Raw genomic sequence first — 55,169 nt, 5'->3', positions numbered from 1 at the left:
GCCGCGGTCAGGGCGATGAACACCCGCAGGCCGTAACTGGCCTTCTCGTGGGCCCACAGGCGGCTGAGGCGGGATTGTCGGGCGGACATGCAGGCTCGGCGGAAGGGTCTCCGACCATTATTGCGGGTGTGGGGTGAAGGGGACAGCCCGCGCAGGAATCCGGTAGTGCCGGCCGCTGGCCGGCAGATTTGCGGTACGGAGAAAGCCGGCCAGCGGCCGGCTCTACCCATAGATCCACGCCGCGCGTGGATGGGCCCTTCTACGCCCGCTGCGCGCGCTTGAGCAGCTTGGCTTCGCGCCTGCGTGCGCGGCGTGCGCGCCAACGCTCGGCCAGGCACGAGAAGATCACGTACAGCGCCGGCGTGCTGAGAAGGGTCAGGCTCTGCGAGAACAGCAGGCCGCCGATCATCGCGATGCCCAGCGGGCGGCGCAGCTCGGACCCTTCACCCAGGCCGATCGCCAGCGGCACGGCGGCCAGGATCGCGACCATCGTGGTCATCATGATCGGGCGGAAGCGCACGATGCTGGCCTCGCGTGCGGCATCGCGCGGCGCCAGCCCATGCTCGCGCTGCGCCACCAGGGCGAAGTCGATCATCATGATCGCGTTCTTCTTGACGATGCCGATCAGCAGAACCAGCGCGATCATCGAGATCACCGACAGTTCGGTGTTGGTGCCGAACAACGCCAGCAGCGCACCGACGCCCGCCGCCGGCAGCGTGGACAGGATGGTGACCGGGTGGATCAGGCTCTCGTAGAGCATGCCCAGCACCAGGTAGACGGTCAGGATCGCGGCAAACACCAGGATCAGCATGTCGCTGGGATCTGAATTGAAGCCGAAGCCCGCATCGTCGGCCAGGCGGATGTCGCCAGGCATGCGCATGCCGGCGACGGTGGCATCGATGATCGCCTTGGCCTCACCCATGCTCACGTTCGGAGCCAGGTTGTAGCTGAGGTCCATCGTCGTGTACTGGTTCTCGTGGGTGATCTGCGAGGGGGCCAGGCCGGGCATCTGCGTGGCCACCGCGGTGATCGGCACCATGTCGCCGTTGCGCGCACGCACGTACACCTCATCCAGCGCCGCCGGGGTGGCGGTCTGCGAGGGCAGGGCGTTGACCACCACGCTGTACTGGTTGATGTCCGAATAGATGGTGGAGATCTGGCGCTGGCCGAACGCACCGTACAGCGCGCCGTCGATGGCGCCGACAGTGATGCCCAGGCGCGCGGCCTTGGCGCGGTCGATCTGGATGTTCTGGCGCAGTCCGGCATTGTCCACGTCGGTGCCGACGTCACGCAGCTTCGGGTTCTTCTTCAGTTCCGCCTGCAGCTTGGGCAGCCATTCCTGCAAAGCAGCCAGGTCGTTGCCCTGCAGGGAAATGCGGTACTGCGCGCCCTGGCTGGAACCGCCGCCATCGTTGCTGGGCAGGTCCTGGATCGCGCGCAGGCGCAACTGCAGGTCGGGGTAGCGATCGGCCTTGGCACTGAGTCGCGCCAACGCATGTGCGGTGGTTTCGCGGCGACCGTCGCTGCGTGACTTCAGCTCGATGTTGAACTGTGCACTGGAGCCCTGACGGCCGCTGCCGAGGCGCACACCCACGGTTTTCACTGCAGGGTCGGCCATCAGCATGTCGGTGATGCGACGCTGGCGGGCGACCATGTCCTCGAAGGAGACGGTGGCGCTGGAATTGGCGCGGCCCCAGATCAGGCCGGTGTCCTGCGGCGGGAACGCGCCCTTCTTCACCGCCCCGAACAGGAAGATGGTGACGCCGATCAGGATCAGCGGCGTCAGCGACAGCAGCAGCGCGTGGCGCAGCGAGAAGTCCAGGAACACGGTGTAGATGCGCAGCATGCGCTCGTGGCCGGCATCCAGCCAGCGTCCGAAGCGCGACGGCGGCGCGCTGTGGTCATGGGCGCTGAGGAAGCGGCTGCACAGCGCCGGGGTCAACGTCAGCGAAACGATCATCGAGACCACGATGGCCGCCACCAGGGTGACGGTGAACTCGCGGAAGAACGCGCCCATCATGCCGCTGGCGAACAGCAGCGGGATGAACACCGCGACCAGCGAGGCGGTGATCGAGACAATGGTGAAGCCGATCTCGCGCGCACCGGTCAGCGCCGCCTGCATGCGCGGCATGCCCTCATCGAGGTGGCGCATGATGTTCTCGATCACCACGATCGCATCGTCCACGACGAAGCCGATCGCGATCACCAGCGCCAGCAGGCTCAGGTTGTTCAGGGTGAAGCCCATCACGTACATCACCAACGCGGCACCGGCCAGCGACAGCGGTACGGTCACTGCGGCGATCAGCGTCGGTGCCAGCCGGCGCAGGAACAGCGCCATGGTCAGCACCACCATCGCCAGGCTGATCAGCAACGTGATCTGCACTTCATGCAGCGACGAGCGGATGGTCGGCGTACGGTCGAAGTACGGCGTCATCGTGGTGCCTGGCTGCAGGTAGTCGCGCAGGGTCGGGATCTGCGCCTTGACCCGGTCCACGGTCTCCACGATGTTGGCGCCGGCACGGGTGAACACGTACATCACCACCGCCGGTTTGTGGTCGAACCACGCGGCCTGGTAGGCATCCTGCTGGCCGTCGTAGACGTTGGCGATGTCCTTCAGGCGGATCACCCGGCCATCGCCCTGGGTCTTGACCACCAGATCGGCGAAGTCGGCCGCACGCGCCACCGAATCGTTGGCGATGATCGCGGTGGTGGTGTTGCCGTCGCTGAGGAAGCCGGTGGGCGAGGTCACGTTGGCCGCGCGCACCGCATTGCGCAGGTCATCGGCGGTCAGGCCCAGCGCGTTCATCAGGCGCAGGTTGACGTCCACGCGCACCGCTGGCGTCGACGCGCCGGCGATGTCGACCGAGGCGACGCCACTGATCTGGCGGATGCGCTGCGCCAGCAGCGAATCGGCGACGTTGTACAGCTCATCGGCCGACTGCGTCTGCGAGGTCAACGCGATGGCGATGACCGGGTCGTCGTTCGGGTTCGCCTTCTGGTACATCGGCGAGCCCATGCCCGAGGGCAGGTCGGCCTGCGCCGAGTTGATCGCGGTCTGTACGTCCAGCGCGGCCGAATCGATGTTGTGGCCGCTCTGGAAGATCATGAACACCAGCGAGCTGCCTTCCGAGCTCGACGAGCGCATGCGGTCGATGCCCGGCAGCTGGCCGAGATGGCGTTCCAGCGGCGCGGTAACCGTGGAGGCCATGGTCGCCGCATCGGCGCCGGACTGGCTGGCATGCACGAAGATCACCGGGATCTCGATGTTCGGCAGTGCCGATACGCCCAGGCGCAGGTAGCAGATCAGGCCGACCATGAACAGGCCGATGGCCAGCAGCGCGGTGCCGATCGGGCGGCGGATGAAGGGGCCGGACAGGTTCATCGTGCGGCCCCTTGCAGCAGCGGGGCGTGGATCATGCCTGCGGCTCCTGCAGCGACCCGTCGCGCAACGCACGCTGCTCGCGGCGGCGGGCAAGCCACTCGGAGAAGCGCTCCATGTACAGGTAGATCACCGGCGTGGTGTACAGCGTGACCAGCTGCGACAGCAGCAGGCCGCCGACGATGGCGATGCCCAGCGGGCGGCGCAGCTCCGAGCCGATCCCGGTGCCCAGGGCCAGCGGCAGCGCGCCCAGCATGGCCGCGGCGGTGGTCATCATGATCGGGCGGAAGCGCAGCAGGCAGGCACGGCGGATTGCTTCGTGCGCGTTGGCACCGGCGCGGCGGGCCTCGATCGCGAAGTCCACCATCATGATGCCGTTCTTCTTGACGATGCCGATCAGCAGCACGATGCCGACGATGCCATCCACCGACAGGCTCAGGCCGCACAGCATCAGCGCCAGCAGCGCGCCGACACCGGCCGGCGGGAGCGTGGAGATGATCGTGATCGGGTGGATGTAGCTCTCGTACAGCACGCCCAGCACGATGTAGATCACCACCAGCGAGGCCAGCAGCAGCCACACCACGTCCGTCTGGCTGCCAGTGAACTCGGCGGCCTTGCCGATGAACTCGGCATGCAGGTGGGTGGGCATGTCCAGGCTGTCCTTGGTCTCCTGGATTGCACGCACCGCTTCGGACAGCGAATAGCCCGGCGCCACGTTGAACGAGACCGTCACCGCCGGCAGCTGCTGCTGGTGGCTGACCACCAGTGGCGCGCTGCTCACCTTGCCTTCGGCCAGCGCCGACAGCGGGATGATGTTGCCGGCGCCGACGGTGATGCCGGTGTTCTGCGCGCCGATGCCGGTGGCGGTCGACGAGTTGGACGAGGTGACCTGGCCGAAGCTGGTGGCGTTGGTGCCGGTCAGCGCGCCGGCGCCATTGGAGGCCACCGCCAGCTGCTCCATCAACGCGGTGCTGGTGCGGAACTCCGGCGCCACTTCCAGCACCACGCGATACTGGTTGAGCTCGGTGAAGATGGTGGAGATCTGGCGCTGGCCGAACGCATCGTAGAGCGTGTCGTCGATGGTCTGCATCGGCACGCCCAGCACGCTGGCCTTGTCGCGGTCGATGTTCAGCTCCAGGGCGCGGCCCTGGTTGGACAGGTTGTTGTCCACGTCAGCCAGTTCCGGGCGCTTGCGCAGCGCTTCGGTCAGGCGCGTGGCCTGGGTCGCCACCGTTGCCGAATCGACGTCCGACAGCGAGTACTGGTACTCGGTGGCGGCCACGCGGGTATCCAGGGTCACGTCCTGCACCGGCTTCAGGTACAGCGCCACGCCCGGGATTCCGGCCACCGCCTTCTGCAGGCGCGGCAGGATCTGCTCCAGGCCATCGCGCTGGCTGCGCTCCTTCAGCACGATCGACAGCTGGCCCTGGTTGAGCGTGGGGTTCATGCTGCCGGCACCGATGAACGCCGACACGCCGGTCACATCCGGGTCGTGGCGCAGTGCTTCGGCGACCTGCTTGGTGCGCTGTTCCATCTGCGGGAAGGCGATGTTCTGGTCGGCCTGCACCACGCCGGTGATCAGGCCGGTGTCCTGTTCGGGCAGCAGGCCCTTGGGAATCAGCACATACAGCAGCACGGTCAGCACCAGTGCACCACCGGCCACGGCCAGGGTCAGGCGCTGGTGGCCCAGCACCCAGTCCAGGCTGTGCTCGTACAGGCCGACGGTGCGCGTCCACAGGTTCTGCTTGCCGGCCGCTGCCGCGCGCTCATGCGCGTCTTCGCCCTCGGGCAGGGCGTCGGGCTTGAGCAGGTAGGCACACATCATCGGGGTGAGCGTCAGCGAGATCAGCATCGACAGCACCACCGCGATGCTCAGCACCCACGCGAACTCGTGGAACAGGCGTCCGGTGACGCCGGGCATCAGCAGCAGCGGCAGGAACACCGCCACCAGCGAGACGGTCAGCGACAGCACGGTGAAGCCGATCTGGCGCGCGCCGATCTCGGCCGCTTCCTTGCCACTCTTGCCCTGCTCGATGTAGCGCACGATGTTCTCGATCATCACGATCGCATCGTCGACCACGAAGCCGGTGGCCACCACCAGCGCCATCAGCGAGAGGTTGTCCAGCGACATGCCGGCGAACGCCATCACCGCGAAGGTGCCGGCCAGCGACAACGGCACTGCCACCGACGGGATGATCGTGGCCCACAACCGGCGCAGGAACACGAAGATCACCGCCACCACCAGGCCGATGGTGAGGATCAGGGTGAACTGCACTTCATGCACCGAGGCGCGGATGGTCTCGGTACGGTCGTTGAAGATCTCCAGGTGCACGTCGGCCGGCAGCACGCCCTGCAGCTGCGGCAGGATCGCGCGGATGCGCTCGACGGTCTGCACGATGTTGGCACCAGGCTGGCGCCGGACTTCCAGCAGCACCGCCGGCTTTCCATCGGCCCAGGCGGCCAGCTGGTCGTTCTCCACGCCATCGATCACCTCGGCCACGTCCGACAGCCGCACCGGGCGGCCGTTCTTGTAGCTGATGATCGTGTCGCGGTACTCGGCGGCGCTGGCCAGCTGGTCGTTGGTGCCGATGCTGTAGGACTGCGTCTTGCCGTTCAACGAGCCCTTGGGCGCATTGACGTTGGCCTGGGTCAGTGCGCTGCGCAGCTGCTCCAGGGTCAGGCCCATGTTCGACAGCTGCGCCGGATTGACCTGGATGCGCACGGCAGGGCGCACGTTGCCGGCGATCGACACCAGTCCCACGCCCTGCACCTGCGACAGGCGCTGGGCCAGGATCGAGTCGGCGTAATTGTTGACGTCGCGCAGCGGGCGCGTGTCGGAGGTCAGCTTCAGGGTGACGATGGCCGCGTCGGCCGGATTCACCCGGTTGTAGACCGGCTGGTAGGGAAGCGACGAGGGCAGGGTGGCCTGGCGGATCGCCGCCTGCACGTCCTGCGCGGCGATGTCGATGTCGCGGTCCATCGAGAACTGCAGGATGATCGTCGACAACCCGGCCGACGAGTCGGAGGTCATCAGCTCCAACCCGGAAATCTGCCCGAACTGGCGCTCCAGCGGGGTAGTGACCAGCGAAGCCATGGTGGTGGCGTTGGCACCGGGGTACTGGGTGGTGACCACCAGGCTGGGCGCATCGATTTCCGGCAGCGCCGACACCGGCAGCTTGCGGTAACCGAGGATGCCCAGCAGCAACAGGCCCGCCATCAACAGCGAGGTGGCGATCGGGCGGCGGATGAAGATCGTCGAAAAGCCCACGGACTGATCCTTGCTGGCACTTCAATGTCGGCGCCGGCGGGTATGCCGGCGCGAGGGAGATCAGTGGCCTGCGCTCAGCGCGGGCCACCACCGCGACGGCCACCGCCGCCTGCGTTCTTCTGCTCGGCCGCCTTCAGTTCGGCCTCGGTCGGTGCGGCCGGGGTCTCGCCCGGCTTCAGCGCGGTGACCTTGCTGCCCGGCTTCAGGCGGAACTGGCCTTCACTGACCACCCGCTCGCCGCCCTTCAGGCCTTCGGCGATCTGCACCTGGCTGTCGCCCACTTCCACGCCGCTGCGCACCGTCTGCATCTTTACCGTGTTGTCGCCCTGCACGATGTAGACGTACTCGCCATCCGGGCCACGCAGCACCGCCTGGGTGGGGATGACCACACCACCGGCGATCGTGCGCAGCTGCATGCGCACGTTGACGAACTGGCCCGGCCACAGGCCGTTGTCGGTGTTGTCGAAAATCGCACGCGCCTTGAACGTGCCGCTGTCGGCACTGATCAGGTTGTCGACCACGTCGAGCTTGCCGTCGCCGGACAACACATGCGAATCGGCACGGTCCAGCGCGGCCACCGGCACCGTGCCGGCGGCCTGCGCCTGGCGCACGTCGCCGAGCTGGCGCTCGGGCAGGTTGAACAGCACGTGGATCGGATGGATCTGGGTCAGCGTGACCAGCGCGGTGCCGGCGTTGACCACGTTGCCCGCGTCGACCGCGCGGATGCCGGCGATGCCGGAGATCGGTGCGGTGACCTTGGTGTACTGCAGCTGCACCTGCGCCGAACGCATGCTGGCCTCGTTGGCGGCCACGGCGCTTTCGTACTGTGCCACTTGGTTTCGCTGTGTATCCAGATCGGTCTTGGCGACGTACTGGCGATACTCAGGCGCGTTCGAGCGCTGGAAGTTGGAGCGCGCAGTGGCCAGCAGGGCTTCGTTCTGGCGCTTGGCTGCGGCGGCCTGGTCATAGCTGGCCTGGGCCGTGCGCGGATCGATCACCGCCAGCACGTCACCCTGCTTCACTTCCTGGCCTTCGCGGAAATTCAGGCTCATCAGCTGGCCGCCGACCTGCGGGCTGACGGTAACGGTGTTCATCGCAGTCACCGTGCCCAGCGCGCTGGCATACACCGGCACGTCCTGGCGCGTGGCCTCCACCACGGTCACCGGTACTGGACCGGCATTCGGATCCTCGCCGCCCTGGCGCGCCCCCGCAGCTGCACCACCGGCCTTGTCCTTGCCCCCGCCCATGACGCGCAGGCCGACCACGGCCAGCACCAGCACTGCCACGACCAGCAGCACGATCTTCCAAACACGTGACATTACGAGGACTCCGAGAGGGCTGGACCAGGCGGGACGCCGGGGCAATGCGCAAAGCATACCTGTGCCACATCACGTTTCCTGCATGACGGATGGGACGGGCGCTAAGACCGGATCGAGCGCCGGAGGTTCCCGTGGCGGCGGTGTTGCCCTACATTCAGCTGGAACCCTTCTGCTGTGGAGATTGCGATGCACCGTTCGCTGCTGCTGTCCGCCCTGCTGCTGGCCCTGCCGGCCCTTGCCCACGCCCAGGACGGGCAGCGCCCGGAAGTGACCGCCGCCGCGCAGCGGCTGCAGGCCAAGGTGGTCGAATGGCGCCGCGATTTCCACCAGCATCCGGAGTTGTCCAACCGCGAGGCGCGCACCTCGGCCGAGGTCGCCAAGCGCCTGCGTGCGATGGGCCTGAAGCCGAAGACCGGCATCGCCCACCACGGCGTGGTTGCGATCATCGAGGGCGGCAAGCCGGGGCCGAAGATCGCCCTGCGCGCCGACATGGACGCGCTGCCGGTGACCGAGCAGACCGGCCTGCCGTTCGCCTCCAAGGCCACTGACCAGTACCGCGGGCAGACCGTGGGCGTGATGCATGCCTGTGGCCATGACGCGCACACCGCGACCCTGCTCGGCGTGGCCGAAGCACTGGTGTCGATGAAGAAGGACCTGCCGGGCCAGGTGATGCTGATCTTCCAGCCGGCCGAGGAGGGCGCACCGCCGCCGGAAGAGGGTGGTGCGGCACTCATGCTGAAGGAAGGCCTGTTCGCCGATTTCAAGCCGGAAGCGGTGTTCGGCCTGCATGTGTTCTCCAGCGTGCAGGTGGGTCAGATCGCGGTGCGCGGTGGCCCGTTGATGGCGGCCTCGGACCGGTTCGGGATCAAGGTGATCGGCCGCCAGACGCATGGTTCGGCGCCGTGGAACGGGGTTGATCCGATCGTCGCCACCGCCGACCTGGTGGGCACCGCGCAGACCATCGTCAGCCGCCGCGCCAACCTGTCCAAGCAGCCGGCAGTGCTGACCTTCGGCGCGATCAACGGCGGCATCCGCTACAACATCATTCCCGATGAAGTGGAGATGGTCGGCACCATCCGCACCTTCGACGAAGGCATGCGCCAGCAGATCTTCGCCGACCTGCGCAGCGTGGCCGAGCACACCGCCGCCGCGCATGGTGCCAAGGCGGTGACCGAGATCTACGAAGCCGATGGCAACCCGGCCACGGTGAACAACCCGGCACTGACCGCGAAGATGCTGCCGAGCCTGCAGGCGGTGGTGGGCAAGGACAACGTATACGAGCCACCGCTGCAGATGGGTGCGGAAGATTTCTCGCTGTACGCGAAGGAAGTGCCGGGCATGTTCTTCTTCGTCGGCTCCACCAGCGCGGGCATCGACCCGGCAACGGCGCCGGCCAACCATTCGCCGAAGTTCCTGCTGGATGAGAAGGCGCTGGATGTCGGGTTCCGCGCGCTGCTGCAGGTGAGCCTGGATTACCTGCACGGTGCCGGCACCCCGGCGGGGTGAGGGTTTCCGCAGGGCTTGCAGCCCTGCACCCGCTTGGATCAACGGCAACGTCAACGTCAACAGCGGGCATTCCGTGGGATGGCGGGGGGGGTCCGGTTGAGGGGGACGCCGTAAACCCGTCCCTGGGGGCTTGGCCGCGGCATCCATGCCGCGGACACCCCCTCAACCGGACCCACCCCGCCTTCGACAGTTTCCCGCGGCTGTTGGTGCCCGCTGCTGTTGGTGGGTGCCGACCGTTGGTCGGCACGGCGGACGTCATGAACGTCTGAAGGATCGGATTCTGATTTTGATTTTCCTGATCTTTCCCGTGGTGGATCGGCGACAGAAATGTGTCGGAGGGCCGGGCGGGTGGGATGGGCGGGGTATCCGCGCCATGGATGGCGCGGCTAAGCCCCCAGGGATGGGTTCACGGCGTCCCCGCCCATCCCGCCCGCCTGGCCCACACCCCGGAACCCAGGCTTTCGACGACCCACCAACCCCACCACGGAGGGGCTCCGCCGTTGGCCAGCCCGGCCGAAGGCCCGCCGTCCGCGCGATACAATGGCGCCCATGAACACCCCACAGGATTCCAGCCTCGGTCGCGAGGTCAGTTACCCGTCGCAGTACGATCCCGGCCTGCTGTTTCCCATCCCCCGCAGCGGCGCCCGCGCCGAGATCGGCCTCGATGACGCCGCGCTGCCGTTCGTTGGCCACGACCGCTGGCATGCCTTCGAGCTGAGCTGGCTCGACGCGCGTGGCAAGCCGCAGGTCGCCGTCGCCACCGTGCAGGTGCCGTGCACCTCGCCGCGGTTGATCGAATCGAAGTCGTTCAAGCTGTACCTGAACTCCCTCAACAGCACCCGTATCGGCAGCGCCGAGGCACTGCGCGCGCGCATCGTGGCGGATCTGTCGGCCTGCGCCGGTGCGCCGGTGGAGGTCGAATTCGGCCTGCCGGGCCTGCGTGAGACGCCGCTCGGCGAATCCATCGATGGGCTGGACCTGGAGATCGACTGCTACGGCCCGCCGCAGGCAGACTTCCTCGCCGCTGATGCCGGCGAGGTGGTGGAGGAAACCCTGGTCTCGGCGCTGCTGAAGTCCAACTGCCCGGTTACCGGCCAGCCGGACTGGGCCACGGTCAGCCTGCGCTACCGCGGGCCGAAGATCGACCGCGCCGGCCTGCTGCGTTACCTGGTCAGCTACCGCGAGCACGCCGAGTTCCACGAGCAGTGTGTTGAACGGATCTTCAGCGAGGTGTCTGCGCGCTGCCAGCCGCAGTGGCTGGAAGTGGAGGCCCGCTACACCCGTCGTGGCGGCCTGGATATCAACCCCTGGCGTGCCAGCCCGGGCATCGCCGCCCCGGCCGCGACCTACCGCGAACTGCGGCAGTAACCGCCATAGGCGGTTGCCCGTTGCGCCGGGCCATGCCCGGCGAGCGCCGGCCAGCGGCCGGCACTACCATGATTCGCAGGTGGTTACGGGTAGAGCCGGCCGCTGGCCGGCAATCGGCCAAGGCCGGATCCCCCTGGCACAGCCGGCCAGCGGCCGGCACTACCGGGCGTCCATTCCCCCGATTGTTCAGCCGCCCCGGGGGGCGGCTTCACATCTGCACCATCCCCATTTAACAACCTCCATGGCACCGTGCGAATCACGTAGTCATGCAGACGGGAGTTGTGGATGAGTACCGAGAAGAAAGCCGATTTCTCCGGCGTCAGTGGCAGTGTCGACAGTACCGCCGAGCAGGTGCCGAAGGCGGACTTCTCCGGCGTCAGCGCTTCGGTGGACAGCACCGCAGACGTTGTCAGCGGCGGCACCTATACCGTGCAGAAGGGTGACTCGCTGTCGAAGATCGCCAAGCAGCATCTGGGCGACGCCAATGCCTGGAAAAAGATCTTCGAAGCCAACCGCGATGTGCTTGATGACCCGGACAAGATCTTCCCGGGCCAGACCCTGAAACTGCCGCCGAAGTAAGCCGGCCATCGAACGCCGTCCGACAATCCCTGGGAGGAACCCCGAATGATCAAGACCACCCCGCTACAGACCGCCCTGATCGCCGCCCTGCTGGGCAGCGTTGCTCTGGTCGGTTGCAAGAAGAAGGAAGAGTCGACCGACAGCAACGCCGCTCCGGCAGCGACCGCCCCGGCCGAACCCGCAGCTCCCGCGCCGATGACCGGCGCACCGCCGCCGATGGCCGAAGCCGCTGCGGTCAACGTCTCGTCGGTCACCGTCGGCAAGACCGCCGCCGCCGACAAGTCGGTTGCGACGACGGCTTTGTTCGCACCGAAGGATGACATCATCGTCTCGGTCAAGACCGACGGCGCTGCCAACAACGTCACCGTTGGCGCCAAGCTGACCTATCAGGACGGCCAGGTAGCCGGCGAACAGAACGCCACCCTGAACACCAGTGGTGCGGAAACCACCAACGTCACGTTCAAGAATGCAAAGGGCTGGCCGGCCGGCAAGTACCGCGCCGAGGTCACCGTCGATGGCAAGGCGGCCGGAACGCCGCAGGAGTTCGAGGTCAAGTAAGTCCTGCCGACTCTCTCCCGGCAGGGCTCACGATGGACGCAGCCGCGAGGCTGCGTCCTTTTTTGTTGGGCGATGGCTGGCTTCATCCACGCATGGCGTGGATCTGCTGATGCTGTGGGGGGCTTCATCCTGGCGCGGATGGATCACAGCGTTGCCGCCGTGCAGTACCGCCGCGTATGGCACAGCTTTGCCCCGCGCGGCTGAAAACGCGACAATGCAGGGGTTTCCCCGCCGCGCGCCCACCCTGACGGCGACGGGGGAAAGCGTGGGGCCCGGCCCCGCGCGCGACACGGTTGCACGTGGCCCGGCGCTGGCGCCGGCCTTCCCCTGAGCACTGCTACAGAGTCCAAGTCCCCCATGTCCAAGATCCTCTACACGCTGACCGACGAAGCACCGTTCCTGGCCACCCAGTCGCTGCTGCCGATCGTCGGCGCCTACACCGCCACCGCAGGCATCGTGGTGGAAACCCGTGACATCTCGCTGTCCGGCCGCATCCTGTCGCTGTTCCCTGAACTGCTCAGCGACGCGCAGAAGGTCAGCGACGACCTGGCCGAGCTGGGCCAGCTGGCGACCACCCCGGACGCCAACATCATCAAGCTGCCGAACATCTCCGCCTCGGTGCCGCAGCTGAAGGCGGCCATCAAGGAACTGCAGGACCAGGGCTATCCGCTGCCGGATTACCCGGAAACCCCGGCCGACGACCAGCAGCGCGACTACAAGGCGCGCTACGACAAGGTCAAGGGCAGTGCGGTGAACCCGGTGCTGCGCGAAGGCAACTCCGACCGCCGTGCACCGCTGTCGGTGAAGAACTACGCGCGCAAGCATCCGCACCGCATGGGCGCCTGGGCGTCGGATTCGAAGTCGCACGTCGCGCACATGGCCGCCGGTGACTTCTACGGCAGCGAGAAGTCGGCCACCCTGGCCAACGCCGGTTCGCTGAAGATCACCTTCCACGGCAAGGACGGCAGCGCCGTCGTGCTGAAGGAAAAGACCGCAGTGAAGGCGGGCGAGATCGTCGATGCCGCCGTCATGAGCCGCAAGGCACTGGCCGCGTTCATCGGCGAGCAGATTGCCGATGCCAAGGCCCAGGGCGTGCTGTTCTCGCTGCACCTGAAGGCGACCATGATGAAGGTCTCCGACCCGATCATGTTCGGCGTGGCGGTGAACGAGTTCTACAAGGACGTACTGACCAAGCACGCCGACGTGCTGAAGCAGGCCGGTTTCGATGCCAACAACGGCATTGGTGACCTGGCTGCGCGCCTGCCGTCGCTGCCTGAAGCCACCCGCGCCGCGATCGAGGCCGACCTGGCCGCCGAGTACGCGCAGCGCCCGGGCGTGGCCATGGTCAATTCGGACAAGGGCATCACCAACCTGCACGTGCCGAGCGACGTGATCGTCGACGCCTCGATGCCGGCGATGATCCGCGACTCGGGCAAGATGTGGAATGCCGAAGGCAAGCTACAGGACACCAAGGCGGTCATTCCGGACCGCTGCTACGCCGGCGTGTACCAGGCCGTCATCGACGACTGCAAGGCGCACGGTGCCTTCGACCCGGCCACCATGGGTTCGGTGCCGAACGTCGGCCTGATGGCGCAGAAGGCCGAGGAGTACGGCTCGCACGACAAGACCTTCCAGATCGCCGCCGATGGCGTGGTCAAGGTCACCGATGATGCCGGCGCCGTGGTGTTCGAGCACGCCGTGGAAGCCGGTGACATCTGGCGCATGTGCCAGACCAAGGACGCGCCGATCCAGGACTGGGTCAAGCTGGCCGTCGAGCGCGCCCGCCTGAGCAGCACCCCGGCCGTGTTCTGGCTGGACGCCGCCCGCGCCCACGACGCGCAGGTCATCGCCAAGGTCGAGCAGTACCTGAAGGACCACGACACCACCGGCCTGGACATCCGCATCCTGCCGCCGGTGGAAGCCACCGCGTTCTCGCTGGACCGCATCCGCAAGGGCGAGGACACCATCTCGGTGACCGGCAACGTGCTGCGTGACTACCTGACCGACCTGTTCCCGATCATGGAACTGGGCACCAGCGCCAAGATGCTGTCGATCGTGCCGCTGATGGCCGGTGGCGGCCTGTTCGAGACCGGTGCCGGTGGTTCGGCCCCGAAGCACGTGCAGCAGTTCGTTGAAGAGGACTACCTGCGTTGGGATTCGCTGGGTGAGTTCCTGGCCTTGGCCGCGTCGCTGGAACACCTGGGCAACCGCTACGACAACGCCGCTGCCCGTGTGCTGGCCAAGGCGCTGGACGAAGCCAACGGCCAGTTCCTGGACAACGACAAGTCGCCATCGCGCAAGCTGGGTGGCATCGACAACCGTGGCAGCCACTTCTACATCGCGCTGTACTGGGCCCAGGCCCTGGCCGCGCAGGACGAGGACGCCGCCCTGAAGGCGCGCTTCGCCCCGCTGGCCAAGACGCTGACCGACAACGAGCAGAAGATCGTCGAAGAGCTGATCGCAGTGCAGGGCAAGGCCGTGGACATCGGCGGCTACTACCGCCCGGACGTGGCCAAGGCCAGCAAGGCGATGCGCCCGAGCGCGACCTTCAACGCCGCGCTGGAACAGCTGCGCGGCTGATCCACTGCCGTTCGGCCGTGACACCGGAACCCGCGCTTCGGCGCGGGTTTCTTTTTATGGCGCTGGGGTCAGATCCCTTTTGCAAGCAAAAGGGATCTGACCCCATTCGACCCGTGTCCAGAACCGTGACATCCGTCGGTCGTCGGAATGCCGTCAACGGGGCATGAAACTTGCCCGCGATGGCGGTCGCAGAATGGATCGGCGCGGTTTCGCAGTCGCCTTGAATCTGAGCAATCGATCACGACGGCCGCCGCTGGCGATGCCCTAGCCTTGGCGACGCGAGGCCACCGGGGAGGTGGCCGCACGGGGAACACGGATGGCACGCGTGCTGGTAGTGGGAACCGATATCCAGGGCGAGCAGGCCCTGCTGCAACGGCTGCGCCTGGCCTCGGCGCTGCCGGATGGCCAGGTCCGCCGCAGCCAGGATCTGGACGATTGTGATCTGCTGGTCATCCGCGATACCCCGGCGCTGCGCAACGCCGCCCAGCGCATGCGACAGCAACGTCCGCGCCTGCAGTGCTGGATCGAGGACATCGGCGGCCAGCTGCGTGATGGCGACGGGCATCAGGACGTGCTTGATGACGGTGCCATCGGTCGCGCGTTGCGTCGCATGCAGTTGGCACCGGAGCCCCTGGTCATGCAGACACCTGCGCCGATCCGCCTGGCAGATGGCGCGCACGCCATCACCCGTCTGCTGCGCGAGCGGCTGCCGCTGCGACAGGGCCAGGCACTGCTGGGTGATGCAGGCGAGCCTCTGCTGCTGATGGATCTGGAGCACGATCAGGCCGTGCTGTTGCAGGAGCCGGCTGCGGCGCTGGTGGAGCGGCTGGCCGATGCCTTTGAGCGCCTGCAGCTGGACGCGCTGACACCGGCGCGCCTGCAGGCCCTGGCCGGCGAGCGGCCACGCCAGCCGCTGCGGCCACTGCTGTGGCAATGGGCGCAACGCAGCCGCCATTGGCAGGCGCTGGACGAGCGCCTGCGCGGCGCCTCGGTGAAGCTGCTGCGCTGGCCGGACTTCCGCGTACTGGGCCATGACCACGATGGCTTCCGCCTGTGCTCGCTGCTGCTCAAGCGTGCGTGTACGGTTGAGGAATGCACGATGCTGCTCGAACTGCCGGCGGCGGCCGTTCGCGATTTCATCCATGCCGCCTATCTGTGTGGCTACGCGCAGCTGCAGGCCGCCCCGGCGACGCTGATGATGGCGGCAGGTGGCACCCGCACCGACAACGGACTGCTCGCCCGCCTGTGGCGGCACCTGCGCGGGAGCGAGCGCAATGCGTGAGCACAAGGTGGTCGTGCTGGGCGGCATGGGCAGCGGCAAGTCGACGCTGGTACGCAGCATCGCGGCTGGCGCGGTGGTCGACACGGATGTGGCCAACACTGATCGCCTCGGCGCCGACAAGGCCTCCACCACCGTGGCGCTGGACTATGCAGACATCGACCTGCCCAACGGCGAACGCCTGCGTCTCTACGGCACACCCGGCCAGCAGCGTTTCGATTTCCTGTGGCCGATCCTGCTGCAGGGCGCGCGTGGCCCGGTGCTGCTGCTGGATGCGCGCCGCGCCGGCCTGGCCAGCGAGCTGGAAGGCTATCTGCAGGTGCTGCAGCCGTTCGCATCATCCTTGGCACTGGTCGTGGCGGTCACCCACCTGGACCAGGCACCGCAGGCCGCACTGGATGACTGGGCCATCCGTGCCTGCCTTGACGACCAGCCGCTGCCGCTGCTGGCCGTGGATGCCCGTGACCGAGGACAGGGACTGCTGCTGATGGATGTACTGATGAGCGAAATGGAAGCGCACGCACTGGTGGCTGCACATGGCTGACGGGCAGCTGGCGGTACTGCCCGACGCCGGTCAGCGTGAGCGCCTGCAGCCCCTGCTGCAGGACCTGCAGCAGCGGGTCGAAGGCGTGCGCACGGTCGTGCTGGCCAGCGTCGATGGCTTTGCCCTGGTCAGCGCCGGCGCCGAAGGGCGCGGCGAACGGCTGGCGGCGATGACCAGCGCGATGCTGGCGCTGGCTGCGGCGGTCGGGCGCGAACTGGTGCTGGGCGATCTGCAGACACTGATGCTGGAAGCGGCGGGCGGAAAGGTGCTGATGCTGGCGATCCAGGCCGAAGGGCGCGCACCGTTGCTGCTGATGGCGGCCTGCGACCAGCGCAGCGTGATCGGCCAGGTGCTGTGGCAGAGCAGGGAATGTGGCCAGGCGATCCTGGCCGAACTCGGCGGATCGTGAGCCCGGCCGCAGGGGAACAAGGGGCTCGGACCAACATCGACAAGGGGTGCGACGTGGCTGGATTGAATGATTCGTTGAACGCACTGATGGGCATCGACGGCGCGCAGGCAGTGGCGCTGGTCGATTACGAAAGTGGCATGCTGCTGGGCGAAGCCGGTGCCGGCATGGACATGGAAGTGGCCGCCGCCGGCAATACCGAAGTGATCCGCGCGAAGATGAAGACCGCCGCATCGCTGAACCTCAACGACAGCATCGAGGACATCCTGATCTCGCTGGGCAAGGCGTACCACATCATGCGCCCGGTGGCGAAGAAGAAGGGCCTGTTCTTCTACATCGTGCTGGACCGTACCAAGTCCAACCTGGCATTGGCCCGGCGCAAGGTGCAGGACGTGGAGGCCGAACTGGCGATCTGAGCGGCCGCCTCCGTAGCGCCGGACCATGCTCGGCTGCTTCCAGCCGAAGCAGCCGAGCACGTTCGGCGCTGCCTTCAGGCTGCTGGAAGCAGCAGTGCAGAGACGAACGAGAGAGCCTTGCTGTCGCGTGCGGCGAAGTATCTGGGCGCATGATCTGGCAGCCACACTTCGTTGAAGTGGCGGCGGAAGTCCTCGTAGAACTCGTTGGGATACAGCTTGGCCTGCACCGTGCGGCCGTCCGGGTAGGCGTGGTCATACGTGGGCAGCGCATCGGTGTCGACGCCGCGATGATCCCTCAGCCATTTGCAGAACAGTCGGCCTTCGGAGATGTCCGGCACCAGCGCCTGCGGGAGCGTATAGCCCGCCTGCTCCAGCGGTGCGATCAGGTTCAACGTCAGCTCGTTGAGCATCGAGAAATGGGTGTACGGCACCTTGGCACGGTTCTGCATGTAGCGGTCGATGTGCACGGGCAGCAACGCATTGGCGCGACCCTGCTGCCATTCCACCACCCACTGCGAGACCTTCACTGCGAACCTGCGCGACAGCCACTGGCCGAGGTGGATGGCGAGGTACGGGTGGATCCAGGTGCCCTGCATGGCCGGGTTCCCACCGGATACCACGTGGATAAGCTCATTCTCGGACAGCTTCGTCTGCGCCATGAGCTCCTGCAGGAACTCCTCCGTCGATTTCAGTGCCCGGTAGTCGGATCAGCGCTTGCCGACGGACTGGCACAGGGCGGTCGCGCTGATGTAGCCGTCGCGGGCGCGCTGCGGGATGACGTTGCCTTCCTCCACGCGCGGAATAAAGGTCATTTGCTGCATGCGTCACCTCGTGCCGTTGTTGGGCCTGAAAGGGTAGGCAGCAGGGAGGCATCAGGTCTGTAGGAATCGTTGCGTTTGTCGCGGCATGCAGTGGCCCTACACAAGCCACCCCACGCCAGCGTATGGTGAGGCAGGTCCTCCCGGGTGAGCCCTGCATGTCCGAGCCTGACACCGTTGCCGACTTGGCGTCGCGCATCGCCGGCGCCATTCACGCCGGCTTCGAGCAGTATCACGCCCGCTTTACGGCGATCACCGCCCGTGCGCGGCAGCGTTTCGAGCAGCGCGACTGGGTGGGCGCGCGCCGGGATGCAGTCGAGCGCATCGCGTTGTACGACCTGTGCATCGCCGAACAGATGGATGCGCTGCGGCGTCTCGCCGGCGAAGCGATCGGGGAACGTGCGCTGTGGCTGCAGGTGCATGCGCGCTATAGCGCACTGCTGCGGGGGCTGATCGACGCCGAGCTGTACAAGACCTTCTACAACACGCTGTCGCGGCGCTTGTTCTCCACCCGTGGCGTGGACCCGGCGCTGGAGTTCATCGCCTTCGATGTCGAGCCGTCCGATGCGATCACCCACCCGGTCGCACGGCATACCTATGCGGTCTCGCCGACGCGGCCGGTGGAGGCTCTCCAGCGCGTGCTGGCCGATTACCGCTTCGACATTCCGTATGCACACCAGCTGCGCTGCGCGGCGGCCATCGCTGTGCGCCTGCAGGACGATCTGGCCCACTGGGGCGATACGCCGGTGCGCAGCATCGAGCTGCTCGACACCGTGTTCTATCGCGAGCGCCGTGCCTACCTGGTGGGTCGCGTGTTCGGCGAGCACCGCTTCTCACCGTGCGTGATCGCCCTGGTCAACGATGGGCAGGGCCTGCGTGCAGATGCGGTGCTGACCCGGCGTCGCGATGTTGCCCATCTGTTCGGCGTGTCGCGCAGCTATTTCCAGGCCGACCTTGCCACGGTGGGCGATGCGGTGGTGTTCCTGCGCAGCCTGTTGCCGGGCAAGCCCATTGATGAGATCTATACGGTGCTGGGCCGCGCCAAGCAGGGCAAGACCGAGCGCTACCGCACCTTCTTCCGCCACTTCAACGAACATCCGCAGGAGCGGCTGGTGCATGCCGAAGGCACGCCAGGCATGGTCATGGCGGTGTTCACCCTGCCCAGCTATCCGCTGGTGTTCAAGCTGATCCGCGACCGCTTCGCGTGGCCGAAGTCGATGTCGCGGCAGCAGGTGGAAGAGAAGTATGCGCTGGTGTTCAACCTCGACCGTGTCGGTCGCCTGCTTGATGCGCAGCCGTACCGCCATCTGCGTTTCCCGCGCGACCGCTTCGCACCGGCCTTGCTGCAGGAGCTGCTTGCGCAGTGCGCGCAGAGCGTGCGCGTTGATGGCGACCAGGTGGAAGTCGCACTGTGCTACGTGCAGCGTCGCTTCCGTCCATTGAACCTTTACCTGCGCGAGCAGGGCGGCGACGCGGTGCGTGCGGCGGTACTCGACTACGCGCAGGCGATCACCGACATGGCGCGCAACAACATCTTCCCCGGCGACATGCTGCCGAAGAACTTCGGCGTATCGCGGCATGGCCGGGCAGTCTTCTACGACTATGACGAGCTGTGCCTGGTCAGCGACTGCGTGTTCCGCGCCTGGCCGCAGCCGCGCACGCCGGAGGAAGCCATGGCCGACGAACCCTGGTTCCATGTCGGGCCACGCGACGTGTTTCCCGAGCGCTTCGGCCCGTTCATGGGCCTGCCGGCGGGTGAGCTGGCGGCGGTGCGCGAACATTACCGGCACCTGTTTGATCCCGCGTGGTGGCAGGGCCTGCAGGCGCGCTTCGCCAGCGGTGATTATCCGGATACGCCGCCCTATGCGGCGGTCCATCGCCTGGCCTGAACGGCGTGGCGTGGACTGCCTGCCGGTCCCGCTCGGACTGCGGTACGCTCGGGGTTCACCTCATCACCATGGATCCGGCAATGATGCGTTCCCCCCTGTTCCTTGCGCTGGCCCTGGCGTTCGCCGCCGGTGCGCCCCTGCTGCCGGCCGATGCCGTGGCCCAGAACGCGCGCGCCGTGCGCGCCACTGCCGAGATGAGCATGGTGCTGTCAGGCAGTATCGACGTGGCAGCCGATGGTTCGGTCAGCACGCTGGTCCTGGACCAGCGTGCCATGCTCGCACCCGGCATCGTGTCGTTCGTGGAAGGCGCCATCCGCGGCTGGCAGTTCGAACCGACGCTGCGTGATGGTACGCCGGTGGCCGTCCACGCACCGCTGCGCGTACGCCTGCGTGGCAAGCAGCAGGAAGACGGCAACTACCAGATCAGCATGACCAGCGTCGACTTCAGTGAATATGATCCGAAGGCTACCGATTCGATCACCCAGAAGCGCATGCCGCCGCCGCGCTACCCCGAAGAGGCCTTCCGCAATGGCGGGCAGGGTGACGTACTGCTGCTGGTCAAGGTCGCACGCGACGGCACCGTGGCCGATGTCATTGCCGAGCAGGTGAACATGACCGTGGTCGCACCGGAACGGACCATGGCCAGGATGCGCGACATCTTCGCCAAGGCCAGTATCAGTGCGGCCCGCAAGTGGACCTTCTCGCCGCCGACCACCGGCGAGGACAGCACGCGGGATTCATGGACCGTGCGCGTGCCGGTCACTTTCGCCCTGAACAACAGCGACAACGGCCAGCCGGAACGCTACGGCCGCTGGCGTGCCTTCATCCCCGGCCCGCGCCAGGCCGCACCCTGGCGCACGCCGGATGGCGCCGGACAGGCGGGAAGTGATCTGCTGCCGGCCGGCGGCGTGTACATGGTCGATGGCACCCAGCGCGGCCTGCGCCTGCTGACGCCGCTGGCGCAGCGCTGAGCCCGGTGCGATGGAGCGGTCGGCCAGGCCGGCCGCTTTTCAGTCCGCGTACGGGTAGACCACCACGCGGTTGCGGCCCTGTTCCTTGGCCATGTACAGGGCCTTGTCGGCCAGCCGCAGCGCCTGCTCGGCATCGACATGGAAGCTGGGGAAGTGGGCCACGCCCAGCGACACGGTGATGGTGCCGACCGGCTCGAACGGATGATCGGCGATGTGCTGGCGCAGGCGCTCGCCGGCCTGGCGCGCCGAGTCGGTACTGATGCCCGGCAGCAGCAGCAGGAATTCCTCGCCACCGGCACGGCAGAGGATGTCGCTGTCGCGCGAGTAGCGGCGCATCTGGTCGGCGATATGGACGATGGCGGCGTCACCGACGTCATGGCCGTGGCTGTCGTTGATCGATTTGAAGCGATCGATGTCCAGCGCCAGGATCGCGAACGGAATGCCCTGCACCTGCAGCGCATCCAGCGCCTGCTGCAGGCCGCGGCGATTGAGCAGGCCGGTCAGCGGATCGGTACGGTTGGCGCGGTTGAGTGTGCCAATGCGGTCCTGCAGGGCGTTGAAGCTGTGCAGGACCGCTTGCTTGAGCTGGGCAACCTCGAAGTACCATGCGCGGATGCCGCTGACGTGGTTGATCGCGCTGCCGGTGTCCTCGCCACCCTGCACGTTGCGCGCCAGCTGCCACAGCGGCATCGAGATGCGCCGGGCGAACCACCAGGTGATCAGCAGTGACAGCAGGCCGAGCGGGATCGCGTTCCAGATCACCGCGGTCATCAACCGTGACAACGGCTGCAATGTGGCCTCGGTCGGCCGCTGGGCGATGATGCCCCAGCCGGTGGCCGGTACCGGCGCGTAACCGGCCAGCATCGACACGCCCAGGTTGTTACGGACCTGCTGCGCGCCGCGCTCACCGCGCACCACCGCCTTCACCGCCGGGTTGCCGACCACGTAGTCGCCGACCCGCTTGCCGTCGGCGTGGTACAGCAGGCGGCCATGGCGGTCGACCACGTACAGGTAGGAGCCGTCGCGGTAGTAGTGCTTGCCCAGCAGCGTATGCAGCGCGCTGCGCTGGCGCAGGTACAGGGTGCCGCTGACGTAGCCGCGATAGTGGCCCTGGCGGTCGAAGATCGGGTGCGACAGCGAGACCAGCAGCTTGCCTGTGGTCGACTGGTACGGGTCGCTGATCATCGGCTGGCGTGCAGCCAATGCGGCATTGTTGCCGACGCTGTGCAGGATCTCGCCCTGCAGCTGCAGGGTCTGCGGCGAGGTGGCGATCACCAGGCCGTCGGCGTCCACCACCAGCGAGGAATTGAAGCTGTTGGTCTGCAGCTGCAGGCGGCTGGCCTCGTCCTGCGCCTGTGCCGGATCGAGGTCACTCTGGCCGAGCCGGGTGGCGGCGTAGGCCAGCTCCTGCTGCGCGGCCAACAGGAAGTTCTGGGTGGTCTCGGCCAGCTTGGTGGCATAGACGCGGTTGGCTTCCAGGGTATTGCCGACCAGCTGGTCGCGCTGCACGCGGTAGCTGGCCAGCAGTGTATTGGCCAGGGCGATGATGGCGCTGAGCAGGGCCAGGGCGAGGATCAGCTTGCCCAGGTTGAGGCGGGGAGACAGCGTTCGCATGCGTCGACGGATCCGGCAGGAGGCTGGACCCGACCGGTTCTCCGGAAGGGGCGACAGCGGAATCGGTGGCCACGCCCGCAGGGCCGGGCAGGGTATCGGGCGGATTATCGCCAAAAGTCGGCGGCGGCAAAGTGAAGTGGGTCGCCCTGCAGGCAAAAAAAAACCTGCCGCAGCGAGCGGCAGGTTCCTTTCGATGCAATGCCGTGGATCAGCGCTTCATCGAGCCGAAGAACTCGTCGTTGGACTTGGTGTTCTTCATCTTGTCCAGCAGGAACTCCATCGCGGCCATTTCATCCATCGGATGCAGCAGCTTGCGCAGGATCCAGATCTTCTGCAGCAGTTCCGGCTCGATCAGCAGGTCCTCGCGGCGGGTGCCGGAACGGTTGATGTCGATGGCCGGGAACACGCGCTTTTCAGCGATACGGCGGCTCAGGTGCACTTCGCTGTTGCCGGTGCCCTTGAACTCTTCGTAGATCACCTCGTCCATCTTCGAGCCGGTGTCGACCAGCGCGGTGGCGATGATGGTCAGGCTGCCGCCTTCCTCCACGTTGCGCGCGGCACCGAAGAAGCGCTTCGGGCGGTGCAGGGCGTTGGCATCCACACCACCGGTCAGCACCTTGCCCGAGCTCGGCACCACGTTGTTGTAGGCGCGGGCCAGACGGGTGATCGAGTCGAGCAGGATCACCACGTCCTTCTTGTGCTCGACCAGGCGCTTGGCGCGCTCGATGACCATTTCGGCCACCTGCACGTGGCGCGCGGCCGGCTCGTCGAAGGTCGAGCTGATGACCTCGCCGCGCACGGTGCGCTGCATTTCGGTCACTTCTTCCGGGCGTTCGTCGATCAGCAGCACGATCAGGTGCACGTCCGGATGGTTGGTGGTGATGGCAGTGGCGACCTGCTGCATCATCATCGTCTTGCCGGCCTTCGGCTGGGACACGATGAGCGAGCGCTGGCCCTTGCCCTGCGGCGCCATCAGATCGAGGATGCGGCCGGTAATGTCTTCCGACGAACCGTTGCCACGCTCCAGGGTGAAGCGGCGGCGCGGGAACAGCGCGGTCAGGTTCTCGAACAGCACCTTGTTCTTCGACGCTTCGATCGGCTCACCGTTGATGGTGTCGACGATGTTCAGCGCGAAGTAGCGCTCGCCGTCCTTCGGGAAGCGGATGCGGCCGGAGATGTGGTCGCCGGTGCGCAGGTTGAAGCGGCGGATCTGGCTGGGCGAGATGTAGGTGTCGTCCGGGCCGGCCAGGTAGCTGGCTTCGGCCGCGCGCAGGAAGCCGAAGCCGTCCGGCAGGATTTCCAGCACGCCATCGGCGGCAACGCCGTCGCCGTGGCGGGTCAGCACCTTGAGCAGGGCGAAGATCACGTCCTGCTTGCGGGCACGGGCCACGCCTTCGGAGATCTGCAGCTGCTCGGCGATCTCCAGCAGCTTCTGTGCCGGCATGCGCTTGAGGTCGCTCAGCGAGTAGACCGGGAAGCCCTCGGGCACGTTGGCGTGCGGGCGCGGCACGAAGGGCTGCTGCTCGCCGCCGTCCTGCGGCATGCCGTCATCGCGGCCACCGCGGTTGCGGTCGCGGTCGCGACGGTTGCGGAAACGGTCGCGGCGATTGCCCTGGCCCTGCTGGCCGTTCTGGTTGTAGGGGTTGTTGTTCTGACCCTGGCCCTGGTGCTGCCCACCGCCCTGGTGGTTCTGCTGGCGCTGTCCGGATTCGCGGCCTTCGCCACCCTCACCGCCGCCGGAGGCGGGGGCTTCAGTGGCAGGCGCGCTCGGCGCGGGGGCGGCTGCAGCCGGTGCCGGCGCTTCGGGCGCGGCTGCCAGCGGCAGGGTCGGTTGCGCCGGAGCGGCGCTGGTTTCGGCGGCTGCCGGGGCGGCGGCCTTGCTCACGCGGGGCTTGCGCACGCGCTTTTCGGCGGGCGCATCGGCGCTGCCGGTTTCGGAAGTGTTATCGGACAAGAGCGTTATTCCTCGCTTGAAGGTGCGAGCGCCCGGCTGGGGCGGCGAACGTTGGGAATGGGTCTGGAAGAAACTGCGTCCAGAGGGTGCGGCACGCGAGCGCGGCCGGATATGCCGACACTATCATCGGCCTGCGGCGGCATGCAAGGGTCGCCGGGAACAGCATTCATGATGGACGCGGGGCGCCCGCCGGCAGCCGCGGGCAGCGGCTGCCGGGAACAGCAGGATCAGGCCAGGGCCTTGTCCAGCAGGCCGGCCAGCTGGGCCTTGCCCACCGCACCGATCTGCTCGCCGACCTTCTCGCCGTCCTTGAACACGACCAGGTACGGAATCGAACGCACGTGGTACTTGGCGGCCAGTGCGCGGTTGTGGTCGACGTTGACCTTGGCGATCTTGGCGCGGCCCTGGTAGGCATCGGCCAGTTCGTCCAGCGCCGGGGCGATCATCTTGCAGGGGCCACACCACTCGGCCCAGAAATCGACCAGCACCGGTTCCTTGGAATTCAGCACTGCGCTATCGAAGTCGGCGTCGCCGACATGTACAACCTTGTCGCTCATCTTGGTTTCTCGTCTTGGATTGCACCCGGCCATGCCGGAGGTGGGTGAACTGGGCCATGCCCGGTGGCGCGACCCTCGTCGTTGCCTCGCGGCGCACTGCCGCGGTGCGTTCGGCGGGATGCCTGGACGCTCACGGCCGGCAGTGTACCCCTATCGCAGGGCAGGGACAGGCGCCGGTTGGAACCCAGCGTATCGTGATCGCTTCGATGGCCGGTATGTGTCGGATTTCACTGTCTTCCTGTACATGGGGCTGGCAGTGGGCGACACCAGCGAACCCGGGCAGGCCGTTCAAGTCCGGTGTGGCTGGGTGAAGGTGGCGTCTCTGGACGCCATGAGACGCCGCATTCCGGTTTGCCTGCCCGAGTGCGGTAAACTGGGGCATTGTGCGGCGCGCGGACCGGTGGTCCCAGCCTGCCAACCCGCCGCAGGGGCCGCAGTTTGCGACGGTGCCCCTAGACGATGAAGTGCCAGCCGCCCCACGGGCCGGCGGCCATACCAAGACGGACTCATGAGCGACAAACCGCTGACCGATTTGACCTTCTCCTCCTTCGAGCTGCATCCGGCCCTGCAGGCCGGCCTTGAAGGAGCCGGATTCACCCGCTGCACCCCGATCCAGGCGCTGACCCTGCCGGTCGCGCTGCCCGGCGGTGATGTTGCCGGCCAGGCCCAGACCGGCACCGGCAAGACCCTGGCCTTCCTGGTCGCTGTCGTGAACCGCCTGCTGACCCGCCCGGCGCTGGCCGACCGCAAGCCGGAGGATCCGCGTGCGCTGATCCTTGCCCCGACCCGCGAACTGGCCATCCAGATCCACAAGGATGCGGTGAAGTTCGGTTCCGACCTGGGCCTGCGTTTCGCGCTGGTCTACGGTGGCGTGGATTACGACAAGCAGCGTGAGCTGCTGCAGCAGGGCGTGGACGTGATCATCGCCACCCCGGGCCGCCTGATCGACTACGTCAAGCAGCACAAGGTGGTTTCGCTGCATGCCTGCGAGATCTGCGTGCTGGACGAAGCCGATCGCATGTTCGATCTGGGCTTCATCAAGGACATCCGCTTCCTGCTGCGCCGCATGCCGGAACGCACCATCCGCCAGACCCTGCTGTTCAGTGCCACCCTCAGCCATCGCGTGCTGGAGCTGGCCTACGAGCACATGAACGAGCCGCAGAAGCTGGTGGTCGAAGCCGAGACCATCACCGCTGCGCGCGTGCGCCAGCGCATCTATTTCCCGGCCGACGACGAGAAGATCCCGCTGCTGCTGGGCCTGCTGTCGCGCAGTGAAGGCGCGCGCACCATGGTGTTCGTCAATACCAAGGTGTTCGTCGAGCGCGTCGCCCGCTCGCTGGAAAAGGCCGGCTACCGCGTTGGCGTGCTGTCCGGCGACGTGCCGCAGAAGAAGCGTGAGAGCCTGCTCAACCGCTTCCAGAAGGGCCAGCTGGAAATCCTGGTGGCCACCGACGTGGCCGCGCGTGGCCTGCACATCGACGGCATCAAGTACGTCTACAACTACGACCTGCCGTTCGACGCCGAAGACTACGTGCACCGCATCGGTCGTACCGCGCGCCTGGGCGAAGAGGGTGATGCGATCAGCTTCGCCTGCGAACGCTACGCGATGGGCCTGCCGGACATCGAGGCCTACATCGAGCAGAAGATCCCGTCCGAGCCGGTCACCAAGGAACTGTTGACGCCGCTGCCGCGCCCGGAACGCCCGGCCCCGGCTGCTGGCGAGGAAGGTGAGGAGAACGAGAGCGTCGGCCAGATCTTCCGTGAAGCGCGCGAAGCCCGCGCCGCTGAAGAAGAGCGCCGTGGTGGTGGTCGCAGTGGGGGCCGCTCCGGCGGTGGCCGTGGCGAGCGTCGCGACGGTGAGCGCAGCGGCGAGCGCCGTTCGCGTGGCCCGCGCAAGCCGCGCGTGGAAGGCGAGCAGGTTGCAGCTGCCCCGGCCGAAAGTGCTGAAGCCGCTGTCGCCCAGGCTCCGCGTCCGCCGCGCCCGCCCCGCGCCGAGGGCGCGCCGGAAGGTGCCGTGGATGGCGAGCGCAAGCCGCGCAAGCGCCGTCGTCGTCGCCACGGCCGTCCGGTCGAGGGTGGCGAGGGCGTGCAGGCCAACGCCGGCAACGGCGCCAGCCCGGTGACCCCGGTGCAGGTGGTGGCCAAGCCGGTGCGCACGGCGGCCGACAGCGGCGATTCGTTCCTGACCCGCATCGGCCGCAAGATCCGCCGGATGCTGTCGGGCAGCTGATCGGCGCTGCCGATCAGCAGGTAGCCCCCGACCGTTGGTCGGGTGACCTTGACCGGTAGTGCCGGCCGCTGGCCGGCAACCCACATGGCTGCCGGCCAGCGGCCGGCACTACCTATCGCGCGACCGTCTCCACGAGGTCGCGCCGCTCCTGCATAATCGGGGCATGAGTGTCCTGCGCTTCGACAATGTCAGCAAACAGTACGCCGGTGGCCACGAGGCGCTGATCGATGTCAGCTTCGAGGTCGCGCCGGGCGAGATGCTGTTCGTCACCGGCCATTCCGGTGCGGGCAAGAGCACCCTGCTCAAGTTGATCCACCTCGACGAGCGGCCCAGCCGCGGCGCGGTGGTGTTCGACGAGCGCAACCTGCTGAAGGTGCGCGGCGGCGACGTGCCCCGCCACCGACGCGCGGTGGGCGCGGTCTACCAGGACCACCGGCTGCTGATGGACCGCTCGATCGCCGAGAACGTGGCGCTGCCGCTGATCCTGCGCGGCACCCGCCGTGGCGACATCAGCAAGCGCGTGCGCTCGGTGCTGGAGCGGATGGGCCTGGGCCATCGCGAGAAGGCGCTGCCCTCGCAGCTGTCGGCCGGCGAGCAGCAGCGCGTGGGCATCGCCCGCGCCATCGTCGGCGAGCCCAAGCTGCTGGTGGCCGATGAGCCGACCGGCAACCTCGACCCGACCCTGGCGGCGGAGATCATGGCCCTGTTCGCCGAGCTGCCCTCGCGCGGCACCAGCGTACTGGTGGTCAGCCACGACCTGCCGCTGCTGCGCCGCATGCGCAAGCGCGTGCTGATCCTCGACCATGGCCGGCTGGTGGATGACATCTCGCCGCAGGACCTGGCGGAGTAACCGATGGCGAAGAACGAAAACAGCGAAGCCGCCGCCCCCTCGCGCGTGGGCGTCTGGTTCCAGCACCACGTGCACAGCGTGGTGTTCAGCCTGGGCCGCGCCTGCCGCAAGCCATGGGCGACCCTGCTGACGGTGATGGTCATGGCGCTGGCGCTGGCGCTGCCGCTGGGCCTGTCGATCGCGCTGGACAACCTCAAGCAGTTCGCCGGCAGCGTGCAGCAGTCGCGCGACATCAACGTGTTCCTGAAGGGCAACGTCGATGCACCCGGCGCGCTGCGCCTGGCCGGCCAGCTGCGCGACCGCGACGACGTGGCCGAAGTGAACGTGCGCACGCCCGAGCAGGGCCTGCAGGAACTGCGCGATGCCGGCCTGGGTGAGGCGATCGACGCACTCAACGACAATCCGCTGCCTTCGCTGCTGGTGATCACTCCCGGCCAGGGCAAGGACGACGCACGCCTGGCGCGCGCGCTGGAAAGCCTGCCCGAGGCCGATCTGGTGCAGCACGATGCGCTGTGGCGCCAGCGACTGGATGCCTGGCTTGCCTTCGGTGCGCGGCTGGTGCAGGTGCTGTCGGTCCTGCTCGGCGCAGGTGCCGCGCTGGTGGTCGGCAACACGGTGCGCCTGGACATCCAGGCCCGCCGCGAAGAGATCGGCGTGCTGCAGCTGCTCGGCGCCAGCGATGGCTTCATCCGCCGCCCGTTCCTGTACCTGGGCGCGTGGTACGGCCTGGGCGCCGGCGCGGTGGCGCTGGCCCTGATCGGCGCTGCGGGTGCCGCCCTGCGCATGCCGCTGGCCGAACTCTCGCGCAGCTACGGCAGCCCGTTCGTACTGCACGGCCTGGACCTGCTGCACGGCGGCCTGGTCCTGCTCGGCACGCTGCTGCTGGGTTGGCTGGGCGCCTGGCTGGTCACCGGCCACTTCCTCCGCCAGACCCGCCCGACCGACACCTGAGACCGGCATGCAACCGCAAGCGCTGAAACACCTTGAAGGGCCCGCGACGCGGGTGATGGTGGTCGATGGCTCGAAGCTGGTGCGCAAGCTGATCGCCGACGTCCTGCAGCGTGACCTGCCGGGCGTGGAGGTGATCGGCTGCGACAGCATCGAGGACGCACAGCAGGCGCTGGCACAGGGGCCGGTGGACCTGGTGACGACCTCGCTGACCCTGCGCGATGGCGACGGCCTGGCGCTGGCGCGGATGGTGCGCGAAGCGGCCGGCCAGGCCTATGTGCCGGTGATCGTGGTCTCCGGCGATGCCCAGCAGCACCTGGAGCAGCGCCGCTTCACCGAGTACGTCACCGACTATTTCGACAAATCGCTCGGCCATGAAGCACTGGCGACCTTCATCCGCGGCTACGTGCAGCCGCAGACCATCCCCGGTGCCACCATCCTCTATATCGAGGACAGCCGCGTGGTGGCCGAGGCCACCAAGCGCATGCTGGAACGCCAGCAGTTGAACGTGCTGCACGTGGTCAGCGCCGAAGAAGCGTTCACCCTGCTCACCGCCGAGTCGCTGGGCCGCAGTCGCCACCGCATCGACCTGGTGCTGACCGACGTCACCCTGAAGGGCGAACTGAGCGGTCGCGACGTGGTGCAGCGCGTGCGCGTGGATTTCGGCTACGGCAAGCGCCGCCTGCCGGTGCTGGTGATGACCGGCGATGGCAACCCGCACAACCAGACCGGGCTGCTGCAGTCCGGTGCCAACGACCTGGTGCTCAAGCCGATCGAAGAACGGCTGCTGGTCACCAAGGTGCTGTTCCAGCTGAGGCTGGCCCGATTGAACGATGGACCTCTGTTGCGATGATGGATGAAGTAGCCGACACCCCGACGATCCAGCTGGAACCGAGCTGGAAGCAGCATGTCGGCGATTACCTGTTGCAGCCGCAGATGCGCGAGCTGTCCAGCTTCCTGCGCCAGCGCAAGGCCAGTGGCGCGGCGGTGTTCCCGCCCGGCCCGCAGATCTTCGCCGCGTTCGACGCCACGCCGTTCGAGCAGGTGAAGGTGGTGATCCTCGGGCAGGACCCGTACCACGGTCGCGGCCAGGCACATGGCCTGAGTTTCTCGGTGCCGCCGGGCGTGCCGGTGCCGCCGTCGCTGCTGAACATCTACAAGGAGATCGAGAGCGATCTCGGTATCCCGCGTCCGGACCACGGCTGCCTGATTCCGTGGGCGCAGCGTGGCGTGCTGCTGCTCAATGCGGTACTGACGGTGGAAGAGGGCAAGGCCGGTGCGCACCAGGGTCGTGGCTGGGAAGGCTTCACCGACCACGTGGTGGATGTGCTCAACCGCGAGCGCGAAGGGCTGGTGTTCATGCTCTGGGGCGCCTATGCGCAGCAGAAGGGCAAGGTGATCGACACCCGCCGCCATCGCGTGCTGAAGTCGCCGCATCCATCGCCGCTTTCGGCCCATCGGGGCTTCCTCGGCTGTCGTCATTTCTCGATGGCCAACGAGTACCTGCAGCGCCGCGGTCAGGCCCCGATCGACTGGTCGCTGCCGCCGCGCTCGGCACTCTGAGGGCCGGCGGGCCGCTGGGCCTGAACACCGGGCAACGTTCCCGGGCCTGAATGGGCCTTCAGAACGGCCCGTTCAGCTCCGCTTGACCGGAATCGGCCGCTTTACGGCAGGTAATTGCTTGAATTCCAAGGGATTGTGAATCCCGAAAAAGCATGCTCGCCACTGTCATCAAATCGCGCTACGGTAGGGCTCTGTTTGGGACCAGTGTTGCATCAATGGGATGCTGGAACTTTTTCCTCCTTTAGCAGTCCAAATCCCGGACTGCTAAGATGGGTGCCTATGAGCCAGAACACCTCTACTGCCCTTGTGGCAAACAATCTCCCGATTCCCAGTGCGCTCGGTTCGCTGGACGCCTACATCGGTGCCGTGCACCAGATCCCGGTGCTGTCGGTCGATGACGAACAGGACCTGGCCCGTCGCTTCCGCGACGGCAACGATCTGGACGCTGCCCGCGAGCTGGTGCATTCGCACCTGCGCTTCGTGGTGCACGTGGCCCGCGGCTACAACGGCTACGGCCTTGCCCTGGGCGACCTGATCCAGGAAGGCAACATCGGCCTGATGAAGGCGGTCAAGCGCTTCGACCCGGACATGGGCGTGCGCCTGGTCTCCTTCGCGGTGCACTGGATCCGTGCAGAGATGCACGAGTTCATCCTGAAGAACTGGCGCATCGTGAAGGTCGCCACCACCAAGGCGCAGCGCAAGCTGTTCTTCAACCTGCGCAAGTCGAAGACGCGCCTGGGCTGGATGAACGCGGCGGAAGTGAGCGCGGTGGCCAAGGACCTGAACGTGTCCGAGCGCGAGGTCATGGAAATGGAGTCGCGCCTGTCGGGTCGCGATATCGGGTTCGATGCGCCGACCGACGAGGACAACGAGCACGCGCCGCCGTCGCCGGCTGCGTTCCTGGTTGCCGATGACGAAGACCCGTCGATGGCCTACGAGCGCGAGGACAGCGAAGACAACCAGATGCAGCTGCTGCGCGAAGGCCTGGCGGAACTGGATGCCCGCTCGCGCGACATCATCCGCCGCCGCTGGCTGGACGCGGACAGCAAGGTGACGCTGCAGGAACTGGCCGACGAGTACGGCGTGTCGGCCGAGCGCATCCGCCAGGTTGAAGCGAACGCGCTGAAGAAGATGAAGGCGCTGTTCACCGCGTAAGCGGGGTGGCGTTGGAATGAAGAAAGGCCCGGCGGAGATGCCGGGCCTTTTTGTTTCTGGAGCGCATCCACGCATGGCGTGGATCAATCCTGACGCCAGGGCGGCAGCTGCGCCGACCGGAGCATGCGCTGGACGCTGATTTTCACGCCGTACCACTCGGTGGCACGGTATGATCAGGTCACGTGTCTTCCGCACTCGAAGCTTCAACCGCAGTACACGACGTTCTTCACTGACCGATAGAGCCTTGTGCCGCGCGGTGGTGGAAATGCGTCAAGGACTGATTGATGCAGATATAGGGGGCGGCCTTCTCAAAAAGCGGGTTGCGCTGCCGGGCCGCGGAAAGCGCGGTAGCGCCCGCGTTATTGTCGCAACTAGGGTGGGGCGCTACTGGTTCTTGCTCTTCTGCTACGAGAAGAACGCGCGCGCGACCATCAGTAGTGCGGAACGGGACGCCCTTCAGCTGTATGCGTCTGAGTTCTTGAGAATGAGCCCTGAACAGTTGGACAGGGCAGTTATCTGCGGAGAACTGCAGGAGATTTGCCATGACAAAGACGGTTGAACATGGACGTGCAAAGAGTGCGATCCTCGATGCGGTGCATGAAGGCGCGGCGGGCCTTTACGCCAGCGGCTTCATCGACAAGCGGCGCATGAGCATGTACGAGGCGCTTTGTCTTGGGCCTGTGCCCGAATACAGCAGCGCCCAGATCCGTGCACTTCGCACGTCGTTGGAACTTAGCCAGCCGGTGTTCGCAGGTGTGCTCAACACCAGCGTTTCGACGGTCCGTAGCTGGGAACAGGGCGGGAAGAAGCCGAGCGGGCCGTCGCTGAAGCTTTTGAACCTGATTGATCGGAAGGGTCTCGAAGCAGTCCTGTAAAGCAAAGGCCCGGCAATGCCGGGCCTTTGCTTTACTGTGGTATTCAATCCGCGCCATGCATGGAAGCGGGGGGGTGCCTCACCCCTCGCGTGCGATCGCGCGCCAACCAATGTCGTTGCGGTGGAACGCGTTGGCCCAGCTCACCTTGGCCACGCCGGCATAGGCATTGGCCTGCGCGTCGCGCACGCTGTCGCCCAGTGCGGCCACGCACAGCACGCGACCGCCCGCACTGACCACGTGGCCCTGCGCATCCAATGCCGTACCGGCATGGAACACCTTGGCACTGGCCGGCACGTCGTCCAGGCCGGAAATCACGTCACCGGTGATCGGCGCTTCCGGGTACGGCCTGGCCGCCAGCACCACGCCCAGCGACGGGCGCGCGTCCCACTGCGCTTCGACCTCATCCAGGCGGCCATCGATAGCCGCTTCCACCAGCTCGACCAGGTCCGACTGCAGGCGCAGCATCACTGGCTGGGTTTCCGGGTCGCCAAAGCGCACGTTGAATTCGATCACCTTCGGTGCGCCGCTGGCATCGATCATCAGGCCGGCGTAGAGGAAACCGGTGAACGGGATGCCGTCGGCGATCATGCCCTGCACGGTGGGGTTCACCACCTCGCGCATCACCCGTGCATGCACCTCCGGCGTCACCACCGGCGCCGGCGAATAGGCGCCCATGCCGCCGGTATTCGGGCCGGTGTCGCCGTCGCCGACGCGCTTGTGGTCCTGCGAGGTGGCCATCGGCAGCGCATGCACGCCGTCCACCATCGAAATGAAGCTGGCTTCCTCACCGTCGAGGAATTCCTCGATGACCACGCGCGCACCGGCATCGCCAAACGCGTTGCCGGACAGCATGTCACGCACCGCGTCCTCGGCCTCGGTCAGGCTCATCGCCACGATCACGCCCTTGCCGGCGGCCAGGCCATCGGCCTTGACTACGATCGGTGCGCCCTTCTCGCGCACATATGCCAGCGCGGCGTCCACGTCGCTGTGCACGGCGTAGTACGCGGTGGGGATGTTGTGGCGCGCCAGGAAGTCCTTGGCGTAGGCCTTGCTGCCTTCCAGCTGCGCGGCGGCGGCGGTTGGCCCGAAGATGCGCAGGCCGGCGGCGCGGAAGCGGTCGACCACGCCGGCCACCAGCGGTACTTCCGGGCCGACCACGGTCAGCGCTACGCCTTCGGCCTGGGCCAGCGCCAGCAGGCCGTCGATATCGGTGACCTTGACTGCCACGTTGCGGCACGTGTCTTCGCTGGCGGTACCGGCGTTGCCGGGCGCCACGATCACTTCGGTGACACGGGAGGACTGGGCCAGCTTCCATGCCAGGGCGTGTTCGCGGCCGCCAGAGCCGATGACGAGGATCTTCATGGGACAGGGTTCTCGGGTACGGAAGAGAAAAGCCGGGCAGGGCCCGGCTTGGTGATGCGGATCAGTGGCGGAAGTGGCGCACGCCGGTGAACACCATGGCCAGCCCATGTTCGTCGGCGGCGGCGATCACTTCGGCATCGCGCATCGAACCGCCCGGCTGGATGACCGCCTTGATGCCGGCGGCTGCAGCGGCATCGATGCCATCGCGGAACGGGAAGAAGGCGTCGGAGGCCATCACCGAGCCCTCGACCACCAGGTTCGCATCGGCGGCCTTGATGCCGGCGATGCGGGCCGAGTACACGCGGCTCATCTGGCCGGCACCGACACCGATGGTGCGGTTGTCCTTGGCATAGACGATCGCGTTGGACTTCACGAACTTGGCCACGTTCCAGGCGAACAGCAGATCGGTGAACTGCTTGTCGGTCGGCGCCAGCCTGCTGACCACCTTCAGTTCGTCGCGGGTCATGCCGCGGTTGTCCGAGGACTGCAGCAGCAGGCCCGAGCCGACGCGCTTGCTGTCGAAGTTGTTCAGCCCGTCGCCGTGCGGGATGCGCAGTACGCGCACGTTGGCCTTCTTCTGCGCGTACTCCAGCGCGGCCGGCTCGTAGTCCGGGGCGATCAGCACTTCGACGAACTGGCGGTCGAGGATCACCTTGGCGGTGGCGGCATCCAGCGGCTTGTTGAAGGCGATGATGCCGCCGAAGGCGCTGGTCGGGTCGGTGGCGTAGGCCAGCTCGTAGGCATCGCCGTTGCCGGCGCCGACGGCCACGCCGCACGGGTTGGCGTGCTTGACGATGACGCAGGCCGGCGCATCGAACTGGCGCACGCATTCCCACGCCGCATCGGCGTCGGCCAGGTTGTTGTAGCTCAGCTCCTTGCCCTGCAGCTGCTGGAAGGTGGCCAGCGTGCCCGGCACCGGGTACAGGTCGCGGTAGAACGCGCCGCTCTGGTGCGGGTTCTCGCCATAGCGCAGGTCCATCACCTTCACGAAGGTGGAGTTCATCTGCGCCGGGTACTCGGCACGGGCCGGCACGGCGGCGTCAGTGGCGGTGACCGCCGACAGGTAGTTGCTGATCGCCGCATCGTACTGGGCGACGCGGTTGAACGCGGCCACCGAGAATGCGAAGCGGGTGGCCGCCGTCAGCTGGCCGTTGTTGGCCTCCAGCGAGGCCAGCAGCTCGGCGTACTGCGACGGATCGGTGGCCACCGCCACGCGGGCGAAGTTCTTGGCCGCCGAGCGCAGCATGGCCGGGCCGCCGATGTCGATGTTCTCGACCGCGTCGGCCAGGGTGCAGTCGGCCTGGGCGGTGACCGATTCGAACGGGTACAGGTTCAGCACCAGCAGGTCGATGGCACCGATACCGTGCTCGGCCATCACTGCGTCATCCAGGCCGGAGCGGCCCAGCAGGCCGCCGTGCACCGTCGGGTGCAGGGTCTTGACCCGGCCGTCCATCATTTCCGGGAAGCCGGTGACCTCGGCCACGTCCTTCACGGCCAGGCCCGCATCGCGGATCGCCTTGGCGGTGCCGCCGGTGGACAACAGCTCCACGCCGCGTGCCGCCAGCGCAGTGGCCAGCTCGACCAGGCCGGTCTTGTCGGAAACGGAGAGGAGGGCCCGGCGGACGGGCAACAGATCAGCAGTCATGGGACAGAATCGGCAGCGGAGCGGGGCCGATATTGTAGGCGGTGGGGGCCGGTGGCGGGCGCCGGCGGGGAAAATCGACCCGCACCCACGGCCTGTGGCCGCCTTCAGCACAGCCTGGCCGGGGACGGTCCGCAAGCAATTCGATGGGGCGCGCTGCTCCAATCGGGTAGGCTGTGCCGGAACTGCCAAGGATCAGCGGGTTCGGATCGTGTCGATCTATGCATTGAAAGGACGTTTTCAGGACCTGTTGCGTCCGGCCGTACGCGGTCTGTACCGCATGGGGATCACCGCCAATGCGGTGACCGTGACCGCGGCCGCGGTCTCGCTGCTGGTCGCTGCCGCCGTCTGGTGCTGCGCGCCGGCCCAGCCCCTGCTGTACCTGCTGCTGCCGCTGTGGATGCTGCTGCGCATGGCGCTCAACGCCGTGGACGGCATGTTGGCCCGCGAGTTCGGCCAGCAGTCGCGGCTGGGCGCCTATCTGAACGAGCTGTGCGATGTGATCGCCGATGCGGCGCTGTACCTGAGCCTGCTCAGCGTGCCGGGCGTGCGCCCGGAAGTGCTGTGGCTGCTGGCCTGGACGGCGGCGCTGAGCGAGTACGCCGGGGTGCTGGGGCTGATGGTCGGTGCCAGCCGCCGCTATGACGGCCCGATGGGCAAGAGTGACCGCGCCTTCGTCGTCGGCGTGCTGGGTCTGCTGCTGGCGTCTGAGTGGGTTGGCGCGATGACGGTCACGGGCGTGGCTGCGGCCATGGCGGTGCTGTGCATGCTGACCATGATCAACCGCGTCCGTCGCGGACTGCGGGAAACGGCGGTTTCGTCGAATTAATCAAGCAGATACAAAAAGACAATCAGGAGATTGCATGCGTCAGGCGCAGGAACGGGAATTCCACAGCTTCGACCAGGTACCGCTGTTCTACCGGTACTGGGCGGGCACCACCGCAACCCCGGCCACCCGGGCCATCGTGCTGCTGCACCGCGGCCACGAGCACTCCGGGCGCGTCACCCACCTGGTCGATGAGCTGGACCTGCCCGACACCGCCTTCTTCGCCTGGGATGCGCGCGGCAATGGCCGTTCGCCGGGTGCGCGTGGCGATGCACCGGGCTTCCCGGCGCTGGTGCGCGACCTGGACAGCTTCATCGCCCACATCGGCGCCGAGCACGGCATTGCGGTGGAAGACATCGTGGTGATCGCGCAGAGCGTAGGGGCGGTGGTCGCCGCGACCTGGGTGCACGATTACGCGCCACGCCTGCGTGCGCTGGTGATGGCTTCACCGGCGTTCAAGGTGAAGCTGTACGTGCCGTTCGCGCGGCCGGGCCTGGCCTTGATGCAGAAGCTGCGCGGCAACTTCTTCGTCAACAGCTACGTCAAGCCGCAGTGGCTGACCCATGACCCGGCGCGGGTGGAAAGCTACCGTACCGATCCGCTGATCACCCGGCCGATCTCGGTGCGCGTGCTGCTGGGCCTGTACGAAGCGGCCGACCGCATCGTGGCCGATGCGCAGGCGATCAGCGTGCCGGTGCAGCTGCTGGTGTCCGGCTCGGATTTCGTGGTGCACCGTGGCCCGCAGGATCGCTTCTATGAGCGCCTGTCCAGCCCGATCAAGGAGCGGGTGCACCTGCCGGGCTTCTTCCACGACACGCTGGGCGAGCGCGATCGGGCACCGGCACTGGCGCGCATCCGCAGCTTCATCCAGGCGCGTTTCGCCGAACCGTTGCGCGAGCTGTCACGGCGCGACGCGCACCGCCATGGGCCGACCTTCGAAGAGTCGGAGATCCTGGCCTGGCCACCGGAACGCAACAGCCTGGCCGACCTGCGCTGGCGCGTGGTACGTGGCGGCCTGCGCTTCGGCGGCACGCTGTCCGAAGGCATCGCGCTGGGCCTGCAGACCGGTTTCGATTCCGGTAGCACGCTGGACTACATCTACCGGAATGAGGCGCGCGGCAAGGGCCCATTGGGGCGGATGGTCGACCGCAACTACCTGGATGCGATCGGCTGGCGTGGCATCCGCGTGCGTGGCCAGCACCTGCAGGAACTGCTGCGCGACGCCGCACAGCGCCTGCGCGGGCAGGGCACGCCGGTGCGGGTGCTGGACGTGGCCGCCGGCCATGGCCGCTATGTGCTGGAAGCACTGGGCCAGGGCGAGCAGCGCGCCGACCGCATCGTGCTGCGCGACTTCAGCGATCTGAACGTGACCCAGGGCCAGGCGTTGATCCAGCGCCTGGGCGCGGCCGACATCGCGCGCTTCGAGCAGGGTGATGCGTTCGACCCGGCACAGCTGGCCAAGGTCGATCCAGCGCCGACGCTGGCGGTAGTCTCGGGCCTGTACGAACTGTTCCCCGACAACGACGCCGTGCTGCGCTCGCTGCAGGGCATTGCCGCAGCGGTGCCAGTGGGTGGCTACCTGGCCTATACCGGCCAGCCCTGGCACCCGCAGCTGGAATTCATTGCCCGTGCCTTGACCAGCCACCGCGGTGGCGCGGCGTGGGTGATGCGCCGCCGTACCCAGCAGGAGATGGACGAACTGGTGCGCCTGGCCGGGTTCGAGAAGGTGGCGCAGCGTATCGACGACTTCGGCATCTTCACCGTATCGCTGGCGCGCCGGACCGCGTGATGGCGACGCTCGCCGCATCCCCACTGGCCGCAGAGGGGCGCCCCTGGCGGCGCGCCCTGTTGTGGCTGGCCCTGCTGGGTCCGTTCTTCTTCGCCAGTTATGGCTTCGCCAACTGGATGGCCGGCCGCCACGCCACCCTGCCGGTGATGGCGTTCGGCTGGGAGACCCGCATCCCGTTCGTGCCATGGACGATCGTGCCGTACTGGTCGATCGACCTGTTCTACGCGGTCTCGTTCTTCCTGTGCCGGCAACGGCTGGAGCTGGACCGGCACGCATTGCGGCTGTTCAGCGCACAGCTGATCGCCGTGAGCTGCTTCCTGCTGTGGCCGCTGCGCTTCAGCTTCGAGCGTCCGCAGATCGGCGGTGTGTTCGGCTGGCTGTTCGATGTGCTGCTGGGCTTCGACAAGCCGTTCAACCAGGCACCGTCGCTGCACATCGTGTTGCTGATCGTGCTGTGGGTGAAGTTCGCACAGTACCTGCACGGCGTGTGGCGCTGGGTGCTGCATGTGTGGGCGCTGCTGATCGGCGTATCGGTGCTGACCACGTTCCAGCATCATTTCATCGATATCCCGACCGGCCTGCTGGCCGGCTGGTTGTGCGTCTGGCTGTGGCCGGAGCAGGGCACGCCACCGCTGCGTGCATGGCGCACGGCACGTGATGCCAAGCGCTGGCGCCTGGCAGGGGTGTACCTGCTGGGGGCCGCTGTACTGCTGGTGCCGGTGGTGCTTCTGCGTGGCGCCGCGTTGTGGCTGCTGTGGCCGGTGGTGTCGCTGCTGCTGGTGGCGCTGGCCTATGCCGGGCTGGGTACCGCGGTGTTCCAGAAGCGCGCCGATGGTCGCCTGACCATGGCGGCACGCTGGCTGCTGGCGCCGTACCTGGGCGCAGCCTGGGTCAATTCGCGGCTGTGGACGCGGCGTGCGCCGCAGCCGGTGCCGGTGATGGATGACGTGTGGCTGGGACGCATTCCCTGTGCTGCGTTGCCAACACCGCTGGTCGGCGTGGTCGATACCTGTGCTGAACTGTCCTGCCGCGCGCCGGGCGCGGCGTATGCCAGCGTGCCGATGCTGGACCTGGTGGTGCCCACGCCGGAACAGCTGCGCGAGGCGGCCGATGCCATCGAGCGTCTGCGCGTGCAGGGGCCGCTGCTGGCGTGCTGCGCGCTGGGCTATTCGCGCAGTGCCGCCAGCGTCGCCACCTGGCTGCTGCGCAGTGGTCGTGCCGCCGATGCGAACGCGGCAGTGGCGATCGTGCGGGCTGCACGCCCCGGCATCGTGCTGCACGCGGCGCATCTGCATGCCATCACTGCTGCGGCAGGAGCGCGCGCATGAGCACGGTTCCCGATCTGGTGACCATGCAGCTGCTGCTGCGCCAGGGGCGTTGGCCGGCGCTGCTGTCGCTGGGGATGTTGCTGGTGGCACTGCTGCTGCTCGGCACCGAGCCGGGGCTGGCGATGATCGCTGCCGGCCTGTTGCTGCTCAGTGTTGCCGCGGGCATCGCACAGGCCTACCACGCGTGGCGGGTGGGGCTGGATGCCAGCCTGCTGCAGCTGCTGCGCGATGAAGGCCTGGAGGGCGAAGCCGCCGCGCGCCGCATCGATCAGCTGCTGCACGACAGCGGCCTGCGCCGCGCGTCGCCCGATGCGCCACTGCGTGGCTGGGATGCGCGCTGGTCCGGCATGCGCCGCCTGCTGCTGCGCCAGTACCTGCTGACCGCAGTGCAGTTCGCACTGCTGGTGCTGGCCGTGGTGTGGCCGCAGACGTGAATGGGAGTGACCGATGTTTGCCGAACTGATTGCCCGCGCCTGCAGTGGCGCGATCCATGTGGTGACCGGCGCACGCGCGCTGTGGATCGGTTGCGCGCCGTCCAGCGAGCGCCGCGTGTACTACGGCAACCACGCCAGCCATGGTGACTTCGTGCTGATCTGGTCATCGATGCCACCGGCACTGCGGCGCCAGGTGCGCCCGGTGGCCGCGGCCGAGTACTGGCAGCGTGATGGCCTGCGTCGCTACCTGATCGATGCGGTGTTCAACGGTGTTCTGGTCGAGCGCGAGGCCGGCCATCGCCAGCAGGACCCGTTGCAGGTACTGCGCGATGCGGTGGACGAAGACTGCTCGCTGATCCTGTTCCCGGAAGGCACGCGCAATACCGGCGATGAACCGCTGTTGCCGTTCAAGAGCGGCATCTACCATCTGGCGCGGCAACGGCCGGAGCTGGAGTTCGTGCCGGTATGGATCGACAACCTGAAGCGGGTGATGCCGAAGGGGCGGTTCCTGCCGTTGCCGCTGCTGTGCACGGCCACCTTCGGCACGCCGCTGCGGCTGCAGGCCGACGAGGACAAGGCCGCATTCCTGGCCCGCAGCCGGCAGGCGCTGCTGGACCTGGCGCCGAATGGAGGTCGTGCATGAGTTTCGTGCTGGATGTATCTGGCGATCTGGCAACGCAGAGTGTCGGCCAGCAGACCGGCCTGCTGTTTGCCGGCGTCGGCGCGGTGCTGGTGCTGGCCACGCTGGTGGCCGAGACCCTGCGCTGGCGCCAGCGCGGTCAGCCCAGCGCGGTGATCGCCAACCTGGTGTCGCGTATCCGTGCATGGTGGGTGATGGCGATCGTGGTCGGGCTGGCGCTGTTCTTCGGCCGCGCCGGGGTGATCGTGCTGTTCGCGATCATTTCGTTGTTCGCGCTGCGCGAGTTCATCACCCTGGCGCCGACCCGTTCAGGCGACTACTACGCGCTGCTGGCTGCGTTCTACATCGTGCTGCCGTGGCAGTACTACCTGGTGTGGATCGACTGGTACGGCATGTACACGCTGCTGATCCCGGTCTATGCGTTCCTGTTCCTGCCGATCCTGTCGACCATCGGTGGCGATACCACGCACTACCTGGAGCGCACCGCGAAGGTGCAGTGGGGGTTGATGATCTGCGTGTTCTGCATCTCGCACGTGCCGCTGCTGCTGAACCTGCACGTGCCCGGTCACGACCCCTCGCGCAACGTGCTGCTGTTCGCCTTCCTGGTGATCGTGGTGCAGTCCTCGGACGTGTTGCAGTACATCTGGGGCAAGCTGCTGGGCCGGCACCTGATCGCGCCGAAGCTGTCGCCGTCGAAGACGGTGGAGGGCTTCGTGGGTGGCGTGCTGAGCGCCAGCGCGCTTGGGGCGGCGCTATGGTGGATCACCCCGTTCACGCCGCTGCAGGCGTTCGGCCTGTCGCTGCTGATCAACCTGATGGGATTCTGGGGCGGCCTGGTGATGTCGGCGATCAAGCGCGACCGTGGGATCAAGGACTGGGGCCACATGATCGAGGGCCATGGCGGCATGCTCGACCGGCTAGATTCGGTGTGCTTCGCCGCGCCGGTGTTCTTCCATGTGGTGCGGTACTACTGGAAGGCGGGCGGCGGCGGGTGATCCCGCCGGGGCTGCATCCACGCATGGCGTGGATCTACCGGTAGTGCCGGCCGCTGGCCGGCAACTGCGACATCCTGCCATCGTTCATGGGGTTGCCGGCGAGCGGCCGGCACTACCCGCGCGCGCTCAGGCGCTGATGCCGTATTCCTTCAGTTTCTTGCGCAGGGTGGCGCGGTGGATGCCCAGCATCGCGGCGGCGCGGCTCTGGTTGCCTTCGCAGTGGTTGAGCACTTCCACGAACAGCGGGATTTCCATCTCGCGCAGCACGATCTCGTAGACATCGTCCGCGTCGCAGCCATCAAGATCACGCAGGTAGCGGCGCACGGACTGGGCGACGTGTTCACGCAGCGGTGGCCGGGGAGCGCCACGACTGTTGTCAGGACGAGAGAGGACAGCGTTCAAGGGGGTTCCCGATTCGGTTGGCCCGTGCGCGCGGAGCGCGCGGCCGGACGAGGTGGTGGCGGCCAGTCTAGCGCGAGCGTGCCCGACCTGCCACGGCTGGTCGCCTCTACCCTGGTCAGAGGAAGTCGAAGGTGAATGCGACGGTGGACGCGGCGGGTTCCTGCACGCGGAACGCGATGCGCGCACTCTGGCCCGGTTCCAGCACGGTCGTGGCCGGGCTTTCGCCAAGGTATTGCGCGGGCGTGAACACGCCGCTGCCGATCACCCGGCCATCGGCATCGGACAGTGACAGGCGCAGGTCCGGCCAGGCCTGTGCCCAGCGCGCATCGTTGCGGATGCTGGCCTGCACCTGCAGCACACCGGCCTGGCCGGGCAGGGGGCGGATCTCGCGGCTGGTCATGGTGAACGCGGTCGGCTCGTGCCAGGCCGGCAGGCTGCAGCGCAGCACGCCGCACAGTGCGCCCAGCCAGGTGCGGTTGCCGGCGTCGGCGGCCAGTCGCGCACGATCGGCCAGCACGCTCTGCAGTACCAGCAGCAGTGCCAGCCCGGCGACCAGCACCCAGTGCCAGCGCGGCGTCGGCAGCGCGCGCGGCCGCGAAGTGCCCAGGAAGCTCGGCGCATCGCCGGCCACCGCCTGCGCGGCCGGGACGGCAAGGACGGGTTCGATCACGGTCGCTTCGTCGAGGATGACGGTGTCATCGAGCTGTCGCGTCTCCGCCATCGGCGGCAGCGCCACGTCGACCGGGTCCCCGGACTTCGCGGCAGGGATGTCATGCGCCGACGGGTCGGGCGTGCGCGCGTCGGTCGCAGGTGCGGCCTCGCCTTCCGACGCGGGGCGCAGGAAGGTGGCCAAAGGGCGGCGCGGCGGGTTCGGCTCGGACATGCTCAGGGCGCGGGCTCGGATCCAGCGGTCATTCAATCACGATCAGGCGCGGCGCGTGCCGGTGATGCGCAACCAGTCGCCATCCTGGGTGGCCTGCAGATCGTCGAACCACGCGGCATAACGCTGCAGCAGTTCGCCTTCCTGGCCCTGCAGGATGCCCGACAGGGCGATGCGACCGCCGGCGGCGACGCGTGCGGCCAGCAGCTCGGCCAGCGCATCCAGCGCCGAGGCAAGGATGTTGGCGACCACGATCGGGTAGGTGGCGACCGGTTCGTCCTGCGGCAGGTACACCTGCATGCGGGCCTGCTCGCCATTGCGCTCGGCATTGTCGGCGGTGGCGACCAGCGCCTGCGGGTCGTTGTCCACGCCGATCGCTTCGGCGGCGCCCAGCTTCAGCGCGGCCAGCGCGAGGATGCCCGAGCCGCAGCCGAAGTCGAGCACGCGCTGGCCCTGCAGCTGGCCGTCCACGGCCAGCTGGTCCAGCCAGCGCAGGCACAGGGCGGTGGTCGGATGGGTGCCCGAGCCGAAGGCCAGGCCCGGGTCCAGCCGCACCACGGCGGCATCGGCGGCCTGTGCAGCGTCCGGCAGTTCATGGTTCCACGGCACGATCCAGGTGCGGCTGCCGAAATCCATCGGCTGGAACTGGTCCAGCCATGCGCGCTCCCAGTCTTCGTCTTCGATGGCGCGGAAGCTGCCATTGCTCCAGTCCAGTTCCGGGTCGAAGGATTCCAGGGCGGCCAGCAGCAGCAGCGCATTGCTGTCGGCGGGGAACAGCGCGCTCAGCACCAGGGTGTCCCACAGCGGCGTTTCACCCACGCCGGGTTCGAGGATGGCCTGTTCGTTGCTGGTGTCGGCTTCGGCATCAAGCAGGGTCACGGCCAGTGCGCCGACGTCCTCCAGCGCATTTTCATAGCGGGGCTGGGTGGCTTCGGTGCAGCGCAGGGTCAGTTCCAGGAACGGCATGGCGGTGGGGACAGTCGCGGGAAAGGGGGCAATGCTAGACCATCGGGGCGTCTCCGTATTGCCTGAGATGCCGCTTTGAGATGAATGGGGGCAGTTCAGACAGGCCTGCCGGGCCTTGCTAAACTCGGCGCTTTCCTGTGTGCCGTGAACGCTCACCACCGCCGATGGCCTTCGCTCCGACCCTGAAAACCTGGTTGCTCGTGCTGCCGGCGGTGGCCGTGCTGGGCGTGGCCGGGTATCGGGCCAGCGGCCATGCCGCGGGCGTGGCGTCGACGTCGGCGTCGCCGGACCTGCCGCTGGTCATGGCCAGCCGTGACGGCGGAGCGCCGCTGCCGGTGGTGCCGGAAGCATTGGCGCGTCGGCTGGCGGCTTTCGAGCGCGGCAACACGCTGCCGTCGGGCCTGCCGCTGGACCTGCGCGCCGACATCGAAGACGCCAGCGACCTGTATGCCTACGCCCAGCGCCTGCGCGCACAGGCCGACAACGGCAATCACGAGGCGCGCTGGATGCTCAGCCGCGTCTATGACTATTGCGCGCAGTACGCACTGGATCCGGGTGGCTACCGCCTGGACAACAACGTACTGAGCGGGTTGGGCCTGACTGCGGCGCCGGCGATGATCGAGGCACGCGAGCGGGTGGCACAGCGGTGTGGCGGTTTCGTGCCGGGCGACAAGCTGGGCGCGGCGCTGGTGCTGGCCGAACGCCGCAAGGCGGCCGCGCAGGGCAACCTGGCCGCGGAAGCGTCGCTGTTCGCCGAGGGCGAGCCCTTGCATGACAGTGCCGAGTACCGCCGCGACCTGGTCGAGCGCGTGCGTACCTCGCGCGACCCCGAGGCCTACATGGCCATCGCGCCAGGCATGGGCGTGCGTGCGGCCGGTGACCGCGCGCTTGACGGGCTGGTGGCGGGCGAGCAGCTCAGTGAACTTGCATGGCGGCTTGCGGCCTGTGAACTCGGCCTGGCCTGTGGAGCGGACAGCGTGCTGGTCAACAATTTTTGTGCGAACGGAGGGATCTGTTCGCAGGATGGAGCGCAGGATTTCCGGGATTTCGTGTATGACGCTGCGGTATCGCGGCAAGGTGCTGGGAAAATGAAGGAATGGATCAAGCGATTGGTTGGAAAGAGGGACGGGCGATGAATTACCGTCGATTCCTGCATGGGGCCAAGTTCTGGTTCTGGGTGGCGCTGTTCGTGGCCTACTCGGCTGGGGCGGTTGGCCTGCTGATGATCGATACCTACGAGGACCGCTACCGGCATCTGTCGAAGGTGGAGCTGACCACGGTGAAGGCGCAGGAAGACGTGCGCCGCGCCGGTGCCAGCCAGGTCGCTGCGGTCTACCGCGCGCAGAGTGGCATGCCATTCGCTTCACTGCCGGCCGGCAGCACCTTCCAGGTGGTGTGGCCCGATGGTTCGACCGAAACCATGGTGATCGTCGATCCGACCTCGCCCAATGGCGTGCGGCCGCTGGCCCATTCGCAGATTCCGGCCGACGTGGCCGACAAGCGCTGACGTGCTCGCTGTGGAGCCGAGCCCATGCTCGGCTGTGCTTGGCGGCAAGCCGAGCATGGGCCCGGCTCTACAGGAACAGAAAAGGGCGGGGAGATCCCCGCCCTTTTCATGTCCAGCACCTGGCGCCGATCAGGTCAATGCAATCGGCTTGTTCTTGCGCTCGGCCAGGCGCTTTTCCAGGTAGTGGATGTTCTGGCCACCGGCCTGGAAGCCCTTGTCACGCATGATCCGCTGCTGCAGGGCGATGTTGGTCTTGATGCCATCGACCACCATTTCGCTCAGTGCCACCCGCATGCGGGCAATGGCGGTTTCGCGGTCCGGGCCGTGCACGATCAGCTTGCCGATCATCGAGTCGTAGTTCGACGGCACGCGGTAGCCACTGTAGATGTGGGTGTCCACGCGCACGCCGGGGCCACCCGGCGGATGGAAGCCGGTGATGGTGCCCGGGCTCGGCACGAAGGTTTCAGCATCTTCAGCGTTGATGCGGCACTCGATGGCATGGCCGGTCAGCACCACGTCGCTCTGCTTGATCGACAGCTTCTGGCCGGCGGCGATCTTCAGCTGCTCGGCCACCAGGTCGATGCCGGTGACCATTTCGGTGACCGGATGCTCCACCTGGATGCGGGTGTTCATCTCGATGAAGTAGAAGCGGCCGTCCTCGTACAGGAACTCGAACGTGCCCGCGCCGCGGTAGCCGATGCGGATGCAGGCTTCCACGCAGACCTTGCCGATCTGCTCGCGCTGCTCGGCGGTGATGCCCGGCGCCGGTGCCTCTTCCACCACCTTCTGGTGGCGGCGCTGCATCGAGCAGTCGCGCTCACCGAGGTGGATGGCATTGCCCTGTCCATCGGCCAGCACCTGGATTTCCACGTGGCGCGGATTCTCCAGGAACTTCTCCATGTAGACCTCGCCATTGCCGAACGCGGCCTTGGCCTCGCTCTTGGTGGTTTCGATCGAGGTCTTCAGCGACGCTTCGGCGTGCACCACGCGCATGCCGCGACCACCGCCACCGCCGGCCGCCTTGATGATGACCGGGTAACCGATCTCGCGGGCGATCTTGGTGTTGGCGACGATGTCCTCGCCGAGCGGGCCGCCCGAGCCGGGCACGCACGGTACGCCCGCGGCCTTCATCGCGCGGATGGCTTCGACCTTGTCACCCATCATGCGGATGGTGTCGGCCTTGGGGCCGATGAAGATGAAGCCGGATTCTTCCACGCGTTCGGCGAAGTCGGCGTTCTCCGACAGGAAGCCGTAGCCCGGGTGGATGGCCTGGGCATCGGTGACTTCCGCCGCCGCGATCAGGGCCGGGATGTTGAGGTAGCTCTGCGGCGACGGCGCCGGACCGATGCAGACCGACTCGTCGGCCATGGCCACGTGCTTGAGGTTGCGGTCGACCGTGGAGTGCACGGCCACCGTGCGGATGCCGAGGGTATGGCACGCGCGCAGGATGCGCAGCGCGATCTCCCCTCGGTTGGCGATGACGACTTTGTCGAGCATGGCGCGCCCCTCAGCCGATCACGAACAGCGGCTGGTCGAATTCCACCGGCTGGCCGTTCTCGCCGAGGATGGCAACGATGGTGCCGGAGGTGTCGGCTTCGATCGGGTTGAACATCTTCATCGCTTCGATGATGGCCAGGGTTTCGCCTTCCTTGACCTGCTGGCCCACGGTGACGAAGGCCGGCTTGTCCGGGGCGGACGAGGCGTAGAAGGTGCCGACCATCGGCGAGCGCAGCACGTGGCCTTCCGGCAGTGCCGGGCCCGGCTTGGCGCTGCCGCCGGTGGAGGCTTCGGTCGGCGACTGCATCGGCATCGCCTGCGGCGCCGGGGCGGCCGGAGCGGCATACACCGGCGCGGCGACCGGGGCGGCATAGCCGGCCACCGGGGCGCGCGACAGGCGCACCGACTCTTCGCCTTCCTTGATTTCGATTTCAGCCAGGTTCGACTCTTCCAGCAGGTCGATCAGCTTCTTGATTTTGCGGAGATCCATGGTGGCCTCTTTGCTCGTGATGTCAGTGTGGTGGAGAGTGCGGTTGCACTCGGTTCAAAGCAGTTCGTAGAACTCGCGCAGCTGCCGCGTACGGTCGCGCGTCTGGGTGATCAGGCATTGCATCTTCGCGGGGTTGCGCGAGGTGCCGTCTGCATTGAAGGCATACACCGCCTCGCAATCTGCATCGCGCAAGGTGATCCAGATGCGCTGGGCCTTCACCAGCTGCTGTTCGGCCGCCGCGCAGCGGCTGCAGCTGCCATCGGTTGCCTGCGCCTTCAGTTCGCCACGCGCCTGCGCGTAGACGGCGTTCAATGCGCTGTCGGCATCATCCAGGCGATCGGAATCGCACATGTCGCGCTCGTAGCCGCCGCTTGCCTGTGCGCAGTCGATGCCCGCGGCCGCGCGCTCGGCAGCGACACTGGCGCCGCACAGACCGGCCCACAGCAGGATGCCGGCAAGCACGCGCGGCGGCATCTTCACGCGCTGGCCGCCTGCACGCGCAGCAGCGCCGCGTCCATCGCGTAGCGGTAGCTGTCGGCACCGAAACCGCATACCACGCCCACTGCCTTGTCACTGAAGTAGCTGTGCTGGCGGAACGGCTCACGGGTATGCGGGTTGGACAGGTGGATCTCGATGAACGGCACCGCCACCGCCGCCAGCGCATCGCGCAGGGCGACCGAGGTGTGGGTGAAGGCGGCGGGGTTGATCAGGATGAAAGCGGTTCCGTCGCTGCGCGCAGCCTGCACGCGGTCCACCAGCACATGCTCGGCGTTGGACTGCAGGCGTTCCACGGTGTGTCCGGCGGCCGATGCCTGGGCAGCCAGGGCCTGGTCGATGTCGGCCAGCGTGGTGTGGCCGTAGACCTCCGGCTCGCGGGTGCCGAGCAGGTTGAGGTTGGGGCCGTGCAGGACCAGCAGCTTCGCCATGGGATCCGGAAGACGGGAAAGGGCGGCAGTCTGGCGGAACCGGCGGATGCTGTCCAGTTCGGCGAAGTTTGCAGCGTTTCAATCGTATGTTTGAAATCTGCCGGAGCGCTTGCGGCCGTATGGCGGGCGCTGGATCAAGGCGCGCTGAACGTGGTGCTGGACGGGGATGCGTGCACGTAGGCCGACGATGCCGGCATCCACGCCATGCGGGGAGACGGGGTTCGGTGGGCAGCACACTGCGCCCCAACATGGAGCTGTCCGGCACCCGGCCGCTCAGATCTCCAGCGGCACCGTCGGCACCACGTTCGGGAACACCTCTTCCAGCGGTTCCGGCTGCCCGGGCTTCGGCGCCGGCCAGTTGTAGGCATTGACCGGCTGCGCGCGGTTCACCCACAACGCGTAATGCAGATGGTCAGCGCGGCCATCGCCGGTATTGGGGTGGATCAGGATGGTCAGGCCCAGGCTGTTGAGCTGCAGCCAGGGCACCAGCACCGGCAACAGGTCGTTGGTGAAGCCGAAATAGAACGACGGGGTGACGTGCGGCCCGCGTGGCTCAAGGTTCCAGTTGCCCAGCTCCACAGGGAAGCGCTCGGCGGCCCAGCGCCGCAGCAGCGCGGCCTTCTCGAAGCTGTCCTCGTCGAAGTAGATGTGGGCGTGGTAGCTCTTGATGGCGGTGTAGGCACGTGGCCGGGTGGGCAGCGTGGCCTCGCCGGGGCGCACGCTGGCCGGCCGCGGGGTAGGCTCGCTGGCCGTGGCCTGGCCCCATGGGCTGCGGCCCTCGGGCGCCGGCGGAACGATGGCGCGGAAGCCGGGTCGCCCGGGTTCGGTGGTGTTCACGGCGTTGTCGCTGCGCGCGGCTGCGGTGGCAGCCGACGCGCTGGCCAGGCCGCCAGCGGCCAGCCCGGCCGACGCGATCAGGCGACGGCGCGCGGGTGAAAGCAGGTCGGCCCAATGGGCGTCATCGTCGCCGGCGTCGATCAGGGTCTGCGGGTCCGGGTGCATCTGGGGCTCCGTGGGGCACTGTGTGGCAGGCAAGCACGCTCGGGCAGCGTGCACGGTGGTGTCCAATAAGCAGCCGGCATCACCTCATGCACGTTGGCCCACGCCGTGATTGAGTGCCGCCGCAGCGTGGGCTAGGGTGCAGGTCCGCCGCCCGGGAACCCGCCATGACCCCGCTTGATGCCGACACCCAGCGCAAGCGCGCGCGTTTCCGCCAGCTGCATGCGCGCGGTTGTTTCGTGCTGCCCAATCCGTGGGACGTGGGCAGCGCCCGCTACCTGCAGCGGCAGGGCTTCCAGGCACTGGCCACGACCAGTGCCGGCTGCGCCTGGAGTGAAGGGCGGCCGGATGGGGCGGTTTCGCTGCAGGCCACACTGGAACATCTGCGGCTGATGGCGGCCGCGACACCGCTGCCGTTGAACGCCGATTTCGGTGATGGCTTCGGCGCCACGCCACAGGCAGTGGGCGAGGCGGTGGCGGCGGCCATCGACACCGGTATCGCGGCGCTGTCGATCGAGGACGCCAGCGGCGTGGCCGATGCGCCGCTGCGGCCGATCGGGCAGGCGGTCGAGCGACTGTGTGCGGCACGTGCGGCCATCGACCGCGCGGGGGGCGATGTGCTGCTGGTCGCGCGGGCCGAGAATTTCTTCGTTGGCGTGCCGGATCTGCAGGACAGCCTGCAGCGCCTGCGCGCCTATGCCGAGGCCGGTGCCGATGTGCTGTATGCACCGGGCATCAGCACGCCCGAACAGATCAGTGCGGTGGTTGCCGCTGCGGGGGCGAAGCCGGTGAACCTGCTGGTGGGTGGACCGACACCGCTGAGCCTGCAGGACATCGCCGCACTCGGCGTGCGACGGGTCAGCCTGGGCGGTGCGCTGGCGCGAGCTGCGTGGGGTGGGCTGATGCAGGCCATCGAGCCGATCATGCAGGACGGTCGCTTCGATGGCCTGCAGCAGGCGGCTTCGGGCGCGGCGTTGAACGCGCTGTTCCGCTGACACATGCCCAGGCCTGCAATGGACCACCCCGGGCGTGGATGGACGCGCGCCTGCGACTACAGCGCTTCCATCCCGCCCCTGGGCAGCGTCACGCCCGGCTCCAGCGCCGGCAGCAGTTGCCGCAGCAGTGCCGGGTTGTCCAGCATCGCCGCGCCGTCCAGATAGCGCCATTGCGTTGTACCGACGCGTCTCACAGCAACCATGAATGACGTGCTGCGCATCGGCGCTTCGCGCACGCGCAGCAGTGACTGGCGCGGTACGAAGCAGACTTCCTCGTCACCGGCCGCATAGGTGCGGCCCGGCACGCCTGCCTCGTCGCTGATGATGCTGACGCCGGCCCTGCGCAGCGCCTTCACGGTGTCGCGGGTCGCCCGCGCATAGGCCTCGTCGCCACCGGCCAGCTGCTTCAGGCTGGGATGGGTACGCGCGATGATCAACTCGGTATCGCCACGGGCGAAGGCGCCCATCATCGCCTGCACCTCCTTGCGCAATGCGGCCGAGTCTTCCGGACTGAGTTCACCGGCCAGCGCGGGCGTAACGTCCATTGCCATCGGCAGGGCCAGCAGAAGGGCAAGCAGATACCGGTGCATCGTCGGGCAGCTCAGTGGGAACCGCCGCACTATACGGTGGATGCGGAAACAGCGTCCCACGCATGGCGCTGGTATCCTGGGTGACACTACTTACTATTGGTAGTTAGTGAACTCCGGACATGCCCCATGCACACCCTCATCGTTACCGCCCACCCTGAACCCGGCGCGTTGACCCATGCCATCGCCAGGCGCATCGGCGAAGCCATCACCGCGTCGGATGCCGCCAACAGCGTGACCCACGCCGATCTGATGGCTGAAGGCTTCGATCCGCGCTTCAACATGCAGGACCAGGCGCTGTTCCGTGGCACCGGCGCAACTCCGGCTGACGTCGCCGCCGAGCAGGCGCGGCTGCAGGCTGCCGACACGCTGGTACTGGTCTATCCCCTGTACTGGTGGTCCTTCCCCGCGCTGCTGAAGGGCTGGATCGATCGTGTGTTCACCCAGGGCTGGGCCTACCAGGACGGCGCCGATGGCAAGGTGCAGAAAAAGCTGCAGCGGTTGGGCGTGCATCTGGTCGGCATCGGCGGGGCTGGCGCGGACATGATCGAACGGCGCGGCTACGGTGCGGCGATGAAGACCCAGATCGACATGGGCATCTTCGACTACTGCGGCGCGCGCGTGCTGTCGTCCGACCTGCTGCTGGACGCCGATTCCGGTGCAGCCGAAGCGCATCTGCAGACCGCGCTGGCGATCGGCCGTAAAATCGGTGCTCCGATGCGCTGACCGCCGTGCTCCACCGATGCCTGCCAACGCCGCTCCCACGCGCCGCCGATTGACCCGCGAGCAACGCGCCCGCCAGTTGCTGGACGTGGCCTGGGCGCTGGTCGGCGACGAAGGCACCGACGCATTGACGCTGGGGCGGCTGGCCGAGGCGGCCGGTGTGACCAAACCGGTGGCCTATGATCACTTCGTGACCCGCAACGGGCTGCTGGCCGCGCTCTACGATGACTATGACGGGCGGCAGACGGTGGTCTTCCACGAGCGTATCGGCCGTGCCAGGGCGCAGCTGGCCGATCGTGCGGCGGCCATCGCCTCCGGCTACATCGACTGCGTCCTCAGCCAGGGCAGTGAAGTGCAGGGCATCCTCGCTGCGCTGGTGGGCGCGCCGGAACTCCATGAAGTGCGTCGGCGCTACCAGCAGGACTTCATCGACAACTGCGACACCTGGCTGGGCCCGTTTGCGGCCGATGGCACGGTCCCCCTGGCCGGACGCTGGGCGATTCTCGGTGCGGCCGAAGCCCTGTCCGAAGCCGTGGCGGCAGGCGCGCTGGACAAGGTCGGCGCCGAGGCCGAGCTGCAGCGCTTGATCGTGGCGACGGTCAAGCGGCGCTGATCCGCTCAGGCGTCGGCGGTGGTGTCGGCCAGCGCCGCAAACCCGGCGGCCAGCCGCTCGCGCACAAGGGCATCGCGTGCGTCGCGGCTTTCAGCGCCCAGCACCACGGTGATCAGGCGTACCGGCAGGTTCCGCCCGGGCACAGCCCGGCAGGCAGTGGCGGCCAGGCAGAAGCCTGCGGCCTGGGTGTAGCCGGTCTTCAATCCATCCACGCCGTCTTCGCCAAGCAGTGCGTTCTGGTTGCTGCGGCTGAAGCGGCCATGCGCGAACGTGCGCTGCGCGGTGATTGCCAGGATCTGCGGATGGTCATTCAGCAGGCAGGCGGCGAGTACCGCCATGTCGCGCGCGCTGGAGGCATGGTGCGGGGTGGTGATGCCGGACACGCTGGCGAACCGCGTGCTGCGCAGGCCAAGCTGGCGCGCGTGCCAGTTCATGCGGCCCAGGAACGCAGGCTGTGATCCGTCCAGATGGCGTGCGATGGCCAGCGCCGCATCATTGCCGGAGACGATCATCAACCCTTCCAGCAGGCGCGCCAGCGTGACCGTTTCGCCGGGCACCAGGCCCATGCGTGTTTCATCATCGGCTACGGCAAGCACATCCTCGGCGGCGATGGTGACCGCCTGGTCCCACGTGCCACCGTTCTCTTCGACGCATCCGTAAGCGGCGTAGGCGGTCATCAGCTTGGTCAGCGAGGCCGGTTGCCGCGCGATGTCCGCGTTGTGCTGGTGGACCACCGCGAAGGTTGCCGCTTCCAGGGTGATGGACGAGACCGGCAGGTGGGCAGGCGCAGGAGCAGGCATGGTGGCGGTGATGACAGCGACAGCCAGCGAGGATAGTCCGAAGCGGCTGCATGAAGCCGTACTGCCAAAGCCCTGCGGCGCCCACCGCAACGCCCGGTTGCGGCCGGGCTGCAGTGGAGGCAGCCTGCGCACATGCAGTCGCATATCCGCATCGACGGTCGTGTCTTCGCCTACGTCTTCCCCTGTGCGTGGGAGGACTACGCGAAGATCGGCTTTTCACGCGATCCGCTCGGGCGCATCAGCGCATTGCACCGGCGCTGGTTCGAGTTCTTCGACCTTGATGCCGGTACGCTGGTGGAAGCGGAGAGCGAGCGCGATGCGCGTGATCTGGAGCTGCAGCTGCGTTCGCCGTTCAAGGCGCACCGCGCGCCGGCGCCGATGACGGTCCAGGACAAGGCCGGAGGTCGCACCGAATGGGTGCGTGGTGCCAACCAGGCGTTGTCGCTCGCGGTTGATGCGTTGGGCGCACAGGGCTATCGCTGTTTCCAGCTCAAGGCTTGGCTGCAGGCCGCCCAGCGCCTGCGCATGGACCGGCTGCACGACTGGGCGGCGGTGCAGCTACCGGAAGAGGATGGCCTGCGCATGCCCGGTGGCCCCGGCGAGCGCGTGCTGCGTGACACCCTCGACGGTTGCCGGGCGCTGGATATCGACCCAATGCCATGGCTGCCTGAACACGTCCAGCGTTGGTATGCAGGTTGAGCCGTGTTCAACGGCCACGCGGTTTCTGAACCGGCGCGGCCGGTTGCGGCGCACCCGTGGGGGAGCCGGTGGACGGGCGGGCCAGCTGCCGGGCCAGTTCGGCGTTGGCCACGTGGCCCTGCAGGAACAACAGGCTGCCGTAGATGTTCATGAGCGTCCCTCCACTTGAGTGGATTGCACGATACGGGCAGCATGGACGCGGAAAAAGCGACATTTCCGCAAGCATGCCTTGAGAGGAATTCAAGCCTGATGTCCCGTCCGCCCCTTCACGCCCTGCAGGGCTTCGTGGCCGCCGCGCGGCTGGGCAACCTGTCACGCGCAGCGGCGTCGATGAGCCTGACCGTCAGTGCGCTCAGCCATCAGATGCGCCAGCTGGAAGAGCGGCTGGGGCAGCCACTGCTGGTCCGCCAGCCACGCGGCGTCACCCTCACCCTGGAAGGGCAGCGCCTGCTCGACCAGGTCGGCCCGCATCTGGATGCGATCAACGAGGCCTTCCAGCCCTATGCCGCACGCGCCGAGCACGTGCTGACGATCAGCGCGGTACCGTCGATGGCGTCGGCGTGGCTGGTGCCGCGCTTGGGGCACTTCGTTGCCGAGCATCCACAGATCGAGATCAACCTGCAGTCGAGTGAACGCCTGATTGACTTCGAGCGACAGCGCCAGTTCGACGCCGCGCTGCGGCTGGGCAGCGGGCAGTGGCCGGGCCTGGTGGTGGAGCCGCTGTTCGACGAGTGGCTGCTGCCGATGGCCAGCCCGGCGCTGATCGAACGCATGGGAGGGATCGACCGCGTGCCGCTGAACCAGTGGCCGCTGCTGGGGGATCCCGATGGCGCGTGGGGCGCCTGGTTCGCGCTGAGTGGGCAGAACCCGCCGCCGCGCTTCGTGGCGGTGCTGGATGATTCGGAGGCGCATCACCGTGCGGCGCTGGACGGGGTGGGCGTAGCGCTGGGACGGGTGACGCGGGCGCGCCTGCTGCTGGATTCGGGCCAACTGGTGGCGCTGTCCAGCCTGCGACTGAAAACCGCCTGGCCGCATTGGCTGGTCTACCCGCAGCGCTCGGCCCGCCATCGCGGCTTCCTGGCCTTCCGCGACTGGCTGCACGCTCAGGCGGCCGAGCACGTCCGGCACATGGCAGACGCGCATTTATAGCGTCGAGCCATGCCCGACTGCGTGTGTCCCGCAGTCACCGTACCAACGTAACCGCCTGCCCGGCACGGGCGAAGGCTTCGCCCAGCAACGAGCCTGCCTTGATCGCCTCCACTTCCTCGAACAGCGCCTGCAATGCATCGGCCGGGCGCGAGGCCGGCGCCGCGACCGCCTGCTGGATCACGGTGAAACGGTCGGCCAGCACGCGGTGGCCGGGATGCGCCTGCGCCCAGGCGGCCAGCGGCTGGCGCACGCCGGCGGCGGCATCCAGGCGCTGCAGATCGAACAGGGTGATGG

Annotated in this window: 54 protein-coding genes (2 of these 54 cut by a window edge); 32 read left to right on the top strand and 22 right to left on the bottom strand. The window is 67.5% G+C overall.

Features of this window, described 5'->3' with window-relative positions; translation table 11 throughout:
* The 4 genes from yccS to AC5P7A_RS09655 all read right to left on the bottom strand — a co-directional run.
* Positions 1 to 89, bottom strand: partial view of a YccS family putative transporter gene (gene yccS, locus AC5P7A_RS09670; RefSeq protein WP_164077917.1) — the beginning only. The gene continues 2,089 nt to the left of window position 1, outside the view; 89 of the gene's 2,178 nt are visible here — the first part of the coding sequence; the start codon lies at positions 87 to 89; the stop codon falls past the left edge of the window.
* A gap of 170 nt (positions 90 to 259) precedes the next feature.
* Positions 260 to 3,382 carry an efflux RND transporter permease subunit gene (locus tag AC5P7A_RS09665; protein ID WP_049403847.1) on the bottom strand — a complete coding sequence of 1,041 codons (3,123 nt, stop codon included), beginning with the start codon at positions 3,380 to 3,382 and terminating at the stop codon, positions 260 to 262.
* 31 nt (positions 3,383 to 3,413) lie between these two features.
* Complete coding sequence (locus AC5P7A_RS09660) at positions 3,414 to 6,647, bottom strand: efflux RND transporter permease subunit (protein ID WP_046432840.1); 3,234 nt, start codon at positions 6,645 to 6,647, stop codon at positions 3,414 to 3,416.
* A 74-nt stretch (positions 6,648 to 6,721) separates the two neighbouring features.
* Positions 6,722 to 7,966: an efflux RND transporter periplasmic adaptor subunit gene (locus tag AC5P7A_RS09655; protein ID WP_014648647.1), complete on the bottom strand. Its 1,245-nt coding sequence runs from the start codon at positions 7,964 to 7,966 to the stop codon at positions 6,722 to 6,724.
* 186 nt (positions 7,967 to 8,152) lie between these two features.
* Here AC5P7A_RS09655 and AC5P7A_RS09650 point away from each other — a divergent pair, with 186 nt between their 5' ends.
* The 9 genes from AC5P7A_RS09650 to AC5P7A_RS09610 all read left to right on the top strand — a co-directional run bounded on the left by AC5P7A_RS09650 (position 8,153) and on the right by AC5P7A_RS09610 (position 17,202).
* Positions 8,153 to 9,472, top strand: coding sequence for a M20 family metallopeptidase (locus AC5P7A_RS09650; RefSeq protein ID WP_495220089.1), 1,320 nt, complete (start codon positions 8,153 to 8,155; stop codon positions 9,470 to 9,472).
* A 549-nt stretch (positions 9,473 to 10,021) separates the two neighbouring features.
* Positions 10,022 to 10,840: an NADPH-dependent 7-cyano-7-deazaguanine reductase QueF gene (gene queF, locus AC5P7A_RS09645; protein WP_495220088.1), complete on the top strand. Its 819-nt coding sequence runs from the start codon at positions 10,022 to 10,024 to the stop codon at positions 10,838 to 10,840.
* Between the two features lie 285 nt (positions 10,841 to 11,125).
* Complete coding sequence (locus AC5P7A_RS09640; RefSeq protein WP_005419771.1) at positions 11,126 to 11,419, top strand: LysM peptidoglycan-binding domain-containing protein; 294 nt, start codon at positions 11,126 to 11,128, stop codon at positions 11,417 to 11,419.
* 45 nt (positions 11,420 to 11,464) lie between these two features.
* Entirely contained in the window at positions 11,465 to 11,977 is a 513-nt protein-coding gene (locus AC5P7A_RS09635) for a hypothetical protein (protein ID WP_014648644.1), read from the top strand.
* A 357-nt stretch (positions 11,978 to 12,334) separates the two neighbouring features.
* The gene (locus AC5P7A_RS09630; RefSeq protein WP_046432822.1) at positions 12,335 to 14,557 is read left to right on the top strand and encodes an NADP-dependent isocitrate dehydrogenase; all 2,223 of its coding nucleotides are present in this window, start codon (positions 12,335 to 12,337) and stop codon (positions 14,555 to 14,557) included.
* A gap of 316 nt (positions 14,558 to 14,873) precedes the next feature.
* The gene (locus tag AC5P7A_RS09625) at positions 14,874 to 15,839 is read left to right on the top strand and encodes a hypothetical protein (protein ID WP_014648642.1); all 966 of its coding nucleotides are present in this window, start codon (positions 14,874 to 14,876) and stop codon (positions 15,837 to 15,839) included.
* Complete coding sequence (locus AC5P7A_RS09620) at positions 15,832 to 16,380, top strand: GTP-binding protein (protein ID WP_495220087.1); 549 nt, start codon at positions 15,832 to 15,834, stop codon at positions 16,378 to 16,380. The genes AC5P7A_RS09625 and AC5P7A_RS09620 overlap by 8 nt, the downstream gene beginning before the upstream one ends.
* Complete coding sequence (locus AC5P7A_RS09615) at positions 16,373 to 16,789, top strand: roadblock/LC7 domain-containing protein (RefSeq protein WP_014648640.1); 417 nt, start codon at positions 16,373 to 16,375, stop codon at positions 16,787 to 16,789. The genes AC5P7A_RS09620 and AC5P7A_RS09615 overlap by 8 nt, the downstream gene beginning before the upstream one ends.
* A 53-nt stretch (positions 16,790 to 16,842) precedes the next feature.
* On the top strand, positions 16,843 to 17,202 hold the full coding sequence (locus tag AC5P7A_RS09610) for a hypothetical protein (protein ID WP_014648639.1): 360 nt from the start codon (positions 16,843 to 16,845) through the stop codon (positions 17,200 to 17,202).
* 74 nt (positions 17,203 to 17,276) lie between these two features.
* Here the strand turns inward: AC5P7A_RS09610 and AC5P7A_RS09605 are convergent, their stop codons facing one another.
* Entirely contained in the window at positions 17,277 to 17,894 is a 618-nt protein-coding gene (locus tag AC5P7A_RS09605; protein WP_495220114.1) for a KilA-N domain-containing protein, read from the bottom strand.
* Between the two features lie 284 nt (positions 17,895 to 18,178).
* Between AC5P7A_RS09605 and aceK the strand changes: the two genes are divergently transcribed.
* On the top strand, positions 18,179 to 19,909 hold the full coding sequence (aceK, locus tag AC5P7A_RS09600; protein ID WP_495220086.1) for a bifunctional isocitrate dehydrogenase kinase/phosphatase: 1,731 nt from the start codon (positions 18,179 to 18,181) through the stop codon (positions 19,907 to 19,909).
* An 80-nt stretch (positions 19,910 to 19,989) separates the two neighbouring features.
* Positions 19,990 to 20,880, top strand: coding sequence for an energy transducer TonB (locus AC5P7A_RS09595; RefSeq protein ID WP_049439329.1), 891 nt, complete (start codon positions 19,990 to 19,992; stop codon positions 20,878 to 20,880).
* Between the two features lie 39 nt (positions 20,881 to 20,919).
* On the opposite strand, the gene AC5P7A_RS09590 is transcribed toward AC5P7A_RS09595, so the two are convergent.
* The 3 genes from AC5P7A_RS09590 to trxA all read right to left on the bottom strand — a co-directional run bounded on the left by AC5P7A_RS09590 (position 20,920) and on the right by trxA (position 25,005).
* Complete coding sequence (locus AC5P7A_RS09590; protein WP_032961682.1) at positions 20,920 to 22,494, bottom strand: sensor domain-containing diguanylate cyclase; 1,575 nt, start codon at positions 22,492 to 22,494, stop codon at positions 20,920 to 20,922.
* Between the two features lie 208 nt (positions 22,495 to 22,702).
* A complete protein-coding gene (rho, locus tag AC5P7A_RS09585) occupies positions 22,703 to 24,448 on the bottom strand; it encodes a transcription termination factor Rho (RefSeq protein WP_046429862.1) in 1,746 nt (581 codons plus the stop codon).
* Between the two features lie 227 nt (positions 24,449 to 24,675).
* Entirely contained in the window at positions 24,676 to 25,005 is a 330-nt protein-coding gene (gene trxA, locus AC5P7A_RS09580) for a thioredoxin (protein WP_005411275.1), read from the bottom strand.
* A 508-nt stretch (positions 25,006 to 25,513) separates the two neighbouring features.
* On the opposite strand from trxA, the gene rhlB reads away from it, so the two are divergent.
* The 8 genes from rhlB to AC5P7A_RS09540 all read left to right on the top strand — a co-directional run bounded on the left by rhlB (position 25,514) and on the right by AC5P7A_RS09540 (position 32,626).
* The gene (rhlB, locus tag AC5P7A_RS09575; RefSeq protein ID WP_495220085.1) at positions 25,514 to 27,235 is read left to right on the top strand and encodes an ATP-dependent RNA helicase RhlB; all 1,722 of its coding nucleotides are present in this window, start codon (positions 25,514 to 25,516) and stop codon (positions 27,233 to 27,235) included.
* Between the two features lie 163 nt (positions 27,236 to 27,398).
* A complete protein-coding gene (gene ftsE, locus AC5P7A_RS09570; protein ID WP_014648630.1) occupies positions 27,399 to 28,085 on the top strand; it encodes a cell division ATP-binding protein FtsE in 687 nt (228 codons plus the stop codon).
* A gap of 3 nt (positions 28,086 to 28,088) precedes the next feature.
* Positions 28,089 to 29,036: a permease-like cell division protein FtsX gene (ftsX, locus tag AC5P7A_RS09565; protein WP_032961674.1), complete on the top strand. Its 948-nt coding sequence runs from the start codon at positions 28,089 to 28,091 to the stop codon at positions 29,034 to 29,036.
* A 7-nt stretch (positions 29,037 to 29,043) separates the two neighbouring features.
* Positions 29,044 to 29,886, top strand: coding sequence for a response regulator (locus AC5P7A_RS09560; RefSeq protein WP_019660837.1), 843 nt, complete (start codon positions 29,044 to 29,046; stop codon positions 29,884 to 29,886).
* A complete protein-coding gene (ung, locus tag AC5P7A_RS09555) occupies positions 29,883 to 30,596 on the top strand; it encodes a uracil-DNA glycosylase (RefSeq protein ID WP_005419723.1) in 714 nt (237 codons plus the stop codon). The genes AC5P7A_RS09560 and ung overlap by 4 nt, the downstream gene beginning before the upstream one ends.
* A gap of 279 nt (positions 30,597 to 30,875) precedes the next feature.
* On the top strand, positions 30,876 to 31,751 hold the full coding sequence (rpoH, locus tag AC5P7A_RS09550; RefSeq protein ID WP_005411269.1) for an RNA polymerase sigma factor RpoH: 876 nt from the start codon (positions 30,876 to 30,878) through the stop codon (positions 31,749 to 31,751).
* A gap of 169 nt (positions 31,752 to 31,920) precedes the next feature.
* Positions 31,921 to 32,310, top strand: coding sequence for a type II toxin-antitoxin system RelE/ParE family toxin (locus AC5P7A_RS09545; RefSeq protein WP_495220084.1), 390 nt, complete (start codon positions 31,921 to 31,923; stop codon positions 32,308 to 32,310).
* The gene (locus AC5P7A_RS09540) at positions 32,294 to 32,626 is read left to right on the top strand and encodes a helix-turn-helix domain-containing protein (protein ID WP_169411602.1); all 333 of its coding nucleotides are present in this window, start codon (positions 32,294 to 32,296) and stop codon (positions 32,624 to 32,626) included. Before AC5P7A_RS09545 ends, AC5P7A_RS09540 begins: the two co-directional genes overlap by 17 nt.
* Positions 32,627 to 32,704: 78 nt before the next feature.
* On the opposite strand, the gene purD is transcribed toward AC5P7A_RS09540, so the two are convergent.
* Together purD and purH are read right to left on the bottom strand one after the other, a co-directional pair.
* A complete protein-coding gene (gene purD / locus AC5P7A_RS09535; RefSeq protein WP_014648625.1) occupies positions 32,705 to 33,988 on the bottom strand; it encodes a phosphoribosylamine--glycine ligase in 1,284 nt (427 codons plus the stop codon).
* Positions 33,989 to 34,049: 61 nt separating this feature from the next.
* A complete protein-coding gene (gene purH, locus AC5P7A_RS09530; protein ID WP_111205602.1) occupies positions 34,050 to 35,633 on the bottom strand; it encodes a bifunctional phosphoribosylaminoimidazolecarboxamide formyltransferase/IMP cyclohydrolase in 1,584 nt (527 codons plus the stop codon).
* Positions 35,634 to 35,841: 208 nt separating this feature from the next.
* On the opposite strand from purH, the gene AC5P7A_RS09525 reads away from it, so the two are divergent.
* The 6 genes from AC5P7A_RS09525 to AC5P7A_RS09500 are packed head-to-tail and all read left to right on the top strand — an operon-like array spanning position 35,842 to position 41,642.
* Positions 35,842 to 36,459, top strand: a complete 618-nt coding sequence (locus tag AC5P7A_RS09525) for a CDP-alcohol phosphatidyltransferase family protein (RefSeq protein ID WP_014648623.1) — start codon at positions 35,842 to 35,844, stop codon at positions 36,457 to 36,459.
* Positions 36,460 to 36,493: 34 nt separating this feature from the next.
* Positions 36,494 to 38,245 carry a bifunctional alpha/beta hydrolase/class I SAM-dependent methyltransferase gene (locus AC5P7A_RS09520; protein WP_049439322.1) on the top strand — a complete coding sequence of 584 codons (1,752 nt, stop codon included), beginning with the start codon at positions 36,494 to 36,496 and terminating at the stop codon, positions 38,243 to 38,245.
* A 23-nt stretch (positions 38,246 to 38,268) separates the two neighbouring features.
* Complete coding sequence (locus AC5P7A_RS09515; protein WP_445392277.1) at positions 38,269 to 39,573, top strand: phosphatase PAP2/dual specificity phosphatase family protein; 1,305 nt, start codon at positions 38,269 to 38,271, stop codon at positions 39,571 to 39,573.
* Positions 39,570 to 40,007 carry a hypothetical protein gene (locus tag AC5P7A_RS09510; RefSeq protein ID WP_075076466.1) on the top strand — a complete coding sequence of 146 codons (438 nt, stop codon included), beginning with the start codon at positions 39,570 to 39,572 and terminating at the stop codon, positions 40,005 to 40,007. Before AC5P7A_RS09515 ends, AC5P7A_RS09510 begins: the two co-directional genes overlap by 4 nt.
* A 13-nt stretch (positions 40,008 to 40,020) precedes the next feature.
* Positions 40,021 to 40,650: a lysophospholipid acyltransferase family protein gene (locus AC5P7A_RS09505; RefSeq protein WP_495220083.1), complete on the top strand. Its 630-nt coding sequence runs from the start codon at positions 40,021 to 40,023 to the stop codon at positions 40,648 to 40,650.
* Complete coding sequence (locus tag AC5P7A_RS09500) at positions 40,647 to 41,642, top strand: phosphatidate cytidylyltransferase (protein ID WP_014648618.1); 996 nt, start codon at positions 40,647 to 40,649, stop codon at positions 41,640 to 41,642. Before AC5P7A_RS09505 ends, AC5P7A_RS09500 begins: the two co-directional genes overlap by 4 nt.
* 126 nt (positions 41,643 to 41,768) lie before the next feature.
* Here the strand turns inward: AC5P7A_RS09500 and fis are convergent, their stop codons facing one another.
* The 3 genes from fis to prmA form a co-directional block, all read right to left on the bottom strand.
* The gene (fis, locus tag AC5P7A_RS09495) at positions 41,769 to 42,044 is read right to left on the bottom strand and encodes a DNA-binding transcriptional regulator Fis (protein ID WP_005419706.1); all 276 of its coding nucleotides are present in this window, start codon (positions 42,042 to 42,044) and stop codon (positions 41,769 to 41,771) included.
* A 115-nt stretch (positions 42,045 to 42,159) separates the two neighbouring features.
* Positions 42,160 to 42,927: a DUF3426 domain-containing protein gene (locus AC5P7A_RS09490; protein WP_329855401.1), complete on the bottom strand. Its 768-nt coding sequence runs from the start codon at positions 42,925 to 42,927 to the stop codon at positions 42,160 to 42,162.
* Positions 42,928 to 42,969: 42 nt separating this feature from the next.
* On the bottom strand, positions 42,970 to 43,890 hold the full coding sequence (prmA, locus tag AC5P7A_RS09485) for a 50S ribosomal protein L11 methyltransferase (protein ID WP_346601332.1): 921 nt from the start codon (positions 43,888 to 43,890) through the stop codon (positions 42,970 to 42,972).
* 164 nt (positions 43,891 to 44,054) lie between these two features.
* On the opposite strand from prmA, the gene AC5P7A_RS09480 reads away from it, so the two are divergent.
* Both AC5P7A_RS09480 and AC5P7A_RS09475 read left to right on the top strand, forming a co-directional pair.
* The gene (locus AC5P7A_RS09480; RefSeq protein WP_126411424.1) at positions 44,055 to 45,026 is read left to right on the top strand and encodes a hypothetical protein; all 972 of its coding nucleotides are present in this window, start codon (positions 44,055 to 44,057) and stop codon (positions 45,024 to 45,026) included.
* On the top strand, positions 45,023 to 45,397 hold the full coding sequence (locus AC5P7A_RS09475) for a hypothetical protein (protein ID WP_032959077.1): 375 nt from the start codon (positions 45,023 to 45,025) through the stop codon (positions 45,395 to 45,397). Before AC5P7A_RS09480 ends, AC5P7A_RS09475 begins: the two co-directional genes overlap by 4 nt.
* Before the next feature lie 129 nt (positions 45,398 to 45,526).
* Here the strand turns inward: AC5P7A_RS09475 and accC are convergent, their stop codons facing one another.
* The 5 genes from accC to AC5P7A_RS09450 form a co-directional block, all read right to left on the bottom strand.
* The gene (accC, locus tag AC5P7A_RS09470) at positions 45,527 to 46,894 is read right to left on the bottom strand and encodes an acetyl-CoA carboxylase biotin carboxylase subunit (protein ID WP_014648613.1); all 1,368 of its coding nucleotides are present in this window, start codon (positions 46,892 to 46,894) and stop codon (positions 45,527 to 45,529) included.
* Positions 46,895 to 46,904: 10 nt separating this feature from the next.
* On the bottom strand, positions 46,905 to 47,384 hold the full coding sequence (gene accB, locus AC5P7A_RS09465; protein WP_005419696.1) for an acetyl-CoA carboxylase biotin carboxyl carrier protein: 480 nt from the start codon (positions 47,382 to 47,384) through the stop codon (positions 46,905 to 46,907).
* Positions 47,385 to 47,438: 54 nt separating this feature from the next.
* Positions 47,439 to 47,864 carry a lysozyme inhibitor LprI family protein gene (locus AC5P7A_RS09460; RefSeq protein ID WP_032959079.1) on the bottom strand — a complete coding sequence of 142 codons (426 nt, stop codon included), beginning with the start codon at positions 47,862 to 47,864 and terminating at the stop codon, positions 47,439 to 47,441.
* Positions 47,861 to 48,310: a type II 3-dehydroquinate dehydratase gene (gene aroQ / locus AC5P7A_RS09455; protein WP_032959080.1), complete on the bottom strand. Its 450-nt coding sequence runs from the start codon at positions 48,308 to 48,310 to the stop codon at positions 47,861 to 47,863. Before aroQ ends, AC5P7A_RS09460 begins: the two co-directional genes overlap by 4 nt.
* Positions 48,311 to 48,583: 273 nt before the next feature.
* On the bottom strand, positions 48,584 to 49,312 hold the full coding sequence (locus AC5P7A_RS09450; protein ID WP_014648610.1) for a DOPA 4,5-dioxygenase family protein: 729 nt from the start codon (positions 49,310 to 49,312) through the stop codon (positions 48,584 to 48,586).
* A 164-nt stretch (positions 49,313 to 49,476) separates the two neighbouring features.
* On the opposite strand from AC5P7A_RS09450, the gene AC5P7A_RS09445 reads away from it, so the two are divergent.
* The gene (locus tag AC5P7A_RS09445; protein ID WP_495220082.1) at positions 49,477 to 50,304 is read left to right on the top strand and encodes an isocitrate lyase/PEP mutase family protein; all 828 of its coding nucleotides are present in this window, start codon (positions 49,477 to 49,479) and stop codon (positions 50,302 to 50,304) included.
* 56 nt (positions 50,305 to 50,360) lie between these two features.
* On the opposite strand, the gene AC5P7A_RS09440 is transcribed toward AC5P7A_RS09445, so the two are convergent.
* Positions 50,361 to 50,894: a hypothetical protein gene (locus tag AC5P7A_RS09440; protein ID WP_014648608.1), complete on the bottom strand. Its 534-nt coding sequence runs from the start codon at positions 50,892 to 50,894 to the stop codon at positions 50,361 to 50,363.
* A 126-nt stretch (positions 50,895 to 51,020) separates the two neighbouring features.
* On the opposite strand from AC5P7A_RS09440, the gene AC5P7A_RS09435 reads away from it, so the two are divergent.
* Positions 51,021 to 51,617 (top strand): NAD(P)H-dependent oxidoreductase, encoded by a 597-nt coding sequence (locus AC5P7A_RS09435; RefSeq protein ID WP_049407909.1) that lies wholly within the window; start codon positions 51,021 to 51,023, stop codon positions 51,615 to 51,617.
* Positions 51,618 to 51,633: 16 nt separating this feature from the next.
* A complete protein-coding gene (locus tag AC5P7A_RS09430) occupies positions 51,634 to 52,227 on the top strand; it encodes a TetR/AcrR family transcriptional regulator (protein WP_049439310.1) in 594 nt (197 codons plus the stop codon).
* A gap of 5 nt (positions 52,228 to 52,232) precedes the next feature.
* On the opposite strand, the gene AC5P7A_RS09425 is transcribed toward AC5P7A_RS09430, so the two are convergent.
* A complete protein-coding gene (locus AC5P7A_RS09425; RefSeq protein ID WP_126411422.1) occupies positions 52,233 to 53,027 on the bottom strand; it encodes a D-alanyl-D-alanine carboxypeptidase family protein in 795 nt (264 codons plus the stop codon).
* 132 nt (positions 53,028 to 53,159) lie between these two features.
* On the opposite strand from AC5P7A_RS09425, the gene AC5P7A_RS09420 reads away from it, so the two are divergent.
* The gene (locus tag AC5P7A_RS09420; protein WP_049439308.1) at positions 53,160 to 53,726 is read left to right on the top strand and encodes a GIY-YIG nuclease family protein; all 567 of its coding nucleotides are present in this window, start codon (positions 53,160 to 53,162) and stop codon (positions 53,724 to 53,726) included.
* 7 nt (positions 53,727 to 53,733) lie between these two features.
* On the opposite strand, the gene AC5P7A_RS09415 is transcribed toward AC5P7A_RS09420, so the two are convergent.
* On the bottom strand, positions 53,734 to 53,877 hold the full coding sequence (locus AC5P7A_RS09415; protein WP_167692587.1) for a hypothetical protein: 144 nt from the start codon (positions 53,875 to 53,877) through the stop codon (positions 53,734 to 53,736).
* Positions 53,878 to 53,975: 98 nt separating this feature from the next.
* Here AC5P7A_RS09415 and AC5P7A_RS09410 point away from each other — a divergent pair, with 98 nt between their 5' ends.
* Positions 53,976 to 54,875, top strand: a complete 900-nt coding sequence (locus AC5P7A_RS09410; RefSeq protein WP_032959086.1) for a LysR substrate-binding domain-containing protein — start codon at positions 53,976 to 53,978, stop codon at positions 54,873 to 54,875.
* 34 nt (positions 54,876 to 54,909) lie between these two features.
* Here AC5P7A_RS09410 and AC5P7A_RS09405 read toward each other — a convergent pair whose 3' ends face one another.
* Positions 54,910 to 55,169: the end of a transporter substrate-binding domain-containing protein gene (locus AC5P7A_RS09405; RefSeq protein ID WP_014648602.1), read on the bottom strand. It continues 457 nt past the right edge of the window; 260 of the gene's 717 nt are visible here — the last part of the coding sequence; its start codon lies beyond the right edge, outside the window — the gene reads right to left on this strand; the stop codon is at positions 54,910 to 54,912.

It is taken from the genome of Stenotrophomonas sp. YJH_SMC_65, from assembly GCF_059369475.1.
This window is presented reverse-complemented; position numbering and strand designations above follow the sequence as displayed.

What these genes read in the sequence shown, in the direction of transcription:
- purD (WP_014648625.1), bottom strand. Translation starts at nt 33,988, where the DNA reads ATGAAGATCCTCGTCATCGGCTCTGGCGGCCGCGAACACGCCCTGGCA.
- accB (WP_005419696.1), bottom strand. Translation starts at nt 47,384, where the DNA reads ATGGATCTCCGCAAAATCAAGAAGCTGATCGACCTGCTGGAAGAGTCG.
- AC5P7A_RS09665 (WP_049403847.1), bottom strand. Translation starts at nt 3,382, where the DNA reads ATGAACCTGTCCGGCCCCTTCATCCGCCGCCCGATCGGCACCGCGCTG.
- AC5P7A_RS09595 (WP_049439329.1), top strand. Translation starts at nt 19,990, where the DNA reads ATGATGCGTTCCCCCCTGTTCCTTGCGCTGGCCCTGGCGTTCGCCGCC.
- AC5P7A_RS09540 (WP_169411602.1), top strand. Translation starts at nt 32,294, where the DNA reads ATGACAAAGACGGTTGAACATGGACGTGCAAAGAGTGCGATCCTCGAT.
- AC5P7A_RS09635 (WP_014648644.1), top strand. Translation starts at nt 11,465, where the DNA reads ATGATCAAGACCACCCCGCTACAGACCGCCCTGATCGCCGCCCTGCTG.
- queF (WP_495220088.1), top strand. Translation starts at nt 10,022, where the DNA reads ATGAACACCCCACAGGATTCCAGCCTCGGTCGCGAGGTCAGTTACCCG.
- AC5P7A_RS09410 (WP_032959086.1), top strand. Translation starts at nt 53,976, where the DNA reads ATGTCCCGTCCGCCCCTTCACGCCCTGCAGGGCTTCGTGGCCGCCGCG.
- ftsX (WP_032961674.1), top strand. Translation starts at nt 28,089, where the DNA reads ATGGCGAAGAACGAAAACAGCGAAGCCGCCGCCCCCTCGCGCGTGGGC.
- ftsE (WP_014648630.1), top strand. Translation starts at nt 27,399, where the DNA reads ATGAGTGTCCTGCGCTTCGACAATGTCAGCAAACAGTACGCCGGTGGC.
- AC5P7A_RS09640 (WP_005419771.1), top strand. Translation starts at nt 11,126, where the DNA reads ATGAGTACCGAGAAGAAAGCCGATTTCTCCGGCGTCAGTGGCAGTGTC.
- AC5P7A_RS09425 (WP_126411422.1), bottom strand. Translation starts at nt 53,027, where the DNA reads ATGCCTGCTCCTGCGCCTGCCCACCTGCCGGTCTCGTCCATCACCCTG.
- AC5P7A_RS09490 (WP_329855401.1), bottom strand. Translation starts at nt 42,927, where the DNA reads ATGTCCGAGCCGAACCCGCCGCGCCGCCCTTTGGCCACCTTCCTGCGC.
- rpoH (WP_005411269.1), top strand. Translation starts at nt 30,876, where the DNA reads ATGAGCCAGAACACCTCTACTGCCCTTGTGGCAAACAATCTCCCGATT.
- AC5P7A_RS09590 (WP_032961682.1), bottom strand. Translation starts at nt 22,494, where the DNA reads ATGCGAACGCTGTCTCCCCGCCTCAACCTGGGCAAGCTGATCCTCGCC.
- AC5P7A_RS09650 (WP_495220089.1), top strand. Translation starts at nt 8,153, where the DNA reads ATGCACCGTTCGCTGCTGCTGTCCGCCCTGCTGCTGGCCCTGCCGGCC.
- AC5P7A_RS09445 (WP_495220082.1), top strand. Translation starts at nt 49,477, where the DNA reads ATGACCCCGCTTGATGCCGACACCCAGCGCAAGCGCGCGCGTTTCCGC.
- AC5P7A_RS09625 (WP_014648642.1), top strand. Translation starts at nt 14,874, where the DNA reads ATGGCACGCGTGCTGGTAGTGGGAACCGATATCCAGGGCGAGCAGGCC.
- AC5P7A_RS09655 (WP_014648647.1), bottom strand. Translation starts at nt 7,966, where the DNA reads ATGTCACGTGTTTGGAAGATCGTGCTGCTGGTCGTGGCAGTGCTGGTG.
- rhlB (WP_495220085.1), top strand. Translation starts at nt 25,514, where the DNA reads ATGAGCGACAAACCGCTGACCGATTTGACCTTCTCCTCCTTCGAGCTG.
- prmA (WP_346601332.1), bottom strand. Translation starts at nt 43,890, where the DNA reads ATGCCGTTCCTGGAACTGACCCTGCGCTGCACCGAAGCCACCCAGCCC.
- AC5P7A_RS09560 (WP_019660837.1), top strand. Translation starts at nt 29,044, where the DNA reads ATGCAACCGCAAGCGCTGAAACACCTTGAAGGGCCCGCGACGCGGGTG.
- AC5P7A_RS09420 (WP_049439308.1), top strand. Translation starts at nt 53,160, where the DNA reads ATGCAGTCGCATATCCGCATCGACGGTCGTGTCTTCGCCTACGTCTTC.
- trxA (WP_005411275.1), bottom strand. Translation starts at nt 25,005, where the DNA reads ATGAGCGACAAGGTTGTACATGTCGGCGACGCCGACTTCGATAGCGCA.
- AC5P7A_RS09505 (WP_495220083.1), top strand. Translation starts at nt 40,021, where the DNA reads ATGTTTGCCGAACTGATTGCCCGCGCCTGCAGTGGCGCGATCCATGTG.
- AC5P7A_RS09615 (WP_014648640.1), top strand. Translation starts at nt 16,373, where the DNA reads ATGGCTGACGGGCAGCTGGCGGTACTGCCCGACGCCGGTCAGCGTGAG.
- AC5P7A_RS09620 (WP_495220087.1), top strand. Translation starts at nt 15,832, where the DNA reads ATGCGTGAGCACAAGGTGGTCGTGCTGGGCGGCATGGGCAGCGGCAAG.
- AC5P7A_RS09520 (WP_049439322.1), top strand. Translation starts at nt 36,494, where the DNA reads ATGCGTCAGGCGCAGGAACGGGAATTCCACAGCTTCGACCAGGTACCG.
- AC5P7A_RS09630 (WP_046432822.1), top strand. Translation starts at nt 12,335, where the DNA reads ATGTCCAAGATCCTCTACACGCTGACCGACGAAGCACCGTTCCTGGCC.
- AC5P7A_RS09430 (WP_049439310.1), top strand. Translation starts at nt 51,634, where the DNA reads ATGCCTGCCAACGCCGCTCCCACGCGCCGCCGATTGACCCGCGAGCAA.
- ung (WP_005419723.1), top strand. Translation starts at nt 29,883, where the DNA reads ATGATGGATGAAGTAGCCGACACCCCGACGATCCAGCTGGAACCGAGC.
- purH (WP_111205602.1), bottom strand. Translation starts at nt 35,633, where the DNA reads ATGACTGCTGATCTGTTGCCCGTCCGCCGGGCCCTCCTCTCCGTTTCC.
- AC5P7A_RS09500 (WP_014648618.1), top strand. Translation starts at nt 40,647, where the DNA reads ATGAGTTTCGTGCTGGATGTATCTGGCGATCTGGCAACGCAGAGTGTC.
- accC (WP_014648613.1), bottom strand. Translation starts at nt 46,894, where the DNA reads ATGCTCGACAAAGTCGTCATCGCCAACCGAGGGGAGATCGCGCTGCGC.
- AC5P7A_RS09450 (WP_014648610.1), bottom strand. Translation starts at nt 49,312, where the DNA reads ATGCACCCGGACCCGCAGACCCTGATCGACGCCGGCGACGATGACGCC.
- AC5P7A_RS09435 (WP_049407909.1), top strand. Translation starts at nt 51,021, where the DNA reads ATGCACACCCTCATCGTTACCGCCCACCCTGAACCCGGCGCGTTGACC.
- AC5P7A_RS09510 (WP_075076466.1), top strand. Translation starts at nt 39,570, where the DNA reads ATGAGCACGGTTCCCGATCTGGTGACCATGCAGCTGCTGCTGCGCCAG.
- aceK (WP_495220086.1), top strand. Translation starts at nt 18,179, where the DNA reads ATGTCCGAGCCTGACACCGTTGCCGACTTGGCGTCGCGCATCGCCGGC.
- AC5P7A_RS09545 (WP_495220084.1), top strand. Translation starts at nt 31,921, where the DNA reads ATGATCAGGTCACGTGTCTTCCGCACTCGAAGCTTCAACCGCAGTACA.
- aroQ (WP_032959080.1), bottom strand. Translation starts at nt 48,310, where the DNA reads ATGGCGAAGCTGCTGGTCCTGCACGGCCCCAACCTCAACCTGCTCGGC.
- AC5P7A_RS09440 (WP_014648608.1), bottom strand. Translation starts at nt 50,894, where the DNA reads ATGCACCGGTATCTGCTTGCCCTTCTGCTGGCCCTGCCGATGGCAATG.
- AC5P7A_RS09480 (WP_126411424.1), top strand. Translation starts at nt 44,055, where the DNA reads ATGGCCTTCGCTCCGACCCTGAAAACCTGGTTGCTCGTGCTGCCGGCG.
- AC5P7A_RS09415 (WP_167692587.1), bottom strand. Translation starts at nt 53,877, where the DNA reads ATGAACATCTACGGCAGCCTGTTGTTCCTGCAGGGCCACGTGGCCAAC.
- AC5P7A_RS09475 (WP_032959077.1), top strand. Translation starts at nt 45,023, where the DNA reads ATGAATTACCGTCGATTCCTGCATGGGGCCAAGTTCTGGTTCTGGGTG.